Annotated in this window: 34 protein-coding genes and 1 pseudogene; 21 read left to right on the top strand and 14 right to left on the bottom strand. The window is 34.6% G+C overall.

Going from position 1 to position 43,057, the window contains the following annotated elements:
• Together Q0505_RS01195 and Q0505_RS01200 are read right to left on the bottom strand one after the other, a co-directional pair.
• Positions 1-322, bottom strand: a pseudogene (locus tag Q0505_RS01195) (ABC transporter ATP-binding protein); the annotation flags it as partial.
• Between the two features lie 55 nt (positions 323-377).
• Positions 378-2,105: a phospho-sugar mutase gene (locus Q0505_RS01200; protein WP_299207910.1), complete on the bottom strand. Its 1,728-nt coding sequence runs from the start codon at positions 2,103-2,105 to the stop codon at positions 378-380.
• 178 nt (positions 2,106-2,283) lie between these two features.
• Between Q0505_RS01200 and Q0505_RS01205 the strand changes: the two genes are divergently transcribed.
• A complete protein-coding gene (locus tag Q0505_RS01205; protein WP_299207912.1) occupies positions 2,284-4,890 on the top strand; it encodes a T9SS type B sorting domain-containing protein in 2,607 nt (868 codons plus the stop codon).
• Between the two features lie 10 nt (positions 4,891-4,900).
• On the opposite strand, the gene Q0505_RS01210 is transcribed toward Q0505_RS01205, so the two are convergent.
• Together Q0505_RS01210 and Q0505_RS01215 are read right to left on the bottom strand one after the other, a co-directional pair.
• Positions 4,901-5,842 (bottom strand): glycosyltransferase family 2 protein, encoded by a 942-nt coding sequence (locus Q0505_RS01210; protein WP_299207914.1) that lies wholly within the window; start codon positions 5,840-5,842, stop codon positions 4,901-4,903.
• Positions 5,843-5,857: 15 nt separating this feature from the next.
• A complete protein-coding gene (locus tag Q0505_RS01215) occupies positions 5,858-6,367 on the bottom strand; it encodes a DUF4199 domain-containing protein (protein ID WP_299207916.1) in 510 nt (169 codons plus the stop codon).
• Positions 6,368-6,569: 202 nt separating this feature from the next.
• Between Q0505_RS01215 and Q0505_RS01220 the strand changes: the two genes are divergently transcribed.
• The 6 genes from Q0505_RS01220 to fsa all read left to right on the top strand — a co-directional run bounded on the left by Q0505_RS01220 (position 6,570) and on the right by fsa (position 10,464).
• Positions 6,570-7,100: a hypothetical protein gene (locus tag Q0505_RS01220; protein WP_299207918.1), complete on the top strand. Its 531-nt coding sequence runs from the start codon at positions 6,570-6,572 to the stop codon at positions 7,098-7,100.
• Positions 7,101-7,190: 90 nt separating this feature from the next.
• Positions 7,191-7,442 carry a type B 50S ribosomal protein L31 gene (locus tag Q0505_RS01225; protein ID WP_299207920.1) on the top strand — a complete coding sequence of 84 codons (252 nt, stop codon included), beginning with the start codon at positions 7,191-7,193 and terminating at the stop codon, positions 7,440-7,442.
• A 159-nt stretch (positions 7,443-7,601) separates the two neighbouring features.
• Positions 7,602-8,234: an NAD(P)H-dependent oxidoreductase gene (locus tag Q0505_RS01230; RefSeq protein WP_299207922.1), complete on the top strand. Its 633-nt coding sequence runs from the start codon at positions 7,602-7,604 to the stop codon at positions 8,232-8,234.
• Between the two features lie 118 nt (positions 8,235-8,352).
• Positions 8,353-8,802 (top strand): thioredoxin family protein, encoded by a 450-nt coding sequence (locus Q0505_RS01235; protein ID WP_366519357.1) that lies wholly within the window; start codon positions 8,353-8,355, stop codon positions 8,800-8,802.
• A 106-nt stretch (positions 8,803-8,908) separates the two neighbouring features.
• On the top strand, positions 8,909-9,712 hold the full coding sequence (locus Q0505_RS01240; RefSeq protein ID WP_299207923.1) for an SDR family oxidoreductase: 804 nt from the start codon (positions 8,909-8,911) through the stop codon (positions 9,710-9,712).
• A 98-nt stretch (positions 9,713-9,810) separates the two neighbouring features.
• On the top strand, positions 9,811-10,464 hold the full coding sequence (gene fsa / locus Q0505_RS01245; RefSeq protein WP_299207925.1) for a fructose-6-phosphate aldolase: 654 nt from the start codon (positions 9,811-9,813) through the stop codon (positions 10,462-10,464).
• A gap of 64 nt (positions 10,465-10,528) precedes the next feature.
• On the opposite strand, the gene Q0505_RS01250 is transcribed toward fsa, so the two are convergent.
• A complete protein-coding gene (locus Q0505_RS01250; protein WP_299207927.1) occupies positions 10,529-11,899 on the bottom strand; it encodes a thioredoxin-like domain-containing protein in 1,371 nt (456 codons plus the stop codon).
• 308 nt (positions 11,900-12,207) lie between these two features.
• On the opposite strand from Q0505_RS01250, the gene Q0505_RS01255 reads away from it, so the two are divergent.
• Positions 12,208-13,827 (top strand): ABC-F family ATP-binding cassette domain-containing protein, encoded by a 1,620-nt coding sequence (locus Q0505_RS01255; protein ID WP_299207929.1) that lies wholly within the window; start codon positions 12,208-12,210, stop codon positions 13,825-13,827.
• 102 nt (positions 13,828-13,929) lie between these two features.
• Here the strand turns inward: Q0505_RS01255 and Q0505_RS01260 are convergent, their stop codons facing one another.
• The 3 genes from Q0505_RS01260 to pheT all read right to left on the bottom strand — a co-directional run bounded on the left by Q0505_RS01260 (position 13,930) and on the right by pheT (position 17,731).
• The gene (locus Q0505_RS01260; protein WP_299207931.1) at positions 13,930-14,445 is read right to left on the bottom strand and encodes a hypothetical protein; all 516 of its coding nucleotides are present in this window, start codon (positions 14,443-14,445) and stop codon (positions 13,930-13,932) included.
• Positions 14,446-15,168, bottom strand: coding sequence for a hypothetical protein (locus Q0505_RS01265; RefSeq protein ID WP_299207933.1), 723 nt, complete (start codon positions 15,166-15,168; stop codon positions 14,446-14,448).
• A gap of 136 nt (positions 15,169-15,304) precedes the next feature.
• Positions 15,305-17,731 carry a phenylalanine--tRNA ligase subunit beta gene (gene pheT / locus Q0505_RS01270; RefSeq protein WP_299207934.1) on the bottom strand — a complete coding sequence of 809 codons (2,427 nt, stop codon included), beginning with the start codon at positions 17,729-17,731 and terminating at the stop codon, positions 15,305-15,307.
• 321 nt (positions 17,732-18,052) lie between these two features.
• Between pheT and Q0505_RS01275 the strand changes: the two genes are divergently transcribed.
• The 10 genes from Q0505_RS01275 to Q0505_RS01320 all read left to right on the top strand — a co-directional run bounded on the left by Q0505_RS01275 (position 18,053) and on the right by Q0505_RS01320 (position 31,245).
• The gene (locus tag Q0505_RS01275) at positions 18,053-20,356 is read left to right on the top strand and encodes an endonuclease (protein WP_299207936.1); all 2,304 of its coding nucleotides are present in this window, start codon (positions 18,053-18,055) and stop codon (positions 20,354-20,356) included.
• Between the two features lie 124 nt (positions 20,357-20,480).
• Positions 20,481-21,740: a TlpA disulfide reductase family protein gene (locus Q0505_RS01280; protein ID WP_299207938.1), complete on the top strand. Its 1,260-nt coding sequence runs from the start codon at positions 20,481-20,483 to the stop codon at positions 21,738-21,740.
• 116 nt (positions 21,741-21,856) lie between these two features.
• Positions 21,857-22,963 (top strand): DUF2911 domain-containing protein, encoded by a 1,107-nt coding sequence (locus tag Q0505_RS01285; protein WP_299207941.1) that lies wholly within the window; start codon positions 21,857-21,859, stop codon positions 22,961-22,963.
• 104 nt (positions 22,964-23,067) lie between these two features.
• A complete protein-coding gene (locus Q0505_RS01290; protein ID WP_299207943.1) occupies positions 23,068-24,177 on the top strand; it encodes a hypothetical protein in 1,110 nt (369 codons plus the stop codon).
• Positions 24,178-24,457: 280 nt separating this feature from the next.
• Positions 24,458-24,682, top strand: coding sequence for a class I lanthipeptide (locus Q0505_RS01295; protein WP_299207945.1), 225 nt, complete (start codon positions 24,458-24,460; stop codon positions 24,680-24,682).
• 168 nt (positions 24,683-24,850) lie between these two features.
• Positions 24,851-25,078: a class I lanthipeptide gene (locus tag Q0505_RS01300; RefSeq protein ID WP_299207947.1), complete on the top strand. Its 228-nt coding sequence runs from the start codon at positions 24,851-24,853 to the stop codon at positions 25,076-25,078.
• A gap of 90 nt (positions 25,079-25,168) precedes the next feature.
• Complete coding sequence (locus Q0505_RS01305) at positions 25,169-26,434, top strand: lanthionine synthetase LanC family protein (protein ID WP_299207949.1); 1,266 nt, start codon at positions 25,169-25,171, stop codon at positions 26,432-26,434.
• Positions 26,435-26,444: 10 nt separating this feature from the next.
• Positions 26,445-28,142 (top strand): S41 family peptidase, encoded by a 1,698-nt coding sequence (locus Q0505_RS01310; RefSeq protein ID WP_299207951.1) that lies wholly within the window; start codon positions 26,445-26,447, stop codon positions 28,140-28,142.
• Positions 28,143-28,226: 84 nt separating this feature from the next.
• Entirely contained in the window at positions 28,227-30,356 is a 2,130-nt protein-coding gene (locus Q0505_RS01315) for a lantibiotic dehydratase family protein (protein ID WP_299207953.1), read from the top strand.
• Positions 30,357-30,369: 13 nt separating this feature from the next.
• Positions 30,370-31,245 (top strand): thiopeptide-type bacteriocin biosynthesis protein, encoded by an 876-nt coding sequence (locus tag Q0505_RS01320; protein ID WP_299207955.1) that lies wholly within the window; start codon positions 30,370-30,372, stop codon positions 31,243-31,245.
• A gap of 30 nt (positions 31,246-31,275) precedes the next feature.
• On the opposite strand, the gene recG is transcribed toward Q0505_RS01320, so the two are convergent.
• Positions 31,276-33,378 (bottom strand): ATP-dependent DNA helicase RecG, encoded by a 2,103-nt coding sequence (gene recG, locus Q0505_RS01325; protein ID WP_299207957.1) that lies wholly within the window; start codon positions 33,376-33,378, stop codon positions 31,276-31,278.
• Positions 33,379-33,691: 313 nt separating this feature from the next.
• Between recG and Q0505_RS01330 the strand changes: the two genes are divergently transcribed.
• Positions 33,692-34,321 (top strand): SDR family oxidoreductase, encoded by a 630-nt coding sequence (locus Q0505_RS01330; protein WP_299207959.1) that lies wholly within the window; start codon positions 33,692-33,694, stop codon positions 34,319-34,321.
• A gap of 266 nt (positions 34,322-34,587) precedes the next feature.
• Here Q0505_RS01330 and Q0505_RS01335 read toward each other — a convergent pair whose 3' ends face one another.
• Positions 34,588-35,307 (bottom strand): tetratricopeptide repeat protein, encoded by a 720-nt coding sequence (locus Q0505_RS01335; RefSeq protein ID WP_299207961.1) that lies wholly within the window; start codon positions 35,305-35,307, stop codon positions 34,588-34,590.
• A gap of 181 nt (positions 35,308-35,488) precedes the next feature.
• The gene (locus tag Q0505_RS01340) at positions 35,489-36,622 is read right to left on the bottom strand and encodes a DUF819 family protein (protein WP_299207963.1); all 1,134 of its coding nucleotides are present in this window, start codon (positions 36,620-36,622) and stop codon (positions 35,489-35,491) included.
• Positions 36,623-36,932: 310 nt separating this feature from the next.
• Here Q0505_RS01340 and Q0505_RS01345 point away from each other — a divergent pair, with 310 nt between their 5' ends.
• Entirely contained in the window at positions 36,933-38,807 is a 1,875-nt protein-coding gene (locus tag Q0505_RS01345; RefSeq protein WP_299207965.1) for an ATP-binding protein, read from the top strand.
• Positions 38,808-38,858: 51 nt separating this feature from the next.
• Here Q0505_RS01345 and Q0505_RS01350 read toward each other — a convergent pair whose 3' ends face one another.
• The 3 genes from Q0505_RS01350 to Q0505_RS01360 form a co-directional block, all read right to left on the bottom strand.
• Complete coding sequence (locus Q0505_RS01350) at positions 38,859-39,476, bottom strand: hypothetical protein (RefSeq protein WP_299207967.1); 618 nt, start codon at positions 39,474-39,476, stop codon at positions 38,859-38,861.
• Between the two features lie 317 nt (positions 39,477-39,793).
• Positions 39,794-40,423 carry a hypothetical protein gene (locus Q0505_RS01355; protein ID WP_299207969.1) on the bottom strand — a complete coding sequence of 210 codons (630 nt, stop codon included), beginning with the start codon at positions 40,421-40,423 and terminating at the stop codon, positions 39,794-39,796.
• A gap of 294 nt (positions 40,424-40,717) precedes the next feature.
• Positions 40,718-42,160: a CFI-box-CTERM domain-containing protein gene (locus Q0505_RS01360; RefSeq protein ID WP_299207971.1), complete on the bottom strand. Its 1,443-nt coding sequence runs from the start codon at positions 42,158-42,160 to the stop codon at positions 40,718-40,720.
• Between the two features lie 494 nt (positions 42,161-42,654).
• Here Q0505_RS01360 and Q0505_RS01365 point away from each other — a divergent pair, with 494 nt between their 5' ends.
• Complete coding sequence (locus Q0505_RS01365) at positions 42,655-42,975, top strand: hypothetical protein (protein WP_299207973.1); 321 nt, start codon at positions 42,655-42,657, stop codon at positions 42,973-42,975.
• Positions 42,976-43,057 lie beyond the last annotated feature (82 nt).

The raw sequence follows: 43,057 nt of genomic DNA on the forward strand, positions 1-43,057 counted from the left end.
CAAATAGGTTTTTCAGGAAGAAGACGATAATAACAACCCCTACCATAATCCCTAATACATACACTTCACCATGCTCGTCAATCTTAATATTTATAAAATAATTAAGGGTATCTTCAAGATAGGCTCTTAAAGAAGTAGATGCATCGTAGATAGGCTTCACTCTAATAGGCTCTACTTGCTTTAATAGCACCGTAAGCATCGGGATTAAGGATATAAAAGAAAGTGTTCCAAATAGGGCATATAGGATATTAAAAATAATATTTAAAAAACCATATTTTTTATAGGGAAGCGCAAAACGCAAAATCTTTTTAAAGTAGTTCATAAGAGATGTTACGCTTTCTTGCCTGCCAGCTGGCAGGCAAGAAAGCAAAATTAATTTATACGCCTAGTGCATTTTTTATGCCAGCGATACGGTTGTCTAATTGCGCTGAAATAGTGTCATAATCCTCCAAACTAGCTAAAGGCTCGTTGACACTGATATAAAACTTTACTTTAGGCTCTGTACCACTTGGTCTTGCCGCGATCTTGCTTCCGTCTTCTGTATAATAAATAAGCACGTTAGACGCTGGAATATCAATAGTTTCTGTCTTTCCAGTTAAGATGTTTTTAGCGGTCTGTGATTGATAATCTTCTACGCGTAAGACTTTACTATGATTAATTTCTTTCATCGGATTTTCTCGTAGGTCAATCAGCATTTGTTTGATTTCGGCTGCGCCAGATTGTCCTTTTTTTACGAGGGAAATCAATGATTCTTTATAAAAACCGTGTGTCACATATAAGTCTTTTAATATTTGGTACAGCGTTTTTCCCTGTGCTTTTGCATCGGCAGCAATGGTACAAGCCAATAGAGTAGCGGTAACAGCATCTTTATCACGCACAAAATCTCCTACCATATATCCAAAACTTTCTTCGCCACCGCCTATAAAGTGTTGTTCAGGATAGTCCTTAATCATCTTAGCAATCCATTTAAAACCAGTAAGACCCGTTTTACATTCTACATCATAAGATTGCGCAAGCACATCCATCATTGGGGTAGATACAATCGTAGATCCAACAAATGGGTTGTTTTGCTTTTTTTTGCTTTCGCGAAAGCGTGCCAACAAATAATCCGTCATTAAAATCATGGTCTGATTTCCATTGAGAATCGCTAGTTTCCCGTCATCTCCACGCACAGCAATTCCTAGTCGATCACAATCGGGATCTGTTCCAATTACGATATCTGCATTTTTTACTTCTCCTAACTCTAAAGCCATCTTCAAAGCAGAAGGTTCTTCTGGGTTCGGAGAGGCAACCGTAGGGAAGTTTCCGTCGGGAGTCGCTTGTTCTTCAACAATATGAAGATTGGTAAAACCTGCTTGTCTCAAGGTGTCTGGCACAAGCGTTATAGAAGTTCCGTGTAAGGATGTAAAGACTACCGTAAGATCCTTTTTTTGCTGTGGCGTCACATCTGATGTTACATTAGCAACACTCGCATCTATAAATGCTTTGTCTACTTCTGTATCTATATAGGTGATCCGATTTTCTTGTTCTTGAAACTGAATATCTTTAAAGTCTAAGCTTTCTATCTCTTGAATGATCTCTGTATCTTGTGGTGGAACGAGCTGTCCTCCATCTACCCAATATACTTTATAACCATTGTATTCTGGAGGATTATGACTTGCCGTAAGTACAATGCCACATTGACAATCTAAGTGTTTTACAGCAAAACTAAGCTCTGGCGTAGGTCTCAAATCAGAGAATAGAAAAACATCTATTCCGTTGGCAGAGAAGACATCAGCTACAGTTTTAGCAAGCTCTTTACTATTATGTCTACAATCATACGCAATAGCGACCTTTACGGTGATGTCGGGAAATGTTCTATTCAAGTAATTGGAAAGCCCTTGTGTGTTTTTTCCTAAAGTGTATTTATTGATTCTATTGGTACCTGGTCCCATAATCCCGCGCATACCGCCTGTACCAAATTCTAAGCTTTTGTAAAAACTATCTTCGAGTTCTTCAGGGTGATGTGCTATAGCCTCTTTTATAGTATCTTGAGTTTCTTTGTCAAAAGTATCAGTAAGCCATGTATTAGCTTTGTCGAGAATTTCAGGTTTGTGATAGATCATTTTTTTAAGTAAAAGGTTACAGTACAAAAATACGTTTTTGTGTTAATTTTTATCGGTAATTACTGTTTTATACTTAATATGGATGATATTTGAATTAAAACGAGTCAGTTTCTATATTTTTTAATCCAACCAAGCATTGAAAATTCTTTTATCAATTTCTTTTTTCTTAGTACTATCTATGCAGGTTTCAGCACAACGAGATGCTGCTAACTGGTATTTTGGAAGCTTTGCAGGATTAGATTTTAATTCTGGTACTCCTGTAGCAATAGATGATGGTGCATTGGATACTACCGAAGGTTGCTCTGCCATCTCAAACAAAGATACAGGCGATATTCTTTTTTATACAGAGGGAACTACTGTTTGGAATAGAAATAACCAGGTCATGCTTAATGGTACTGATTTGTTAGGCAGCTTATCCTCTACTCAATCTGCCGTGATTGTACCGTTACCTGGAAGTAGTACTCTTTTTTATATCATCACAACAGACGAAGTCCAAGCCTATCAAAATAATGGGATGGGTAATGGAATCAATTATTCTGTTGTTTCTATGGCTGGCGATAATGGGCTAGGGGAAGTCATAGAAAAAAATACAAATCTATTAATAGAAGGATCAGAAAAAATTTCTGTTGTAGAAACAGCAGATGGTATTAATTACTGGATAGTTACTCATTTTGAAGATACATTTTATTCCTATTTGCTAGATGCTTCAGGAATTAGTAACACGCCAGTCATTTCTACGGTTGGACCTAATATTAATGATTTTGAGAATTTTAGAGGGGCTATGAAGATTTCCCCAGATGGGTCTCAATTAGCAATCGCACATTGTTTATTTGAACCTAATTTGGGAGGTTTGGCATATCTATATGATTTTAATAACACAACAGGAATGGTAAGTGATCAATTATTGATTGGGGATGATCTGGTGTATTATGGTGTTGAATTCTCATCAGATTCCTCAAAATTATATTTTAGTGGAAAAACAATTGATGATCAAGGGTTGTCTGATCGTTATGTTATTGAGCAATATGACTTAAATGAGGCGTCTATACCTAATTCTAGATACGTGGTGTTAAATCGTGAGAGTGAGGCATTAAGTGATCTAGCTGGAGCCCTACAAATTGCTATGAATAGAAAAATATATCATGCACTTCCAGGACCAACGCTATCAGTCATTAATTCTCCAAAATTATCGGGACCTTCCATAAACTTTACGGAAGGATCTGTAAATTTGGTGCTTAGCAATAGTTCATTTGGATTACCACAGTATATTCAATCTTTTTTTGAATCTTTCATAACCATAAACAATGTTTGTGAGAATGACACCACTGTTTTTACGGTAGATTCTAATGCAAACGTAACTGCTGCGCTATGGAATTTTGGAGATCCATCTAGTGGTCCTAATAATACGTCTACTTCTATTAATCCTACTCATAATTTTACCTCACCAGGATTGTATACTATCACTGTTGAGTTTCAATTTTCAGATCGTGTTCCAAAAACTTTTGTAGAGTTTGTAGAAATTATTCCTCAATTAGACGTACCAGCATCTATCGTTTTTAGTCAATGTGATATTGATGGTGTAGATGATGGAAGAAGTATCTTTAACTTGATTGATTTTACAAATGAAGAATTACAGATTGATAATCTTCAATACCGATTTTATAATTCTATAACAGATGCTCAATTAGATCAAAATTCTATTGCTAGTCCTACTATATATTCAAACGCTACCAATGGAGAAACAATATATTTAGTCGTAGGAAGTGAGTCATCGTGTAATGATATCATAGAAATTATACTTGATGTTGCTGTCAATCCTCAGGGAACTAATTTTACGTATGCTTTGTGTGATATACTATTGAGTAAACAGGACGTATGGCAAGCGTTACAAATCTTACAAAATGAAATTCTCCAAAATTTCCCTGCTAATTCATCTTTAGATTTTTATTTATCAATAGACGATGTGATTGCACAGACTAACGAATTAAATCTAAATACTGTACCAAGTTCTTTGTCTGCTGAAGGGTTTTTGAGTGTTTACTATAGAGTTTTAGGTGATGCTGACTGTCTAGCAATAGGAGAGGTAAATTTTGATATTTTACAGGGTGTAGATGAAGAAATTAAAATGGTCAACTTTTGTACTTCTGATGGTGGAGCGCTATTGGCTACAGATGGTTCCTATCTTTCTTATCAATGGTCCACTGGTGAGACAACTCCAAGTATTGTTGTAAATGAGGTTGGAACTTACAACTTAGATGTTGTGACTCAGGAAGGATGTGATGGTAAAATACAATTTGTTGTCACCGAAACAGCCATATTTGATATTAGTATTCAGGTGTTAGATTTCCAGCAGTATAATGCTATTATTGTAACTCCTAGTGATTCGTCTATAGACTTATTATACTCTATAGACGGAGGGCAAACCTTTCAAAACAATGGTCATTTTACAAATTTAATTCCAAAGTATTATAACTTAATTGTTAAAGATTTAGATGAATGTAATGAGTACAATGAGCTGGTTCTCATTCGTGGCGCACCTCGATATTTTACACCTAATAATGATGGTACCAATGACTTTTGGCATGTTAAAGAAGTAGAAAATTATCAAGGGATGGAAGTTAAGATCTTTGATAGATTCGGAAAATTACTGTATGAAATGGACAATAGGAATAGGGGATGGGACGGTACCTACAATGGAGTGCTTATGCCTACAAATGGCTATTGGTACAAAATAATGTATGAAGGTGCAGAATACTATGGACACTTTACATTAATAAGACGTTAAAAAGATTTACTTATATCGTCTCTTTAATCTGGTAACGCTTTTTGTCCCTAGAAGATCGTTGTAAAAGTTCTCCAATAAATCCAGCTATAAATAATTGTACCCCCATAAGCATCGCTATTAAAGCGATATAAAATTGAGGTCTATCTGTGATCAGACGACCTGTAGGATGAATAAATAACTTATCTATTCCTAAGTAAAGGGAAAAACAAAATCCGATAAAAAACATCAAAACACCTAAAGCTCCAAAAAGGTGCATAGGTCTTTTGGCAAATCGTGACAGGAACCAAATAGTCAATAAATCTAAAAAGCCATTGATAAAGCGTTCCATACCAAATTTTGTAGTACCATACTTACGTGCTTGATGTTTTACTACTTTTTCACCAATATTAGAAAATCCAGCATTTTTAGCAAGTACCGGAATATAGCGATGCATCTCTCCGTAGACATCTATTGTTTTTATAACGTCATTTTTGTAGGCTTTCAGTCCGCAATTAAAATCGTGTAATTTAACACCACTGGTGTGACGCGCAGCAGCATTAAATAGCTTGCTAGGTAAATTCTTAGCAATCACCGAGTCGTATCTTTTCTTTTTCCATCCAGAAACGAGATCGTATCCATCTTCGGTAATCATTTTATACAATTCAGGAATTTCTTCTGGATTGTCTTGTAAGTCGGCATCCATGGTAATAATCACATCCCCTTGTGCCACGGCAAACCCAGCGTGTAAGGCTTGTGACTTCCCATAATTTTTACTGAACCTGATGGCTTTTACTTGAGTATGCTTTCGCGAAAGCGCATATATCTCCTTCCAAGATTGATCGGTACTTCCATCATCGATAAACAGGATTTCATAGGAAAAACCATTGGCTTCCAGTACTTCTGAAAGCCAATGGTGTAATTCTTTAAGGGATTCTTGCTCATTAAGCAAGGGAATAACAACGGATAGTTGCATATAAGTTGTAATAGATTATGCTGCTGGATTCTCTCTTTTTAGTACTAAACCAGAAATTAAAGATATAATAAATCCGAAGAATAAAGCTAGGATAATTTGTATTGCAGCAAAGAAACCAGCGTTCATAAATGGTTTTGACATTTTTAAACCGGCATCTATTTGTTCTACGCTTAAATCAGGATTTCCTTCTATAGCAGCTTCTCTTTGAAAGTCTATATACTGTTCAAAAAATGTGGGCTCTATAAAGTTTGTAAAAATAATAAAGTAAACAACCCCTAATAACCCAGAAATAACTGAAATCCCTAACCCAATTTTTATGGCTTCACCCAGTTTAAGAAATCCTTGGTTTGATTCTTTGTATTGCTTCATACCATAGACTATAACAACAATCGATATGATAAACCCTAATAATTGTAAAGACCAATGTGGTTGAAATATATTATCTCCTAGCGTGTAATTTACGACGCTGATGAGAATAGATATGACCCCTAATAATAATCCCATATTGATCATTATTTTTTTCATATCTGGTTTTTGTTGTGGGTTGTTATTTTCCATTATATATAAATGTTGGTTATCGTTGCATTAGTACACAAAGATACCAAAACGTTACGTTGTGATTATTGCTTAAAAAATAATAAGGATTTATTTTTTGAATATCAATCGTAAAATATTGATTTATAGTAGTATATTTACTTTTCATATTTAATTTAATAATATAGAAGCTATGAAAATAATTAGTTACACTTTAACAATATTAATTTTTCTAACATTTATTTCTTGCTCAGACGAAGAAACATCGATGAGTCCTGAATTAAATTCAAATTTAGAAACACTTGATTTCTCTTTTTTAGAAAACACTATAGATAACCACTATAAAAGTCAAGAAGAAAATATAGTAATAATCAACACATTCTTGAATAATTTTGATAGAGTTTTGATTAACACTCCTATTGATGAGTTTCTTGAAGAGGATGTTGATATTGAAACTGTAAATAAAGGTATGTCAACTCTAATTTTATCAGATAGAGAATTATATGATTCTTTTCTGGAATTAAAAGAAAATAAAATTTCTATTAGTGATATACGTAGAAATTTAAAAGAGTGGAATAATTCTAGTAGAGCTTTATGCATACCAAATATAGAAGCTTGTGCAAGATCATTAGCAGTGTATGTCAATTGTTCGCCAAATTGTTTAGCTTGTTGTCTTGCTGGGGTAGGTGTGGAAATTCATTGTTGTACTAGTAATCAACAATAATTTACTTTTTTTAATTAAAATTATTGCAATATTGGAAAATATACGTAAATTTGCACCTCGAAAAATCGAGCATTAATAAAGAGTAACGAGATGAAACAAGGTATACACCCAGAAAATTATAGATTAATTGCATTTAAAGACATGTCAAATGATGAAGTGTTTTTAACAAAATCTGCTGCCGAAACTAAAGAAACGATTGATGTTGATGGAACTGAGTATCCACTTATCAAATTAGAGATCTCTAGAACGTCTCATCCATATTATACTGGAAAAGCTAAACTAGTAGATACAGCAGGTCGTATCGATAAGTTCAAAAACAAATACGCTAAGTTTAAAAAATAAACAAGCATATCAATACATATATAAAGCCTTCCATACTTTGGAAGGCTTTTTTGTTTTTAGACCTTTGTATTTTACATACTACTATTAATTTTTACTATACCTACTTATTATTTTTCTTGTTGTCACATAGTATCTTTGCTACACCAAACTATAGAACTTATGTCACAACTATTAGAAGCACTTCAATGGCGATACGCCACAAAGAAATTTGATGCAAACCGCCATTTGACAGATGATAAAATAGCTATTATCAAAAAAGCATTTAATCTTACGGCTTCCAGTTTTGGGTTACAACCCGTCAAATTATTAGTGATACATAATCAAAAGTTACAAGATGAGTTGGTGCCATTGTCCATGAATCAACAACAAGTAGCAGATGCGTCTCATGTGTTGGTTTTTTGCATAGAAAAAAAAATAGATCCATCATATATAGAGGGATATTTTGAAAATGTAAAAGAGATTAGAAATACACCAGACGAAATATTACAACCTTACAGAGACTATTTACGTGATCATTTTAAAAAAGAATCTCCAGAGGCTATTGAAAACTGGGCGACAAAACAAGCCTATCTAGCCATGGGAAATCTACTTACAATATGTGCTCTAGAAAAAATAGATGCGTGTCCCATGGAAGGATTTCAGGCTAATGGTTACGATAAGCTCTTAAAACTTTCTGAACGCGGACTCTCCTCAGTACTCGTAATGCCAATAGGATATCGTGCAGTAGATGATATGTTTGCTGATTTTAAAAAGGTAAGAAAAACACTTGAAGAAGCCGTGATAGAATTTTAAGCGAGTAGAATAATAATATTCTGGCAAGATTCTTGTTATTTCTGTAAAAGAAAATCAAAAAAGAAAATCCTATTTGTGTATCTTCTATAAAATTTTAAATTTGTCAGTGTAAAATCGTATGATGAAGTCATTATTTTTTATTCTTTTTATTGCTATAGCTGGGGTTTCTAATGCCCAAGAAGTAAATTGGCTTACAGATTTTGAAAAGGCAAAAAAAGTTTCTAAGAAAACAAAGAAACCTATTTTGATGTATTTTACAGGAAGTGATTGGTGCGGACCTTGTAAAATGCTAAAAAAAGATTTCTGGCAACATCCAGATTTTGTAAAACAATCTAACGACTTTGTACTGTTAGAGATTGACGTCCCTTTTAGAGATGATATTATTCCACCTTCACTTTTGAAAAAAAATAAAGAGCTTCAAAAAAAATATAACAAAGAAGGCGCATTCCCTACATTATTGGCACTAGATGCCAATGGGAAAGTAAAAAATCGCATCTCTGCTTATAGTATGTTAAGAGACCCTAGTGGATACTTTTCATTTTTGGATAAAGCGCGAGCTATTAGATAGTTGCTCGTTTCTAGCTTTATGAATATGTCTAATAATAACAATACCTTCATGTATTATTTGCAAATTGATGTGCGTAGTTTGATATTTGCTATTAAATGTAATACAGATGTCTAAAGTCGTTTTAATCACTGGGGCTTCCTCAGGAATAGGGAAAACAATAGCATATTATTTATCTGAGAAAGGCTATGTGGTATACGGAACCAGCCGTAACCCTAAAACAACAATGGATGGAAAGGTACGTATGATTCCTTTGGATGTTACACAAACTTCGTCTATCACGCAAGCAATTCAAACAATTCTTAAAGATCAAAATCGTATAGATTATGTGATTAATAATGCAGGAATGGGGATCACCGGTCCTCTAGAAGAAACGCCTGACCAAGAGATAAGACGTGTTTTTGAAACTAATTATTTTGGAGCACTAGAAGTCATAAAGGCAGTATTGCCTACCATGCGTAGCCAACGCAGCGGTATGATTATTAATATAACATCTATTGCTGGGTATATGGGATTGCCTTACAGGGGAATCTATAGCGCTACCAAAGGTGCTCTAGGTATTACCACAGAGGCCTATCGTATGGAACTTAAAGAATTTAATATAAAAATGACAACAGTGGCTCCAGGAGATTTTGCAACCAACATTGCGGCAGGTCGGTATCATGCTCCTATTCTTGATGACTCTCCTTACAAAGAAAACTACGGCAATACATTACAACTTATGGATGAGCATGTAGATGCGGGGATGGATACTCAAGTAATGGCAAAAGTGGTGCATCGTATTATGCAATCTAAAAATCCTAAAGTGCATTATAGAGTTGGTTTCTTTATGCAAAAGTTTAGTATTGCTCTTAAGCGAATCTTGCCAGATACGTGGTATGAAAAACTACTTCTCAATCATTATAAACTATAGATTGTGTATAAGTGTGAGATAAATTAAAACCACACGATTATTTTAGGATTGTTTCTTTACTTATTTTTGCAAAAAATAAAACAATAACACTCTATCCTATGAAATTTTTTATTGATACTGCAAATCTCGCTCAAATTAAAGAAGCACAAGACCTAGGCGTACTTGATGGCGTAACAACAAACCCATCGCTTATGGCAAAAGAAGGAATTACGGGTCGTGATAATATCTTAAAGCATTATGTTGATATTTGTAATATCGTTGATGGAGATGTGAGTGCAGAAGTAATTGCTACCGAGTATGAAGCGATGATCAAAGAAGGTGAAGAATTAGCTGCATTACATGAGCAAATCGTAGTAAAATTACCCATGATTAAAGACGGTATAAAAGCCTGTAAATATTTTAGTGATAAAGGAATTCGTACCAATGTTACTTTGGTATTCTCTGCGGGGCAAGCATTACTAGCGGCAAAAGCTGGAGCGACGTATGTATCTCCTTTTATAGGACGTCTTGACGATATTTCTACAGATGGGCTTAACCTAATAGCAGAGATTCGTCTTATCTATGATAACTATGGTTTTGAAACAGAAATTCTTGCGGCTTCTGTACGTCACACCATGCACGTTATAGATTGTGCAAAAATAGGAGCAGATGTGATGACAGGACCTTTATCATCTATAGAAGGATTGTTAAAACACCCATTAACAGATATAGGACTTGCAAAGTTTTTAGAAGATTATAAGAAAGGAAACTAATTACGTTTTTCTCATACACATAAAAAAGCCGTTTCAAATTTGAAACGGCTTTTTCTATTTTTAGTTATTGATTAAGATAGGCGAGTAGCTCACTTTCAAAATCTGTACGATGAATATTGGCATGGCTATTTAGTATTTTGCCATTCTTATCTAGTACAATCGTTTTACTCAAGTCATTAATCACAAGAGAAATTCTTGCATCCCGAGCATTATTAAATCGGTACTCCTTAGCGGCGTTAAATTTGTGTTGTCGTACGTGTTTTACCCATTTGTCATTTTCGTCATTTACATTAATGCCTATAAAATTAAACTCTGGGTATTTGGATTGCAAGTCTTTTGCTTTTTTGTGAGACTCTTCCAAGTGCATGTGGTTATTGTAGGACCAAAAATAAAGTACCGTTGGTTTTCTTATTCTACTGGATAAGGTCACCATACGTTGCTCTGCATTGATGAGCATTAAGTCTGGAATGATATTTCCAGCTTCCATTTTTTTATGAGAATCATACAACTTTTCTACCTTTCTTTTTACATCAGGTGACGTAATAGAAGCAGACAGAAGCTCAAAAATTTCATCGACCCCTTTCTTATCATTACTATTGGCAATAAATATGGTGGCCGTCCTAAGCAACTTCATATCCTTAAGCTCAGGATTTGTAATAAACTTATCAATCGCCTTTATTTCATGGTAATTGTGTATAAAAGACACAGTGTTGTACGAACGATTCTGGCAATATTCTTTATACGCTTGATGATCTAAAAACGCATTGATATAGCGTTGATAGGCATATAAATCTATTAAGTTTTCGTTGTTGAGGTTTACGCTTTCGCGAAAGCGGTAAAAGTCTGATGGCAATTCTTGTATAAAGCTCAGCTTATCATTTTTCTTATAATGAGAAAATGGATAACTTTCCTTACGTTGATAGTTGTCATAATTTACAGCAGCTTCTGCAATTTCTTTAAACGATTCAGAAACATCATACTTCTGAGAGAATTTATCTAGTCGTTTTGATCTCACTTGATACAGGGAATCCAACAAATTTTCAAAATCCTTTGGCTCTTTTTGATAATATTGTGTAAATCTTTCATTTTCTAATTCCCATTGAAGATACATTTCTATTAAGAACCTACTACGTTCTGCACCTTTACCAGAAAAACTAAGCGACTCATCAAACTCTAGCGTATTTACTCTGATCATAATACTATCACCAGGCTCTATATGTAAAAGCTGATGTTCTCTATGTGCAAATCGGTATAATCCAGGTTTAAAATCTTTAAATTCATATAAAAAACGATTATTGGCATCTAATGGAATAGAATCTACAATCTTATCATTTTTTTCGAGTAGGACATAATTGCTCTTAGGGTTCACAATTTCTCCACCAAGATACGTGCCTTTGGTTTTTTTGTTTTTAGAAGAGTCGCAAGCAGTTAACACAAATAGTGATAAGAGGATGGGTATAATTCCTATATAAACTGTATGTCGTTGAGTATGAGTGATAACTTTGAGTATTAGTAATTAACTATCAAATGTAACTTTTACAAAGAAAATGTCTTGTTAATTAGAAGTTAAAAACACACATCATTTTATTGAAAAAATTAATGATGAACACTATAATTATGTATAAGAGTTTTGGTTATTACAGTAAAAGTGAAATAATAATGATAGTATCCTTTGGATCTGCTTCGCAGTCTCTCCAAGAATCGGTATTTTTGCAGGCTTAAAATATAAATAAATAATAGGGTATGCTTTCAGTTTCTAATTTATCAGTACAGTTTGGAAAACGCATTTTGTTTGACGAAGTAAACACTTCCTTTGTTTCTGGCAATTGTTACGGTATTATTGGTGCCAATGGTGCTGGAAAATCTACGTTTCTAAAAATCCTCTCTGGAAAACAAGATCCTACTTCAGGACACGTACACTTAGAAGCAGGAAAGCGTATGTCTGTGCTAGAGCAAAACCATTATGCGTATGATGAGTATAATGTTCTAGAAACTGTAGTCATGGGTAATAAGCCCTTATATAAGATCAAAAAAGAAATCGATGCGTTATATGCAGATTATTCTGATGAGAATGCAGATCGTATAGGAGAATTGCAATTGCAATTTGATGAGATGAATGGATGGAATGCCGATAGTGATGCGGCAGCAATGCTTTCTAACCTAGGTATAAAAGAAGAACACCATTATACATTAATGGCAGATCTTGATGGAAAACAACGTGTACGTGTACTTATTGCACAAGCATTGTTTGGAAATCCTGATGTGCTTATTATGGATGAGCCTACCAATGATTTAGATTACGAAACGATCAATTGGTTAGAGAATTTCTTAGCAAATTATGAAAACTGTGTGATCGTAGTATCTCACGATAGACACTTTTTAGACGCTGTGTGTACGCATATTTCTGATATTGATCACAGTAAGATTACTCATTATAGTGGTAATTATACGTTTTGGTATGAGTCTTCTCAATTAGCAGCAAGACAAAGAGCGCAACAAAACAAAAAGGCAGAAGAGAAGAAAAAGGAATTACAAGAGTTTATTGCTCGTTTTAGTGCAAACGTTGCAAAGTCAAAGCAAGCAACCTCTCGTAAGAAGATGATTGAGAAGTTAAATATAGAAGAGATCAGACCTTCTAGCAGACGCTATCCAGGTATTATTTTTGACCGTGACCGAGAAGCAGGAGATCAAATATTTAATACGCAAGGATTAACAGCTTCTCTTGACGGAGAAATCTTATTTAAAAACATAGACATAAACCTTGCAAAAGGAGATAAAGCAGTGCTGTTTTCAAGAGATAGTAGAGCGACCTCTGCCTTTTATGAAATCATTAATGATAAACAAAAAGCAGATAGCGGCGAATTCTCTTGGGGAATTACAACGACACAATCCTATTTGCCTTTGGATAATTCTGAGTACTTCCAATCTTCAGATTTAAACCTTGTAGACTGGTTACGCCAGTATGCACAAACAGAAGAAGAGCGAGAAGAAGTACACTTACGTGGGTTTTTAGGGAAGATGATCTTTAGTGGGGAAGAAGCGTTAAAGGCATCTAATGTACTCTCAGGAGGAGAGAAAGTGCGTTGTATGATTAGTAAAATGATGATGAAGCGTGCTAACATCCTTATGGTAGACGAACCGACAAACCACTTAGACCTAGAATCAATTACAGCATTTAATAATGCGTTAAAAAACTTCAAAGGAACTGTAATGTTAACAACGCATGATCATGAGTTTGCTCAGACGGTGGGTAATAGAGTGATTGAATTAACACCCAAAGGAGTGATAGATCGCTACATGACTTTTGATGAGTATATGAGTGATCCGAAAATTAAAGAATTACGTGATAGTATGTATAACTAGCGTTCTGCTTTTTTTTTGAAGTACAAAAGAAAAAACGATACTCTATAAAACACTGATTTATATTGGTTTGTTTTGCTTTCGCGAAAGCGTACTAAGACGTATTTAGACTTTTTTACTAAAGTGGTTGATCAAAGCCCATCCACATACGGCAATAAGACTTCCACTTAATACAATACGCCAGGTAGGTAGCGATTCACTCACAAGAAGCGGTGAGAGCCTCCACGCGGAGTATATGATAATAATGATATTGATAAATACATTAAAAGGAGACCTGCGGTAGGTCTCCTTTTTTCGTGTGTTTGTGGATTTTGTCATCATAATGACAGCATCTTTTTGTTTTGCTAGTTCTTCAAGGTCTGCATCAGGGATATTTTTTGTGTCTAGATGGTCTACCGTATTAGCGATAATATGCTTAGCTTTTAGAACATCTTTTTTGTCGACAAATAATTTAACATCATTGGTATGATCTGCGCCATAACCAGCACGTAAAGCACTTTCTCCATCATCTCTAATTATACTAGTAATTCCAGACTCTTCTAACACTAACTTTAGATGTTGTGTGGTGATTTGAGAGCCATGAAAGATTTTCTCGTATTGAGACTTTGGGAGGATATTCATTTAACGTGTTTTGTCGTATTTGCTATTCCAAATAGCAGGGTTGAAGTTTTTTCCTAATGCAAATCCATAAAATAAAACAACTGCAGCTATAGATTTAAACATAAAAAAGAAAACCATGATATCTTGAGAAAAATCCTGTTTTTTTGTAAACAATCCATCTGGTATGAGTGCAGTAGCAATAAGACTTAAAAGTACAATAAGTACAATTAAGTTCTCAAACGATTTATAAGGCCACATCATTAATTTACGTAGTGGGTGAAGATCATTCCCCCATTTGTGTATTAAATAAAAATAGCCATTCCCCATGGGCGCAAATAATAAGGGATCGTCTGTTTTTTCTAAGACAAACATTTTTGAAGGAGCAATGATTTTAAAACCATCAAGTGTTGTTTCATGTTTGTTTTCTAAATACTTGATTTCATCCAAAGCGGCTTGTGGATATTTACCTTTAAAGTACTTAGAATCTAAGAATCGTAAACGATAATTAACACAAATTTTCTCAATTTGTTTAACATGGAAGATTCTCTCTTTATCAAGAAGATCAAAATTAAATGGGACAAAATGATCTTTATCGACCCCTTTTAAGGTGTCTATAATTCCTTTTTCGCGTAAGCGGTCTTCTTCAAAAACACGTTGTACTTGAGCCAATATATCGTCTCCTGTAGCATTTTTACTGCGTTCTTTGATGAGTTTGTCTTGGATATTAGTTCTGGGAAGTAGCATTTTCTTTTTATTTTAAAGATACGTAGTTTTACGATATATGTCAATACACAATCATACCAGCCCTTCGCTTTTATGAACGTGAAACAAAAAGCCCCGCTTATTTAAAAACAGGGCTGACTATAAAATATAGAATACGTTATCGCAAACTCGCGCCTAATTCTTTTTCAAAGCGCTGTTGTAGTTTACTCATGACCTTATCAATTTGCTTATCCGTAAGCGTTTTATGCTCATCTTGTAATAAGAAACTTACCGCATAACTCTTTTTACCCTCGGGTAAATTCTTCCCTTCGTACACATCAAATAATTGAATGTCTTTCAGGAGTTGCTTTTCGGTTTGTTTTGCGATCGTGTGGATTTCTTCAAATCGAGTTGAAGTATCTAGCAATAATGCAAAATCTCTACGTACAGATGGATATTTTGGGATTGGTTGAAATTTGATTTTATTTCGTTTGGCAACCTCTATGATGTTATCCCAGTTAAAATCTGCATAAAACACATCCTGTGATAGGTTAAACTTTTTAAGAATGGACTTTTTAACAGCGCCATATTCTACCAATTTTGTTTTTCCTAATTGAATCCCCACGGCTTCAGAAAAAATATCATTTTTAACAGTGGCAGTTCTTCCCCTATTAATTCCTAATCGATCTAATACTGCTTGTACAATTCCTTTTAGGTAGAAAAAATCAGTAGTATCATTCGTTCCTTTCCAATGCTCTGCATGACGATTTCCAGTAACAAAAAGAGAAAGATGTTTATCTTCAACGGTACCAGATTCATAGCTGTGGTAAGTTTTACCATATTCAAAGAATTTAATGTCAGAACGCCTCCTGTTGTTGTTATAAGAAATGGCTTCTAGTCCAGAAAATAGCATGGATCTTCTTAAGACACTTAATTCTTGTCCTAGCGGATTCAACATAGTGACGTTGTTCTCTGGGTGTAATAACTCAGAATAGTCTCCATAACTAGGCGTGGTTAAGCTATTTGCCATAATCTCATAAAAGCCTTGAGCAACCAGTTGGTTAGCGACGACATCTTGTACTTTATGATCTTCAAACCTAGAAGAGTTGGCTATCGTAGCATTCAATTTATTACCAAAGTTAATATTGTTATATCCATATACACGCAATACTTCTTCGATCACATCTGCTTCACGGGTAACATCATTACGATAGGCAGGAATGGTCATTCCTAAACCAGATTCAGTCACATTATTAATCTTAATCTCTAAAGAAGATAAAATGGCTTTAATCTGTTCCTTAGGCAACTCTTCTCCTATAAGTTTTGTGGCATTTTCAAAATTCATAAAGACTTGTTGGTCTTCAATTTTTTTAGGATACACATCTACAACCTCACTCGTAATTTCTCCCCCAGCAATTTCTTGTAATAAAACAGCCGCTCTTACCAATGCGTAATCAGTAATATTAGGATCAATCCCTCTTTCAAAACGGAAAGAAGCATCTGTGTTAAGTCCGTGACGTTTTGCTGTTTTACGTATAGAGACTGGGTTGAAATACGCGCTTTCTAAGAAAATAGCGGTCGTACCTTCTGTAACTCCGCTATGCATTCCTCCAAAAACTCCTGCAATACACATCGGTTTTTCTTCGTCACAGATCATCAAATCTTCTTCGTGTAACTCACGCTCAACACCATCTAAGGTGGTAAACTTTGTACCTTTTTCTACGGTTTTGACTTCTATTTTATTGCCTTTAATCTTTGAAAGGTCAAATGCATGCAGCGGTTGCCCCAATTCGTGTAAGACATAATTAGTAACATCTACAATATTATTGATAGGTGTTAATCCTATTGCTTTTAATCGATGCTGAATCCATGCTGGGGATTCTTTCACTTTAAGACCGCTTATCACAAGCCCTGCATACCTTGGAGCTCGTTCTCCATCCATAACATTAACATCTACTTTATTGAGCCTGTTTTCTATTTTAAAGGAAGAGTTAGAGGGTGTAATTAGCTCTGGAGTAATATCTTGCTGCATCAGTCCTGCACGTAAATCACGAGCAGTTCCTAAATGACTCATCGCATCTGCACGGTTGGGTGTAAGTCCGATCTCAAATACCTGATCATTTTCTATTTCAAATACTTCGGCAGCAGCAGTACCAGGAACTAGACTGCTATCTAATATCATAATCCCATCGTGACTTTTTCCTAGCCCTAACTCATCTTCGGCGCAAATCATTCCATGTGATTCTTCGCCGCGTATTTTTCCTTTTTTAATAGTCCACGCTTCTCCTTCCTCTGTATATAGTGTAGTACCTATGGTAGCAACAGGGACTTTTTGTCCTTTGGCAACATTAGGAGCACCACATACGATCTGAACAGGTGTATCTTCTCCTATATCAACCGTGGTAATCTTAAGTTTATCTGCGTTAGGGTGTTGCTTACAAGTAAGTACGTGTCCAATAACAACACCTTCAAGTCCTCCTTTTACACTTTGATAAGATTCGATTCCTTCTACTTCAAGACCTAAATCTGTTAAGAGTTCTCCAGTCTTTTCTGCATCCCAATCTATTTTGATAAATTGTTTAAGCCAGTTATAGGATATTTTCATGAATTAAAATAATAATTTAATAAGTTGACAAAGATAGAATAAGATGCTAAGTAGACAAAGAAGTCGTAAAACTATCTAATAGATATTTTTAATAATTCTGAAGAAAGAATTATGAACAACCAATTCTAATGTATATTATTAATTTTTAGATAGTTGCGTCTATTGTGTTAGTATCCTAACTCGCTTGTAGTATGCACGCATAGGAATAGCATTATTTTTCTGCTAGATTCGCTACGTGATATAGGGATAACAATATAGTAATAAGTAGCTTAGATTGGAATCTTTATATTTGAGAAATATATAAACCCAAACATAATTTTTATGAAAAAAGCATTACTATTTCTAGCACTATTTTGTGTAGCCTCCATGTGCTACAGCCAGATACCATCCTATTATGATGATGTCAACTTAACACTACAAGGATCATCGTTACAGACTGAATTGTCTACAAAAGTCACACAAACACACACTACATTTCTAAGTTATACGCCTGGCGTATGGCAAGCATTGCAAGTTGCCGATCTAGATCCAACAAACTCTAATAATGTATTATTGATCTACGGATATGACGATACGGACGGAAATACCCTCACTGACAGATCAAGAAACAAAAACTTAAATGGAGGAGGCTCAGGAGAGTGGAACAGGGAACATGCCTACCCAAAATCATTAGGAAACCCCAATCTAGGAACTACAGGCCCAGGAGCCGATGCGCACCACATTCGTCCAAGTGATATCCAACTTAACGCACAACGAAGTAATCGTAAGTATGCTGCAGGTGCTGGAAATGCAGGCGTCACCGCACAAGGTCATTTTTATCCTGGCGATGAATGGAAAGGCGATGTTGCACGTATGATGCTCTATATGTACATCCGCTATGATAACCGTTGTTTGCCTTCTAATGTAGGGATCGGAAATGCAGTGGCGAGTGATGCCAATATGATTGACCTGTTTCTGCAATGGAATGTAGAGGATCCCGTCAATGCTTTTGAAGATACGCGCAACGAAGTACTAGCAGGAATTCAAGGAAATAGAAATCCTTATATAGATAATCCAGCCTTTGCTACTCAAATATGGGGAGGTGTACAAGCCGAAGATCGATTTGGTGATACCACAGGAAATCCTGGAAACCCTGGAGATTCTGCAGCATCAGAGCTGTTCTTTTCTGAATATATCGAAGGATCTTCTTTTAATAAAGCGATAGAAATTGCCAACTTTACAGGAGCAGCTATCAACTTATCTCAGTATTCATTAAGAAAACAAACCAATGGAGCAGGCGGTTGGAGTGCTGATTTTTCATTAAGTGGATCATTAAATAATGAAGGAGTTTATGTACTTGCGCATAGCTCAGCAACTGCTGCGATTACAAGCGCAGCAAATACCACAACCACAAACACAGTGATTAGTTTTAACGGAAATGATGCTGTTGGTTTATTCAAAAATGGAGTGCTTATTGACATCATCGGAACCTTTAATGGCGGAAGTGCCAATTTTGCAAAAGACATAACCTTACGAAGAAAAGCAACGGTAGTGTCGCCTTCTACAACATACCTGACGTCAGAATGGGATAGCTTTCCGTCGAATACCAGCAGTGGCCTCGGATCACATACGGTAGAAGGAAGTACAGCTCCTGCAGCCGATACACAGTCACCTACAACACCAGCAAGCTTAACCGCTTCAAACGTAGGAGAAACAACATTGATGCTTTCTTGGAATGCCGCAACAGATAATGTAGGTGTAACCAGTTATGATGTGTATCAAGGAAGCACCGTCATTGGCAACCCAACAACAACGAGTTATACAGTAAGCGGACTCAGTCCTACGACAAATTATACCTTTAGCGTTCGTGCAAAAGATGCGGCGTCCAATGTTTCTAATGTGAGTAATACAGTCACAGTGACTACAGATGCTACCGTTTTTAACTACTGTACTTCTGGAGGAAACAATGCGAGTTATGAACATATCGATTTTGTAGGCGTAGGTGGGATTTCTAATGCTACAGGAGCAAATGGAGGTTATGTTGACTTCACCAACCAAACGGGTGTGATTGGATATGGAGCCAATTCTATTGTATTAAGCGTTGGTTTTTCTGGACAATCCTATACAGAGAATTGGGGCGTTTGGATTGATTTTAACCAAAACGGAACCTTTGACACGTCTGAAAAAGTAGTCACAGGATCGACATCGAGTACGGGGAACCTTTCGTATACGTTTACGGTGCCTACAAGTGCATTAGAAGGAACGACCAGAATGCGTGTAGCTATGAAGTGGAATGGTGATTCAACACCTTGCGAAACCTTTTCGTATGGAGAAGTAGAAGACTATAGCGTGACGATCAGTGCCAACAGAGATGCAGTGACCACAACTACCATTAAAACCGATGGACAATTAAGATTTGAAGCGGCTATTTTTGATGTCCAATTGGCACAACAAGATGATATGCTACGTATCCAAATGGCAGATAGTAGAGTTATTAATTATACAATTTATAATCTGCTAGGTCAGACGGTAACTCAAAATACATTCAGTGGAGCGACGAGCATTACAGGGGTGCGTAAAGGGATGTATGTGATACAGATCAACGATGGGCAACGTGCTATAAGCAAGAAGTTTATAAAACAATAGATTTAGCATATCACTTTAAAAATCGCTTAGAGATTCGTCTTTAAGCGATTTTTTTTGCGGTATATTAGTAGCATTTTGTAAGGAACTTTGGAATCTTACAGACTTTAGTATCCCACATCTTGCTATGAAAAAACTTTTACTTCTTCTGTTATGTCTATCTGCACTTTCGTGCGAAACAAAAAGCCCAACGTTCCGCACTGGTTTTTGGCGAGCGACCTTAGACGTTCAAGACGATAAACAACTCCCTTTTATTTTTGAAGTAAAAGACAACGAAACACTTGTGATTCAAAATGCAGAAGAACGCATTACCGTTGACGAAATCGAAATCAATGGAAAAGAGATTCGGATTCAAACGCCTGTATTTGAAGGATATTTTCAAGGAACTTTTAGCGATGATGGCAAGCAGATTACAGGTGATTTTATCAAACCTAGTTTAGATCGTGTCGTTCCGTTTCAAATGATATATGGAGACGGTGTACGCTTTTCTGCCAACCGAGTAGGTGGGCGCGAATCTGCCTCGCCGGCAGGCAGGAGCGGAAAAAAACCTACCACTACTATCACTGGCAATTGGGAAACAGTATTTAGTGAAAACGGTCCAGAAGACACCTACATCGCCAAAGGAATCTTTAGGCAAGATGGACGGAATGTCACAGGTACATTTAGAACCACAACGGGAGATTATCGGTTTTTAGAAGGCGTGATTGATGGTGATCAGTTACAGCTTTCTACCTTTGATGGAGCGCATGCTTTTTTGTTTACCGCCACCGCCACCGACAGTACGCTACAAGGATATTTTTATAGTGGGAATCACTGGAAAGAACCCTTTCGCGCCAAGCGAAATGAAAACTACGAACTTCCAGACGCCAAAGATTTAACTTATATCAAAGAAGGATATGACGGACTCGCATTTACGTTTCCAGATGCAGATGGTACGATGGTGTCTCTTGATGATGAGCGATATAAAAATAAAGTAGTGCTTGTACAGATATTAGGCTCTTGGTGCCCGAATTGTCTCGAAGAATCTAAATTTTATGTAGACTACATCAAGCAAAATCCTAACCCTGATTTTGAAATTATAGGACTTGCTTTTGAGTATGCACCTACCCAAGAAAAAGCGTTTACAAGCATACAGCGTCTAAAAAACCGATTGGGTATCTCGTATCCTATTTTATTAGCTCAGCATGGCAGTGAGGATAAAAAATTAGCACAAGAAAAACTCCCAATGCTCAATCATATTATTTCCTATCCTACCTCTATTTTTATAGATAAAAAAGGAAAGGTTCGCCGTATTCATACAGGATTTAACGGTGCCGCAACGGGGCAGAAGTTTCTTGATTTTAAAACAGATTTTGATCAGTATGTTAAAAAATTATTGGCTGAGTAGGTCTTAACCCGCATTATGCATTACGAAGTTCTAATAGATAATTCAGGTTTAACAGGAAGCTAACATTTTGATATAAGACTATCTTGTATCTTTTCAGAAACAAAACAACCTTACAAATGAAACATATACAACCATGGATTGCTTGTGCAATCATCTGCTTTTTTGTGTTTAGTATTGACAGTATAGCACAAATCAAAACCCCTGCAACAAGTCAAAAAGCAACCGTGAGTCAAACGGTAGGAATTTCAGATATTACCATTACATACTCCAGACCTAGTGTACGAGGTCGTAAGATTTGGGGAACTCCATTAGCACATTATGGATTCCAAAATCTTGGTTTTGGAACGTCAACTGCAGCACCATGGCGTGCTGGAGCCGATGAGAATACCGTGATTACATTATCAAATGATGCGACTGTAGAGGGAAAACCTATCAAAGCGGGGACTTACGGGTTGCACATAGCACTCGCCGAAGACAATACAGCCACCATCATATTCTCAAATACTTCTACCTCTTGGGGAAGTTATTTTTATGATGAAAAAGAAGATGCGTTGCGTGTCAAAGTGACTACCAAAGAAATCGAACATACAGAATTACTTACCTATCAGTTTACGGCTGTAGATGTAAATTCAGCAACGGTTGCCTTACAATGGGAGAAGAAAGCAATTCCTTTTAAAATTGAATTTGATGTGACCTCCATTGTAATGAACGACATCAGTAACACGCTAAGAGATGGAAAAGGATTTAATCGACTAGCTTGGGAAAACGCAGCGCAATATGCCTTTAGTGTAGGAAATATGGAGAAGGCGTTAGACTGGATCAATAATGCACAAAGTGGTTGGTTCTTTAGTCAAAAAACATTTAATAATGCACAGATTAAATCGGCTATTTTAAATCAAATGGGAAAACCAGAGGAAGCCATGGCAGAAATGGAAAGCGTGCTTGATCAAGCAACTGTATTGGAAGCACATCAATATGGAAGACAGTTAATAGCTACAAAGAATCTTGAACAAGCGGAAAAGGTATTTAAAGAAAACGCCAAGAAAAATAATAATATATGGCCTACGCAGTACGGTTTAGGAAGAGTGTACTCAGCTAAAGGTGATTATAAAACAGCGATTAAGTACCTTGAAAAAGCGTTGAAAAATGCACCGAACCCAGCATCAAAAGCAAACGTACAAGCAAATATTGATATGTTAAAAAAAGGGGAGGACATCAATTAAACTTACATACAATACAATCTTAAAAAGCCTGTAAATACGGGCTTTTTTTGTTTCAAATCGTACAATTCAACTGCTTTTTGAGTATCTTTCTAAAAAAAAAGCGAATGAGGTATTTTATCTATACCCTTATGTTGTGTACTGTTTTGCTATACAGTTGTTCAGATACTGATGATGTTATTACATCTGTTGATACCTCTACCGAGTTTCCAGATTTTTCATTTTTTAATTTCTCAGAAGATACTGAGTTGTTCCAATATCAATTTACTGCCTTTGATCAGATGGGAAGTTTTTCAGATGTAGCCGCACTAGATGGTATTAGCCCTAATATACAACGCGTAGAAATTGCAGGAGATGTCGCAGGTTTGTATGCAGGGAATATGGTCTGGTTAAAAAATGTACGAACAGGAGGTGTCGTTTCTGGAATGAACTTTTTTGATGAATCTGATACCGAATTTCGCAGTTGGACGATTAATTCTGAACAAGAAGTGTTTTCTGGCTATAATGACTCAAATGCATTAGATAATTTTAGACTTCGTGTGATTAGCTTGAATACAGGTGTTGTGTCTGATCTTCAAATAGGTGCCCTCTCGCAAAATAGTATTCCTGTCTATCGCAATGACCGATTGGTCTTTTACGAAAATCAAACGAGTTCGAGTGGCGGACAGCAATCAACGCTGGTTGTTGTAAATACCGATGATGCTGAGATGCTCAATCTAGAAGTGCTGGCTGGTGTTCATGTTTTCGGACTTGTTTTTGGCGATGCTAATGATTTTTACGCCTTTTTAAGCAACAACACTTATGTGCGTTATGATGCGACAACCTTCACACAACTAGAAACAGGACCTTCTTCTTTCAATCGGTTTTTGGAGGGTTCAGAACAGGTTGTCAACGGAAAACTTTATTATACGTTTATGCAATCAGAACCTGCAGTTGTCGAAGATTTTCCATCCATATATGACATCGCTTCTCAAGAAACTACTTTTGTAGATATCACGCCAGAATTGACCTCACTTGCTGATGAGAATGAATGGACAGGTGTCGTACGGACTACCTTTACGTATGTTGCTAATTTAGAAGCTTGGTTGATTGGTTATCGATACCTAGATACTGTTGGGAATGAAGTAGGAGGGATCGCAAAATTCTCTAATGAAGGAGAACTACTTATCAATCTTGAAGTCGATTATTTCCCGTGGAATCTCGTGGTATTGGAGTAGTTCTTAGCTTATAAAGTTCCAGATATTCTCAAACTTGACCATTTGTGCATACATAAATCGGATGATTTGGTTTTCCGCTTTCGCGAAAGCGGGATCATCTTTCACTACACCTCATGCGTAACTCTGAGCAATTTTCAGGATCTTATGATCACGTCTCAAGTTGAAAAATCTTTGCTTTCAATTCACAATAATAAATTAAATATTAATCTTGATTTTACATTTTTATATGTGCTCATTTTTTTACATTAAGAGCTTAAATTAATATAACCTGATATTTATTATGAGTAAATTAAATCTTAAGAAAAAAGTAGTATCTGTTTTAACAGATGAACAACAAGCTTCAATTAAAGGTGGAGGTACAACCTCTTATTCTAATTGTACTGGTTTCCTCTGCTGTAATCAAAAACCTTGTGTAGTGCTAACGGATGGTCCTGCAGCAACGTGTAGAATGCAAGATTGTAGCACTCTTTCAGGTGGAGATGAGACAATTGAAAATGTTAATTAAAACTTTTTCTACCTAAATATTGTTGATATTAGTTTCTGTTAAAATGTTTTTTTTGTTTTGGCTTAGTATTTTTTTTATTCTGACGTTGAAAATGATTAAAAATGTTTGGTTTTATTGATTCTATTTGGCATATTAAAGCCTTTAATCAATATTAACTAATTATTTATTATGAGTAAATTAAATCTTAAGAAAAAAGTGGTTTCTGTTTTAACAGATGAGCAGCAAGCTTCGATTAAAGGAGGAGGAACTACGTCTTATTCTAATTGTACTGGTTTTTTATGTTGTAGCCAAAAACCTTGCGTTCCTGCGTCTGAAGGTCTTGGAGTTACATGTAGAATGCAACCTGGCTGTAGACCAAATGATACATTTGGACCACCAGAAATTGAAATTCAATAGATAAAATCTAAAGAGATGTTAGGAAGATATTTATCTTACTAATATCTCTTTTTTTTAATTTATACTGTTCATACACTCAAATTTAATTTATTGAAAAAGTTAACGGATTCCGTAAAAGAAAATATAGAAAAGGAAATTAAACTTATTTCTGATTACTTGTTTTCTTGGGATAAAATAAAAGTAAACAGAAATTCAAATCATATTGGTATTCTTTCTGGTCTCCCTGGAGTTACATTGGCGTTATTGGACTATCTCCAAGTAGAGCCTTCTACGAACAACAGCCAGAAAAAAATCTTAAAAGAATACCTCCAAAACACATTCAAAATTCTTGAGAACAGTGAATACATCACCTCTACGTATTGTGATGGTCTATCAGGATATGGTTTTTTTTTATTGAAATTAAAAAGCCATGATTTCATAGACGAGAATGATGGAGATTTATTAAATGATATTGATGAGATTTTAAATGATATTGATGATATCCTTCTTGAGCATATAGAAGAATTTTACCAACAAGATAATTTGGATATTTTACACGGATTGGTAGGATTAGGACTTTATTTCTTAGAGAGAGAACATACTCTTGGAGTAGATAAAATCACAGAAATAATAATGAGTAAAGTTTTCAGAACCGAAGAAGGCTATGTGTATTGGAGAAAATATGATAAATACGATAATTACAAGTCGGTTATAGACTTGGGGAATGCTCACGGAATGGGAGCAAATATCTTTTTTCTCACTAAGGTATTGTCAAAAACACCAGAGAACGAAGAAATTAAAGAAATTATAGACAGTGCAATAGGCTTTTTTCTAGATAACTCACAAGAAATTACCGATGAGATCTATTGTTATTATCCTTTGAAAATAGAAGCTGATGCTTATGATGCAAACTCTTTTGAGCCTTCAAATTCTAGATTAGGATGGTGTTATGGTGATTTAGGTACTTTATACACTTTGTTGATGGCTAGCAAACACATTGATAATAAAAAATACTACGACATCATCGTGGATAAATTAGCACACGTTGCAACTAGAACGTATGACAAAGAAGGCTTTATCATAGACGCAGGGTTTTGCCACGGGACTAGCGGAATTGCTTTGTTATTTAATAATGTATATGATATAACTGGGAAAGATGTTTTTTGGAAAACCGCCACATACTGGCTAGAGCAAACTCTAATTAAAAAAGATAATACACAGCCAGAAGGATATGTTAATTACGGATTTGTTATTGAAAACTCTGACGAAAAAAATATTTCAATTTTAGAAGGACTTGCTGGTTTATTAGTAAGTTATCTTAAATTTTTACATCCAGGTGCTACAATATCAGAGGAGTTGCTCATGATAAAATATTAATAATTGTATGATGTCTAAAAGTATCTATATTTTCATAATTGTATTTCTTTATTCAACCTTAAATATTTCTGCTTCAGAGAAACAAGAAGTCAGCGATATATCAAAATACAAACAATTTGGTCTTGTTTGGGGGCTACTAAAATATCACCATTCAGAAGTAAGTAACGGTAAATATGATTGGGATCAAGTATTTATTGAAAATATTGATCTTTTAGGAGCAATAAAAACTCAAAAAGATCTCAATACATTTCTGTTCAATTTTATTTCTTCATTAAAGGAGTCAAAGATTAAACGTGCTAGTGAAAAGGAGGGGTTATTAAAAAATAATTATGATTATAAATGGATTAATTCATACCCATTTGATGAAAGCTTAACTAAAAAATTAGAAGCATTAAGAGATAACACAAATATTAATGATTTTTATGTTTCAACAGGAAGACTTAGTAATATACCTACTTTTAAAAATGAAAAGGGGGTAAAAGAATTTGATTATAAAATTAAAAGCCACAGATTATTATTGCTTTTTAGTTTTTGGAGCTGCATACAGTATCATTACGTAAATAAATATTTGATGGATGATAACTGGTATGAGCTATTAGATGGTTATATTGAAAATTTTATATATGATCATTCTAAATTGGAATTTGAAATATTAAAATCTACATTAATTGCATCTCTTGACGATTCTCATGCATACTACGTATCACCAGTAGTAAATGATTCTTTATTCAAATATAAACCTTCCTTTGGTGTAAGAAATGTGAATGATACGCTAGTAATTACGGCTCTTTATAATAAAAAACAAGCAGCGAGAGATGGTATTGAATTAGGAGATCAAATCCTTGAAATTGAGAATGATGATATTAAAACGAGTCTTGCAAAAAAGATAAAACCAATACTTTCAACATCAAATAACGTTTTTTTGAAAAAATGGACGCGTTGGCTATTTTTTAACCCAAGTGATTCTATTAAAGTTAAAATAAAGAAGAAAAATAAAACTATTAAAACTCAATATCTTCATCTTTATGAAAATTTTGAAGTAGAAGACTATGTTTCATTAAAATCTACTTCAGGTATTGAAAATAAATGGCAGTTTATTAAGCCTGATATAGGGTATATTAGTTTGGCTTCCATCACAAAAAAAGAATTAGATAATGCCTTTAAAGAATTTTCAACAACAAAAGGGATCATAATTGATTTAAGAAATTATCCTAAGACTATTTCGGAAGATGATATAACAAAACATATTTATCCTGAAAGAAGAAGATTTATAAAGGTACTTTTTCCTATTCAGGATAGACCATCTATGGTACAATTTGATGAAGCGCCACTTAATTTTATAAAAGATCCTTTTATGAGTGGTAGCAGGAATTCAGATTATTATAAGGGAGAAATCATTCTTTTAGTAAATCACACAACACAAAGTAAAGCAGAATATATTGGGATGGCGATACAAGCTTCACCTAATTGTACAACTATTGGAGAAAGTACAGCAGGTTCTGTAATGAATATTGCAACATTTACAATGCCAGATCAAACAAATGTAAACTTTACTAGTTTAGGCGCTTTTTATCCAGATGGAACTGGAGCTCAAAGAAATGGTTTAAAAATAGATTATCAGGTTCATGAATCGACTTCAGACTTTATTAAAGATCAATATATAGTTAAAGGAATAGAGTTGATAGAATCTGAAAAAAATCCTAACTAATTTATGTATAAAACTTTTGACACGTATGTGTTGCGCACACCTCTTTTACCCATAGATTTTCTGATTGAACTCACTCAAAAAAAAATGGTTTCAGATGATCAATTAAAAGAATTATTTTCTAACCCTTTAGTGAAGGAATCTATTTATTTAGCATCACCAATACTTTTTAAAGAGATTAAAAAATGGTCGCAAGATAAAAATCCCGATACAAAAGGTAAAATACGAAACTCTTTTTTAAAATATTTATCTAGAATTTCATCAAGACCAACTCCATTCGGATTGTTTTCAGGTTGCTGTATAGGTGTTTTTGATACGTCTAATACTATTAGACGCAATAATTCCTTAAATAAGAGACACACGAGGTTGGATATGAATTTAACAGGAATCATAGTTAAACATATACAAGAAATTCCTTCAGTACGAGAACATCTATTGTTTTATCCTAATAATAGCTTGTATGAAATAGGAGACTTAGTACGATTTATTGAAGCTAAATACAATAAAAAATTAATTTTAGTAAATAAATTAATAGAAGTAGAGGCTTCTGATTATTTAAAGGAGGTTATCGATTTTTGTTCTGATGGAAAAAAAATAAACGAACTTTCAGAAATTCTTGTTTCACCCGAAATAACGTTTGAAGATGCAAAAGAATTTATTACAGAATTAATAGATGAGCAGATTTTAGTTGGTGAGATAGAGCAGACGGTCTCTGGAATAGAAAACTTAGATCATATCTTATCTGTTTTAAGTCAAATAGATGATTCGACACCACTATATAAGACACTTAGTTCTATAAAGGATAAGCTAAATGAAATGGATAGTAACGTTATAAATAGCATCGCTATTTATAATGAAATATTAAAATTGCTAGATAGTCTAGGGATTACGATTGATGAAAAATTCGTTTTTCAAACAGACCTTAAAATAGGAACTTCTCACAATACATTATCAAAAGAAATTAAAAAAGATATAGATGAAGGTCTCATAGCAATTAATAAAATTGCTACTTTAAAAAATCAAAATACCAACGAAAATTTATCGAGTTTTAAAAAAGCATTTTACGATAGATATGAAACAAAAGAAGTTCCTTTAGCTTTAGTGCTTGATAAAGAAATGGGACTAGGATATCCAGCTAATTCTGGAGAAGGAGACGTTAACCAACTTATTGACGATATTGTCTTTGGGAACTCTTCAAAAACATCTTCTAGTACTACTTTGTCGTCATTTGATATGATGCTTCTCAATAAAGCTATTGAAGCCGATAAAACAGCCAAAAAAATTATAGAAATTAAAGAAGAAGACCTTCCTTCAATAGACGGTAATTGGTTAGACCTTCCAGATACCTTTTCTACCATTGCCCAAATTGTTAATATAGAAGACAAATATCAAGTACTTTTAAATTTTTTTTCAGGATCAAGCGCAGGAAACCTATTTGGTAGATTCTGTCATGGAGACAATAGTATAAAGCAATTTGTGGAAGAAATTATAAATTTTGAAGATGATTTAAATCCAGATAAAATTTTAGCAGAGATTGTACACTTGCCCGAAGATAGATTAGGTAATGTTTTAATGAGACCTTCATTACGTACTTATGAAATACCTTTCTTGTCAAGATCAACAAAAGAAAATAACTATCAGATTCCTGTCAGTGATATTTTAATTTCAATCAGAAATAATCGCATATTTCTTAGATCAAAGAAATATAATAAAGAGGTTTGTCCAAAACTAACTACTGCACATAGTTTTAACCAAAGTACCCTTCCTGCTTATCGCTTCTTATGTGATATGCAATCCCTAGATAAAAGAAATATATTAGTATTTAATTGGGATGGATTATCCAATGTGCGAACGTTCTTTCCTAGAATTATTTATAAGAACATTGTTTTATCTTCTGCTAAATGGAAAATTACATCAGATAAAATGAAATCGCTACTTGAAGAAGAAGATGATGACCTTCTTCTTCAAAAAACAAAAACATTTATAGACGATCATGAACTTCCTGATATGGTCTATCTAGCAGAAGGAGATAATAAATTACTGATAAATTTGAGTAACCTGTCTAGTATAAAAATGCTACTCAGTTTAGTGAAAACTAAAAATGCTTTTCTTCTAGAAGAATTTCTTTTCTCTGGAAATGCAATATGTAAAGATGATGAGAACAAGAACTATGTTAATGAGTTTGTCTTTTCATTTTATAAAGATGTAATACAATAGAAAATATTTATTGATGAGTTCAATTCCAAAACGGGTATTCATTTTAGGTGATGAATGGATTTTTTTTAAAATATATACAGGCGTTAAGTTTGCAGACACACTACTTACTGACCACTTAATGCCATTAATTAATACTTGGAAAAGTAAAAATTATATAGAGAAGTGGTTTTTTATACGATATTATGATCCTGAATTTCACCTTAGAGTTAGATTTCTTGTTTCAGACAAAGAGAATCTTACTCTAATTATTAAAGATATGAACGTATTGTTTTCAGCGCTTATTCAACAGGATTTTGTGTGGAAATTGCAAACAGATACCTATGTAAGAGAATTAGAAAGATACGGAATACAAAAAATTGATCATGCTGAAACTGTTTTCTGTCATGATAGTGAAATGATTGTAAGTGTTTTAAAGCATATTGAAAACGCAGGCAATCAAAGTCTTCGCTGGTTGACAGGACTGTTAATTATAGAGGACATTCTAGATGCATTTAACTTAACTATTGAAGAGAAAAAAGACCTAATGGAACAATACATCACTTTCTTTAGTGATGAAATGAGTTACGATAAGTTTCTTAAAAGACAACTCAGTTTGAAGTATCGTAACAATAAACGTGAAATAAATAGTTTTTTAACACGAAATGCAGCGCATCAAGCATTGATTGATATAGTTTCTTACAAAAAAGAGAATACGCATCAATCCATGCAGGAAATAGTAAATTCAGAATTAAGTTCTGAATATCGAGGAGAATTGATTTTTAGCTTATCACACATGAGTCTCAATAGGTTGTATAGGACAAAAAGTAGAAAAAATGAATTCGTAAGTTACCATTTACTACTTTACTATTACGAATCTAAAATTGCTCAATTAAAACATAGTAAGAAGTAAACAGGTGAATAGGTGTGTATAAAGCTAGACTTAGCTTATAAAACTCCAGATATTCTTAAATTTGACCATTTGTGCATACATGAATCGGATAATTTGGTTTTCCGCTTTCGCGAAAGCGGGATCATCCTTCACCACTCCCCATGCGTAACTCCGAGCAATTTTCAGGATATCATTATCCCGAATGATGTCGCCTATTTTAAGATGTAAGGCTCCACTTTGTTGTGTACCGGTGATATCTCCAGGGCCTCTAAGCCTTAAATCGACTTCTGCGATCTCAAAACCATCGTTGGTGCGTGTCATCGTTTCCAAACGGACTTTAGAGTCACTAGAGAGCTTAAAACTGGTCATCAGGATACAATAACTTTGCTCCGCACCACGACCCACGCGCCCTCGTAATTGATGCAACTGACTCAATCCAAAACGCTCTGCACTTTCAATAATCATTACCGAAGCATTCGGCACATTCACGCCGACTTCGATCACGGTGGTGGCGACCATGATTTGCGTTTCGCCTTTAATGAAGCGTTGCATTTCATACTCCTTATCGGCAGCTTTCATCTTCCCGTGTACGATGGAAATCTGATACTTGGGGAGCGGGAATTCTCTTGAAATACTCTCGTATCCATCCATCAAATCTTTGTAATCCATCGCCTCCGATTCTTGGATTAATGGGTACACAATATAGACCTGTCTGCCCTTCTTAATTTCGTCCCGAATAAAGGCAAAAACTTTAAGCCGATTGGCATCATATCTGTGCACTGTTTTAATCGATTTTCGACCGGGTGGAAGTTCGTCAATAACGGACACGTCGAGGTCTCCATAAACAGTCATCGCAAGCGTTCGCGGAATAGGAGTAGCTGTCATCACCAACACGTGTGGTGGGTACTCATTTTTGTGCCATAACTTGCTTCGCTGCTTGACACCAAAACGGTGTTGCTCATCAATAATCGCAAGTCCTAAATTCTTAAATTTCACTTTATCTTCGAGCAAGGCATGAGTACCAATTAAGATGTTTAATTCGCCATTTTCGAGTTGCTCATGAATACTACGTCTATCTGAAGTTTTGGTTGAACCTGTGAGTAATGAGATTCTGGTATTCAATGGCTTGCATAATTCAGCTAATCCGTTATAGTGTTGGACTGACAAAATTTCAGTCGGTGCCATTAAGCAAGCCTGAAATCCGTTGTCAAGGGCTATTAACATTGATAATAGCGCGACAATGGTCTTTCCAGATCCTACATCTCCCTGCAACAACCGATTCATTTGCGCATTAGAGCCCAAATCAGCACGAATTTCTTTAAGAACTCTTTTCTGAGCACCTGTTAATTCAAAGGGTAAATGTTCGTTGTAGAAGGTATTAAAATTAGCTCCAATATTTTCAAAGGGATAGCCTTTTATTTTGGTTTTATGCATTCGGTTTTTGAATGCTAATTGCAGTTGAATATAGAAAAATTCTTCGAATTTTAAGCGATATTGTGCCTTTGCTAAATCAGCTTGTGATTGTGGAAAATGAATGTTAAAAAGCGCTTGATTTTTAGGCATTAATTTCAAGGCTTCAATGATGGGTTTTGAGAGGCTTTCATGTAGGTGATTTTTGGCTTCTAGAAAGAGCGTTTGCATGAGGGTGTTTACCACCTTATTGGTGATGCCTTTATTGCCTAATTTTTCTGTACTTGGATAGACGGGTTGCATGGCACTTCGCAAACTTTTTTCGTGATCGGCGAGGAGTTCCATTTCGGGGTGCGGCATGGAAAAACTCCCATTAAAATAATTAGTTTTTCCAAATATCACATAAGTCGTATTGAGTTTGATACTTTCCCGAATCCACTTCTGACCTCTAAACCAAACGAGCTCCATAGTACCTCCATCATCTTTAAAAGTTGCGACGAGACGTCTCCCTTTTCCCTCAATCATTTTTAAACTCGTCACTTTCCCGATCACTTGTACATCGGCACTATTGCGTTCTAATTCTGAAATGGTATAATACCGCGTCCGATCGATATATCGATTGGGAAAGAGATGGATGAGGTCTTGATAGGTATGAATCCCTAACTCCGCACGCAACAGATCGGCTCTGTTCGGGCCAACGCCTTTGAGGTAGTCGATAGGTGTCTGAAGGAAGGTGGGATTCATTAAGGCTAATTTAATCCAAATTTTACAGGCTAGGAAAATTTTTGTTGGCAGGAAGTTACTTTTTAATCTTTTCTAGTTCCGCAAGTCGCTTACGATACCTATCAAAAAATAAAATAGGATGTATCTTTAGAGAACTGGACTAAGGCTTTCTATAGGATACGGTATTGTACTTTCATTATTTCTCTTATTCACATTTGAGTATCGCTCTTGCCATCTTTTCAGAAATATTTCCTAAAGGATTAAATGGATCAAGAATTAGTGTGTATACATCAAAAGGAATTGAAGTTTAGTTGGATATTTGAAAAAAATATAAATGGAAAACATATTAGTAGCAGGTGCAAACGGCACTACAGGAAAAAAAATAGTTACTTTACTTAAAAGTTCTCAGTACTTCAATCCAATAGCTATGGTTCGAAAAGAAGACCAAATAAAGCAGTTTGAAGATATGGGAGTCCAAACCGTTTTAGGCGATTTAGAAAAAGAAGTTTCTCACACCACCAAAGGGATTGATAAGGTGGTGTTTGCTGCAGGTTCTGGTGGAAAAAACGTAGTTAAAGTTGACCAAGAAGGAGCAAAAAAATTAATGGATGCATCTAAAGTAGATGGTGTTTTGAAATTTGTCATGTTGAGTTCTATGGGAGCAGACCATCCTGAAAAAGCAGACGATTTACAAGACTATTTGAAAGCGAAACATAATGCGGATGAATATTTAAAAACAAGTGGTCTTAATTACGCTATTGTTAGACCAGGAACTTTAACTAATGACAAAGGGACTGGTACGATTGATCTTCAAAAAAGCCTAAATCGTAGCGGTTCTATAAGTAGAGATGACGTAGCCCAAACACTCGTTAGGTCATTATACGACGATGCTCCACACCACACCACTTTTGAAATTTTAGAAGGTAATACCCTTATTGGTAAAGCGCTAAACAACGTTTCTTAGTCTTTTTAGTAAAAATTAATGTCTAGTCGACATAATGATAAAAAGGCGAGTCATCGAAAGAGGAATGAAAATTCAGCGAAACTTAATTCTAGACGCAGTATACGAGTAGGAAATACGTATACTTTTTGTAATTGATATTTATTTCAATGCCTCCTTCTTCCAATATTCCTTTTTCGTTTTTTTTTGGTTGTAGTAGCCTACAAAAATTAGGGATAATGGAAAGAATAGGATGATTGCTATCCATTTTAGAATAGTGATGATACGGTTCATTTGGATTCTTGTTTGATACAATGTTGTTTGAGCATCTCTCTCGCTTTTTGATCTCCTAACCTCGCAGATTCAATAAAGTTTTGACAGGCTAGTAAAGAATCTTTTTTTCCGATGTAGGCTTTTCCTAAGTAGAAATAAGAATCCTTTACCGCATAATTTGCTTTTAAGGACTTGTTAATATCAGAAATCGCTTTATCAAACTTTTCTATTTCTAGAAATTCGACACCGCGATCAAAATAAATTTCACTATCGTAGACATTGTAATTCATATCACTATCAAAGCTTTTTAAATCAAAATTCATTTGAAAAGCGATCACCCCTCCATTTGAACTAGGAAAACTTTTTAGAGCACCTTCAGTTTTAAGGGCTTTGGTATAATAGGTAATGGCTTTGTTGTGTTCTTTTAAAGCACTATAACTATTTCCAATATTGTAGAGTGCCATTGTATTATCACCATCAAAGGCTAAAAGTTTTTTATAATCAGTGATGCTTCCCTGGTAATCTTCTACTATTGATTTATAGACACCTCTGTTTAAAAGAGCAGGCCTGAACTTCGGTTCTTTAGCAATTGCTTTATCAAGGTTTGCAATGGCTTCTTCGATTTTTTTCTCCTTCCTTAGTTCCAAAGCTTTGTTATAATACTCACCAGCGGGTGTAAAATCACAACTACTAAAGACGAAGAGTAAAAGGAAGAGTAGGATAATCTGTTTTGGCATTTACTGTTCTAATTAGTAGTTTTTTTATCGTCCAAAATAGCACAAAACTAGCTTACTCTTACTGATTTTTTGAAAAAACAGCGTCAGTACATGTAATCATAAACAAACAGCGTGTGAACACGTATACGCTTTCGCGAACCTGCCTGCCGGCAGGCAGGAGCGGACACTACAAAACCCATTTTTACAGTAAATACACCACCATAAATCCCAGATACGTACCTAGCGCATTCCCCAGAGAACCCACAAGAATGGCGGGTAATAAGAGTTCTTTACGTTTAAAGGTTTCGGCGAGGGCAATGGCCGTGGTGCCTCCACCAATATTGGCCTGACTCACAATCGAAATCATATCCCAATCTCTGTAGATCAGTCCGCCAAAAAGAATAGTAAATAGGCCGTGAAGCATCACTGCCAAGGCTGTAAAGCCAAGTAACGTAAGTCCGATATCTTTTAATTCCACCACAGCACTGAGTTCGCAATACGCACCAATAACTGCCAGAAAAATATAAACGAGATAGAGTCCTAACGTCTGACTCCCTTTCAATTGAGACACAAAAGGCACTTGGGCGAGTAGAATCCCTAGGGTCGAAATCGTAATCATCGAAGGTATTTGCGGTACGTAAGTCGCTAATAGATCAGAGGCAAAATAAGCGGCAAGTCCTAGAAACATCAGCCACATCAAGCTATGCGCATTAATCCCTTCACGTTCCTGAGTCTTGGTGGTTTCTTTGGGCGTGTGTATTTTTTTATCTTTCCAGAATTTACGTAAGAGTGCAGGAAATGCAAGCGTGACAATAATCCATACCGTAGTCACTACATTATCGATGGCTATCGTACCCGCATATAAAACCCCACGTTTTTGAAAATCATACTCCAAAGCAACCGCATTAAAATTAATACTTCCCCCCGTATACGTTCCTGTGAGCATTCCTGCAATGATATTGGCATCTTCTCCTAATACTTCTTGTGGCGAAATGACATACCACGAAATCAAAATACCTAAGGTGGTCGCCAATGACCCAATTAAAAATAAAATAATCATAGGTGCTCCCGCTCTTTTGATAGAGGACAAGTTCACGCCAAGCAATAAATAAAAAATCGAAATAGGAGCGAGGTAGGTAAAAATCCCATCATACAAAGGAATCGAGTTAGATGCTGACGGAATCAGTTGTAAGTTGGCAATCACAGCGGTAAAAAGAATAGCAAGCAAGGCAACCCCTAATTTTTTACCTAGGTTGGTTTTGGCAGCATATACAGCCAGAATCACCATTGCAAGGAGCATGAGTAGGACATACACTGGGTTTTCAAGAAGGGTCATAAGCACTCATTGGTTATCACAAAATACGATCTACAGCTCAATATACGAGATTTTATCATCAGATGTCTACCGATGTAGATATATGATATTCTTGTGGAAAAGCTTCGGGGGAGAGGGATAGGATGTGTTGTTTTATTAGAGTTGTGGGTTTGGGTGATGGTTACAGTTATTATAAGCTGGTGTTTTTTACATTTTTAATAAATTTGGACTACTTTATAGTATAAGTTTATCCTTAAATGTTTTACTTTTAATTTTTAATTTCCATTTGTTTAATTTTTAGGAAAATCATTTAATTCAACAGCAAGTAATTATGGATGTCGATATTTCTAGAGCCGCAGACCTTTTCTTTCCAAACCCGTCGTTAGAACTAGTTTATTTCGAAGCTATTGCGAACGCTATAGATTCAGGAAGTACTAAAATAGATGTAAAAATAAAGGTTAAGAATCTGAAGGATATAGATGCCTTTTCGCTTGAAATTGAAGATAACGGCGAAGGATTTAAAGATGAGAATTTTAATAAATTTAAAGAGCTACTTAAGACGGAGGAGAAGGATCATAAAGGAGTAGGTAGGTTAGTATTTCTAAAATATTTTCGAACCGTTGATATTGAAAGTTATTATGATGATAAGAAGAGAACTTTCGAATTTGACCGTTCATTTGATGGCAAGTCTTTAGTCGTTAAGCATGAGAATACGAAAACTGGAACTTTCTTGAAATTATCTGGTTACAGGAAGGACAAAATCAAGGCATACAACTATGTAAGACCACTTGCTTTAAAGAAGTCAATATTGCTTCATTTTTTCCCATTACTTTATAAAAAAAAACTTGCCAAGGAAGAACTGTTAATAACCATTTCACTCGAAACCACAGAACCTAATCCAGATTACGAATTTGCTTCAGATTATCAAGAGATTAAGCTTGTTGATTTACCAACACTCGAAAAGAGTTCTTTTCATGACGATACTATTTCTTTGGTAGATGAGTTTCATCTGTATTATTCAATACAGAAGAAGGAACAGACTGCTGAAGAGAGTATGAGTATTATAGCTGTTTGTGTTGATAATAGGACAGTAGAAATGAAAATGCCAGGTGGTGAATCTTTGCCTGATGGTTATGAACTGATCTTTCTTTTGATCTCTGACTATCTAACTGGTAAAGTAGACACTTCACGTCAAGAACTTGACCTCCCAGATGCAACTATTAAACAATTAAAAAGGGTGTTTAAAAAACATGTGAGTGAATTACTTAAAGAGAGTATTCCTGAAATTACAGAGAAAAATAAAGAACTCAAAAATTCTCTAGAAAGCACTTATCCGCACTTATATGGATATTTCAAAGATGAATCAATAGGAATAGCTGATAGAGCTGTTACTCTGGAAGCAGCACAAATGCGATTTTTTCAAGACCAGAAAAAACTGCTCGAAGCTACTCACTTGAATGATGACCAATATGACAAGGCTTTGGAAGTTTCTTCAAGATTATTAATGGAGTACATCCTTTACCGTGAGTTTTCATTAAAACGTTTGAAAGAAGCTAAGGCTGACGGAAACGAAGATGATATACATGATGTTATCATACCTAAAACGACTTACAACCACAATGATGGAGACATTGATACTTACTTCAAGAATAATATTTGGATATTTGATGATAAGTTTATGACTTATTCTTCAGTATTAAGTGAGCGTAGAATGGATGAGTTGTTGAAGGAGTTGGCAGGAGAAGATGATGAAGTTGATTCCAATGGAACACGACCAGATATTGCAATAATTTTTTCTGATAATCCCGAGGAAGCTGATAAGGTTGATGTTGTGATTATTGAGCTTAAGCAAGAAGGAATTAAATTAGCAAAGCAAGAGGAAGTTGTCAGTCAACTTAAACAACGTGCTAGAATTCTGAATAATAAGTACGTAGATAAAATTCAACGAGTTTGGTATTATGGAGTGGCTGAGATTGATATTGAGTTTGAAAGGTCGTTGCTAGAAGATAATTATATTCCGTTATATTCGAAGGGAAAAATGCTGTATGGTGAGGAGTTTATAATTCCTGATATGAGTGATAGGTTTAGTAAAATTCCAATTAAATTATTCGTACTAAATTATGATGCACTTATCAGTGATGCAGAAGCGAGAAACTCTTCTTTCATGCAATTGCTGAAAAAAAGTATTGCTGGCGAAACTCGATAATTTTAGTTAGCCTTATGTGATTTTAAATTTTTGCTTACTGTTAGAAGGCTTTTACTTTTGATTTATAATACTTTCCATTTTCCGTTTGAATTTTCCTTTTAGGTTCATGTTTCTTTCATTGCGAAGTTGTTCACAATAATTTTCATAAATTCGCAACACTTCTTCATGAAATTTTCTCCTCTGAATTTTTAATCCATTTCTAGGATTTTCATTGTCAATCCATTCTAACATGGGTTTTTCTCTTATGTGAATTATTGATTTACCTTTAGTTTGTGCTTGATGTAAAAGTCCACATCTAATTTGTTGGTAGAATACAGTAGCCTTTGTTTGATTATTAAAAAAAGATTTAAGTTTATCACTTCTTTGAAAAAAGTCAAAAAAGGACTTTTCATCCATTCCTTGTCCAGTTCTTAATCTTCCATTTATAAATTGTTCAATAGTTTCAATGAGTAAACAATCCAATGACATTATCGCAAATCCAGCAAAAATTCCAACATCACGATTTGGGTTCTGTTCAAGCAATTGAATTTGTTCAAAAAACCTACCTTTCATTCTGTCGTCAAAAATTTCCACAGCTTTAATCCAATCGGAGGTTTTTCCTTTCAGATTTAGATTTCCCCAATCAGATTTATGAAATCTTGGACTGATTTTTATTCCTTTTTTTTTCATTTCGTAGCTTGCGTACAACATTAGCGTAAAACCAATATACAAATTTATATATCTTAACCAAACAAAATCAACAGGTTATCAAAGGATGTTTTTTTTAGTCTAACTAGAAAATGTTAGGTAGGAAAGAAACTTTTGTCTGTATTTTATAAAAATCACTTTTGATACGCGATTTTACTTTGATATACGCGTTTTTTAAAAAATCAGACCTGAATACAAGATAGTATAAAAAAAGGCTTGAGAGAGGGGTAGTGTAGGATGCTTTGTTTTTATTAGGGTTGTGGGCTTGTGCAACGGTTACCGTTGTTAGCAAACGTTAATTACGTCCAGTTTAGTTCTGTTTTTAATTTATGTAAAAATGAACAAATTTGATTTACTAATTCATTATTCAATTGTCTTCTTCCAACTTCTAAATGAAAAGTTTGATGATTATAAATGAATTCAGCGTAATCTTCTTTATTCATATATTCTATATGTTCAGAAAATCCGATTTTATCTTTATTATTTTTTACAAAATTGAATATCGAATTCCAATCTTTGTCCGTTTTTTTTATTTCTCCTTTATGATGTACAATTGAGTTTCTTATTTTTCTGATAGTGTTTAAAAAATTCCATTCTGGATTTAGATTCTCAAAATTCACACTGCAAGATTTTGTCAGATATTTTTTTGCTTTTTCTAAGTCACTTCTTCCGCTTAAGTCATTAATAGAAAAATCAGTCTTATTTTCAATATGATGATGTAAACATATAACTCTTAATTCATATTCTAATATAGAAAACAGTTGGACTAAAAATGCAGTTCTGAAACTTTGAGGATAAAATATTGAATGTTCACTGGCTTTACTTGACCTATTTAAAAATTCCAGTTCGGCTTCGCGATTTTTAAATTGTCCGTCAATCATTAATTCTTCAAATTTCCAATTAACTTTTTCTTTTAGAAACTCAGACATTAGAAATGATTCCATCATAGAATTATAACGAACAACTTTTGTAGATAATTATCAATATTACTATCTAAGATAATTGGTCTTTTCATTTGTTTTCTTAGTGTTTGCTGACGGCTCCATATATGAAAAGTAACGAAGTTAATAACCGATAACTTTTCGGATTAGCACAAAGCCGAATTTTTATATTTTGTTTTTAACTCTTCAATCTTAAAGGCCAAATTTAAAAATTTGACGACTTTCCAAAAACGTCCAAACCATATCGCTAGCAGAGACTTTCGCTATTTTTTATATACAAAATTATGTAATGTTAATTAATTCAGATTTTAATTTTAAGGTGATGTATTTATAGTTCAAAAATGCTTCTTCATTTTTGCCTTCAGAAATTAGAATAATTGATTTTATAACTAATGAGTTATACAAAAATTCCAGAATTTCATTTTTCATTGGATGTTTTTCAATTTCACTAATAATAGACGGTGCAATCTCGTAGTAATTCTTTAAATGTTTTATCCCTTCTTCAAAGCTACCTAAATAGTTGTCCCTGAATTTTCTCAATATCTGAAGTTCATAGCAATCATCAGCTAAGTTTTTATGTGAAACACAAGTGGTTGTTAAAAAACAATCACTATCACTTTTTGAGCCACTTGAACTATTTGATTCACTTCTACCTGTTTTTTCTTCAGTCAACCAACTCTTACCTTTATAGGTAGTTCCATCTTTATCAATTCTTCCTACTTTTTCTTCAGTCAACCAGCTTTTACCTTTATAAATATTGCCATCCTTATCTACTCTTCCCGTTTTTTCTTCAGTCAACCAACTCTTACCTTTGTATATGTTGCCATCTTTGTCTATTCTTCCCGTTTTCTCCTCAGTCAACCAGCTTTTACCTTTATAAGTAGTTCCATCATTTGCTGTTCTTCCTACTTTTTTTTCAGTCAACCAGCTTTTACCTTTATATTGAGTTGAATCATTATATCCAAAAGTATCATCCTCATCTTTTTTGGCAATTTGGTTACCACGAGTACTTCGGCTATTACTATTATTGTATGAGTTGCTATATGAACTACTTGAATATCCTCCTGATGAATATTGACCTGTCGAATAGCTCCCAGAATTTGATGAACTTGAAAATATTTTACAAAAAAAGTATAAGCAAATAGCACCTATTACAATTGTCCAGAACCAAGGGAAAGATGAACTTGGTTTTGAATAAGTACTAGGTGGTCTGTAAATAGGTCTATTAATAGACGTTGTATTACTAAAATTCGAATTCTCTGGCTTAGAAAAAACCCAACCTGTTTTCCCATCAATCGTTTCGACGAGATTCCAGCTACCAAAATTTGAAGGCATTATATTACCAGGTTGTCTTAGCTTAACCCAATTGTATTTACTACTCAAAATTTTTAGAATTTCATTTTGTTTGGCAAACGCAACAACTTTTAAATCATCTGACGATAATTTCATTGTATTCAAAATTGGAAGGTCTTCTAAATGAGATTTTACAAACTTTTTAGATGTATTGTCCCAATCATTAATCGAATAACTAAATGAGCTACGATTGCCTTTAATGTGACTAAATTCTCTTGTAAGAATTTGTATTGCTTGAGAACCAGAAATTTCATTTTGCCTCTTCCTTTTTGACCATTCTTTTTCTATGTATTTCTCTTTGAAAATATTTTGAGAAAAAGAAATATTACCAAAAAGAAACACAAAGCAACTGAATAATAGTAATTTTTGCATCGGGTTCTTCATAACATTAACCCAATATACAAATTTTCACACCCTAACCAAACAAAATCAACAAGTTATAAAAAAGGTTTATACTCCAATGATATAACCAGAAACAAGTGAAGTATCAAAAGATTAAGACATTCCAAATAATCCTTGGTAAGACAATCCACCAATTAACAACCCCTTCACCCTCATAACCCTCACTAAACCTTATTCTTAGCCCCATACAATATCTTGTTGTATTTTTTAGCCCTCTCCAATACCCTCAATCCTGTAAAACACTAATTATTTGATTATAAGTAATTTATATATAATCTCTTATACCCAAGAATACCACTCCCATACTAAAGATGAACCCTTTCATGCTATTTTCTCTGTGAGCCTTACAACCTATCTTTATATTTGAGGTGTTGAAAGGAAGTAATTGATATAAAGACGTTTATAGCTATAAAGCTTTCTGAATACCACCTCAAAATCATAATAACCTTTTAAAACAATTAAAAATGGGAAATGTAACATCAACTATTTATTCAACAACAGCAAAAGAACCAATGACTCAGTTAGACTTTTCTACTGAATTTGAAGGATCAAAGGCAAGTGTAACCATCAATCTTGTAAAAGCAGGAACGATAGTGAGTACAGAAACCTATCCTCTAGATGCTAATAATCATGTAGCTAAAGTTTCTATAGTGGCTAGCGATATCAGTACGGAAGGAACCGTTACGTTAGCAGCCAAAACAAATGCAGTAGTATTTTCTGGAGTTTGTGTATGGAAAGATTCTGTATCTTTTAGAGCTTCAAATGTGGCAGTAGCTTACAGATAGAACGTTTAAATAATAGTCTAGAAAAGGGAAATTCTTTAAAAGAATTTCCTTTTTTTTTGCTCATTTATTGTGAAGAAAAATG

The sequence above is a fragment of the uncultured Dokdonia sp. genome (assembly GCF_937910895.1).
In the GTDB taxonomy this organism is placed as follows: domain Bacteria; phylum Bacteroidota; class Bacteroidia; order Flavobacteriales; family Flavobacteriaceae; genus Dokdonia.

What these genes read in the sequence shown, in the direction of transcription:
- Q0505_RS01200 (WP_299207910.1), bottom strand. Translation starts at nt 2,105, where the DNA reads ATGATCTATCACAAACCTGAAATTCTCGACAAAGCTAATACATGGCTT.
- Q0505_RS01205 (WP_299207912.1), top strand. Translation starts at nt 2,284, where the DNA reads ATGCAGGTTTCAGCACAACGAGATGCTGCTAACTGGTATTTTGGAAGC.
- Q0505_RS01210 (WP_299207914.1), bottom strand. Translation starts at nt 5,842, where the DNA reads ATGCAACTATCCGTTGTTATTCCCTTGCTTAATGAGCAAGAATCCCTT.
- Q0505_RS01215 (WP_299207916.1), bottom strand. Translation starts at nt 6,367, where the DNA reads ATGAAAAAAATAATGATCAATATGGGATTATTATTAGGGGTCATATCT.
- Q0505_RS01220 (WP_299207918.1), top strand. Translation starts at nt 6,570, where the DNA reads ATGAAAATAATTAGTTACACTTTAACAATATTAATTTTTCTAACATTT.
- Q0505_RS01225 (WP_299207920.1), top strand. Translation starts at nt 7,191, where the DNA reads ATGAAACAAGGTATACACCCAGAAAATTATAGATTAATTGCATTTAAA.
- Q0505_RS01230 (WP_299207922.1), top strand. Translation starts at nt 7,602, where the DNA reads ATGTCACAACTATTAGAAGCACTTCAATGGCGATACGCCACAAAGAAA.
- Q0505_RS01235 (WP_366519357.1), top strand. Translation starts at nt 8,353, where the DNA reads ATGATGAAGTCATTATTTTTTATTCTTTTTATTGCTATAGCTGGGGTT.
- Q0505_RS01240 (WP_299207923.1), top strand. Translation starts at nt 8,909, where the DNA reads ATGTCTAAAGTCGTTTTAATCACTGGGGCTTCCTCAGGAATAGGGAAA.
- fsa (WP_299207925.1), top strand. Translation starts at nt 9,811, where the DNA reads ATGAAATTTTTTATTGATACTGCAAATCTCGCTCAAATTAAAGAAGCA.
- Q0505_RS01255 (WP_299207929.1), top strand. Translation starts at nt 12,208, where the DNA reads ATGCTTTCAGTTTCTAATTTATCAGTACAGTTTGGAAAACGCATTTTG.
- Q0505_RS01260 (WP_299207931.1), bottom strand. Translation starts at nt 14,445, where the DNA reads ATGAATATCCTCCCAAAGTCTCAATACGAGAAAATCTTTCATGGCTCT.
- Q0505_RS01265 (WP_299207933.1), bottom strand. Translation starts at nt 15,168, where the DNA reads ATGCTACTTCCCAGAACTAATATCCAAGACAAACTCATCAAAGAACGC.
- pheT (WP_299207934.1), bottom strand. Translation starts at nt 17,731, where the DNA reads ATGAAAATATCCTATAACTGGCTTAAACAATTTATCAAAATAGATTGG.
- Q0505_RS01275 (WP_299207936.1), top strand. Translation starts at nt 18,053, where the DNA reads ATGAAAAAAGCATTACTATTTCTAGCACTATTTTGTGTAGCCTCCATG.
- Q0505_RS01280 (WP_299207938.1), top strand. Translation starts at nt 20,481, where the DNA reads ATGAAAAAACTTTTACTTCTTCTGTTATGTCTATCTGCACTTTCGTGC.
- Q0505_RS01285 (WP_299207941.1), top strand. Translation starts at nt 21,857, where the DNA reads ATGAAACATATACAACCATGGATTGCTTGTGCAATCATCTGCTTTTTT.
- Q0505_RS01290 (WP_299207943.1), top strand. Translation starts at nt 23,068, where the DNA reads ATGAGGTATTTTATCTATACCCTTATGTTGTGTACTGTTTTGCTATAC.
- Q0505_RS01295 (WP_299207945.1), top strand. Translation starts at nt 24,458, where the DNA reads ATGAGTAAATTAAATCTTAAGAAAAAAGTAGTATCTGTTTTAACAGAT.
- Q0505_RS01300 (WP_299207947.1), top strand. Translation starts at nt 24,851, where the DNA reads ATGAGTAAATTAAATCTTAAGAAAAAAGTGGTTTCTGTTTTAACAGAT.
- Q0505_RS01310 (WP_299207951.1), top strand. Translation starts at nt 26,445, where the DNA reads ATGTCTAAAAGTATCTATATTTTCATAATTGTATTTCTTTATTCAACC.
- Q0505_RS01315 (WP_299207953.1), top strand. Translation starts at nt 28,227, where the DNA reads ATGGTTTCAGATGATCAATTAAAAGAATTATTTTCTAACCCTTTAGTG.
- Q0505_RS01320 (WP_299207955.1), top strand. Translation starts at nt 30,370, where the DNA reads ATGAGTTCAATTCCAAAACGGGTATTCATTTTAGGTGATGAATGGATT.
- recG (WP_299207957.1), bottom strand. Translation starts at nt 33,378, where the DNA reads ATGAATCCCACCTTCCTTCAGACACCTATCGACTACCTCAAAGGCGTT.
- Q0505_RS01330 (WP_299207959.1), top strand. Translation starts at nt 33,692, where the DNA reads ATGGAAAACATATTAGTAGCAGGTGCAAACGGCACTACAGGAAAAAAA.
- Q0505_RS01335 (WP_299207961.1), bottom strand. Translation starts at nt 35,307, where the DNA reads ATGCCAAAACAGATTATCCTACTCTTCCTTTTACTCTTCGTCTTTAGT.
- Q0505_RS01340 (WP_299207963.1), bottom strand. Translation starts at nt 36,622, where the DNA reads ATGACCCTTCTTGAAAACCCAGTGTATGTCCTACTCATGCTCCTTGCA.
- Q0505_RS01345 (WP_299207965.1), top strand. Translation starts at nt 36,933, where the DNA reads ATGGATGTCGATATTTCTAGAGCCGCAGACCTTTTCTTTCCAAACCCG.
- Q0505_RS01350 (WP_299207967.1), bottom strand. Translation starts at nt 39,476, where the DNA reads ATGAAAAAAAAAGGAATAAAAATCAGTCCAAGATTTCATAAATCTGAT.
- Q0505_RS01355 (WP_299207969.1), bottom strand. Translation starts at nt 40,423, where the DNA reads ATGTCTGAGTTTCTAAAAGAAAAAGTTAATTGGAAATTTGAAGAATTA.
- Q0505_RS01360 (WP_299207971.1), bottom strand. Translation starts at nt 42,160, where the DNA reads ATGCAAAAATTACTATTATTCAGTTGCTTTGTGTTTCTTTTTGGTAAT.
- Q0505_RS01365 (WP_299207973.1), top strand. Translation starts at nt 42,655, where the DNA reads ATGGGAAATGTAACATCAACTATTTATTCAACAACAGCAAAAGAACCA.